The organism is Phreatobacter oligotrophus (assembly GCF_003046185.1).
Classification (GTDB): domain Bacteria; phylum Pseudomonadota; class Alphaproteobacteria; order Rhizobiales; family Phreatobacteraceae; genus Phreatobacter; species Phreatobacter oligotrophus.
Map to the genome: position 1 here is coordinate 111575 of NZ_PZZL01000006.1, position 54774 is coordinate 166348.

The 54774-nt window shown below is 68.2% G+C and carries 57 protein-coding genes (2 of these 57 only partly in view); 20 read left to right on the top strand and 37 right to left on the bottom strand.

Annotated elements, in window-relative coordinates:
* The 10 genes from C8P69_RS14980 to C8P69_RS15025 all read right to left on the bottom strand — a co-directional run.
* Nucleotides 1–220: the 5' portion of a hypothetical protein gene (locus C8P69_RS14980; protein WP_108178238.1), read on the bottom strand. The gene continues 194 nt to the left of window position 1, outside the view; 220 of the gene's 414 nt are visible here — the first part of the coding sequence; the start codon lies at nt 218–220; its stop codon lies beyond the left edge, outside the window.
* Nucleotides 221–251: 31 nt separating this feature from the next.
* Nucleotides 252–2234 carry an RNA polymerase sigma factor RpoD gene (gene rpoD / locus C8P69_RS14985; RefSeq protein WP_108178239.1) on the bottom strand — a complete coding sequence of 661 codons (1983 nt, stop codon included), beginning with the start codon at nt 2232–2234 and terminating at the stop codon, nt 252–254.
* A gap of 221 nt (nt 2235–2455) precedes the next feature.
* Complete coding sequence (gene dnaG / locus C8P69_RS14990; protein ID WP_108178240.1) at nt 2456–4387, bottom strand: DNA primase; 1932 nt, start codon at nt 4385–4387, stop codon at nt 2456–2458.
* A gap of 91 nt (nt 4388–4478) precedes the next feature.
* Nucleotides 4479–6065 carry an ABC transporter substrate-binding protein gene (locus C8P69_RS14995; protein WP_108178241.1) on the bottom strand — a complete coding sequence of 529 codons (1587 nt, stop codon included), beginning with the start codon at nt 6063–6065 and terminating at the stop codon, nt 4479–4481.
* Between the two features lie 150 nt (nt 6066–6215).
* Complete coding sequence (locus tag C8P69_RS15000; protein WP_108178242.1) at nt 6216–7997, bottom strand: putative bifunctional diguanylate cyclase/phosphodiesterase; 1782 nt, start codon at nt 7995–7997, stop codon at nt 6216–6218.
* 138 nt (nt 7998–8135) lie between these two features.
* Nucleotides 8136–8612: a molybdenum cofactor biosynthesis protein MoaE gene (locus tag C8P69_RS15005; RefSeq protein ID WP_108178243.1), complete on the bottom strand. Its 477-nt coding sequence runs from the start codon at nt 8610–8612 to the stop codon at nt 8136–8138.
* 12 nt (nt 8613–8624) lie between these two features.
* Nucleotides 8625–9254, bottom strand: a complete 630-nt coding sequence (locus C8P69_RS15010) for a glutathione S-transferase family protein (RefSeq protein ID WP_108178244.1) — start codon at nt 9252–9254, stop codon at nt 8625–8627.
* 30 nt (nt 9255–9284) lie between these two features.
* Nucleotides 9285–10274 carry a glycosyltransferase family 2 protein gene (locus C8P69_RS15015; protein WP_108178375.1) on the bottom strand — a complete coding sequence of 330 codons (990 nt, stop codon included), beginning with the start codon at nt 10272–10274 and terminating at the stop codon, nt 9285–9287.
* A gap of 64 nt (nt 10275–10338) precedes the next feature.
* Entirely contained in the window at nt 10339–11562 is a 1224-nt protein-coding gene (locus tag C8P69_RS15020; RefSeq protein WP_108178245.1) for a glycosyltransferase family 87 protein, read from the bottom strand.
* 68 nt (nt 11563–11630) lie between these two features.
* Entirely contained in the window at nt 11631–12644 is a 1014-nt protein-coding gene (locus C8P69_RS15025; protein WP_108178246.1) for a Bug family tripartite tricarboxylate transporter substrate binding protein, read from the bottom strand.
* A gap of 157 nt (nt 12645–12801) precedes the next feature.
* Here C8P69_RS15025 and C8P69_RS15030 point away from each other — a divergent pair, with 157 nt between their 5' ends.
* The 3 genes from C8P69_RS15030 to C8P69_RS15040 all read left to right on the top strand — a co-directional run bounded on the left by C8P69_RS15030 (nt 12802) and on the right by C8P69_RS15040 (nt 15106).
* Nucleotides 12802–14004: a pyridoxal phosphate-dependent aminotransferase gene (locus tag C8P69_RS15030; RefSeq protein WP_108178247.1), complete on the top strand. Its 1203-nt coding sequence runs from the start codon at nt 12802–12804 to the stop codon at nt 14002–14004.
* Nucleotides 14005–14459: 455 nt separating this feature from the next.
* On the top strand, nt 14460–14729 hold the full coding sequence (locus C8P69_RS15035; protein WP_108178248.1) for a hypothetical protein: 270 nt from the start codon (nt 14460–14462) through the stop codon (nt 14727–14729).
* A gap of 101 nt (nt 14730–14830) precedes the next feature.
* On the top strand, nt 14831–15106 hold the full coding sequence (locus C8P69_RS15040) for a hypothetical protein (RefSeq protein ID WP_146167351.1): 276 nt from the start codon (nt 14831–14833) through the stop codon (nt 15104–15106).
* A gap of 24 nt (nt 15107–15130) precedes the next feature.
* On the opposite strand, the gene C8P69_RS15045 is transcribed toward C8P69_RS15040, so the two are convergent.
* The gene (locus C8P69_RS15045; RefSeq protein ID WP_245902062.1) at nt 15131–15547 is read right to left on the bottom strand and encodes a nuclear transport factor 2 family protein; all 417 of its coding nucleotides are present in this window, start codon (nt 15545–15547) and stop codon (nt 15131–15133) included.
* Nucleotides 15548–15712: 165 nt separating this feature from the next.
* On the opposite strand from C8P69_RS15045, the gene C8P69_RS15050 reads away from it, so the two are divergent.
* Nucleotides 15713–16258, top strand: coding sequence for a hypothetical protein (locus C8P69_RS15050; RefSeq protein WP_108178250.1), 546 nt, complete (start codon nt 15713–15715; stop codon nt 16256–16258).
* A 6-nt stretch (nt 16259–16264) separates the two neighbouring features.
* On the opposite strand, the gene C8P69_RS15055 is transcribed toward C8P69_RS15050, so the two are convergent.
* Nucleotides 16265–17677, bottom strand: a complete 1413-nt coding sequence (locus tag C8P69_RS15055; protein WP_108178251.1) for an ATP-binding protein — start codon at nt 17675–17677, stop codon at nt 16265–16267.
* 214 nt (nt 17678–17891) lie between these two features.
* Between C8P69_RS15055 and C8P69_RS15060 the strand changes: the two genes are divergently transcribed.
* Nucleotides 17892–20321 (top strand): YfhO family protein, encoded by a 2430-nt coding sequence (locus tag C8P69_RS15060; protein WP_146167352.1) that lies wholly within the window; start codon nt 17892–17894, stop codon nt 20319–20321.
* 1 nt (nt 20322) lies between these two features.
* Here the strand turns inward: C8P69_RS15060 and C8P69_RS15065 are convergent, their stop codons facing one another.
* Entirely contained in the window at nt 20323–20823 is a 501-nt protein-coding gene (locus C8P69_RS15065) for a hypothetical protein (RefSeq protein ID WP_146167353.1), read from the bottom strand.
* Nucleotides 20824–21001: 178 nt separating this feature from the next.
* On the opposite strand from C8P69_RS15065, the gene C8P69_RS15070 reads away from it, so the two are divergent.
* The 5 genes from C8P69_RS15070 to C8P69_RS15090 all read left to right on the top strand — a co-directional run bounded on the left by C8P69_RS15070 (nt 21002) and on the right by C8P69_RS15090 (nt 24875).
* Complete coding sequence (locus tag C8P69_RS15070; RefSeq protein ID WP_108178377.1) at nt 21002–21625, top strand: 50S ribosomal protein L25/general stress protein Ctc; 624 nt, start codon at nt 21002–21004, stop codon at nt 21623–21625.
* Between the two features lie 101 nt (nt 21626–21726).
* Nucleotides 21727–22347, top strand: coding sequence for an aminoacyl-tRNA hydrolase (pth, locus tag C8P69_RS15075; protein ID WP_108178254.1), 621 nt, complete (start codon nt 21727–21729; stop codon nt 22345–22347).
* An 88-nt stretch (nt 22348–22435) separates the two neighbouring features.
* Nucleotides 22436–23533 carry a redox-regulated ATPase YchF gene (ychF, locus tag C8P69_RS15080; RefSeq protein WP_108178255.1) on the top strand — a complete coding sequence of 366 codons (1098 nt, stop codon included), beginning with the start codon at nt 22436–22438 and terminating at the stop codon, nt 23531–23533.
* Between the two features lie 407 nt (nt 23534–23940).
* Nucleotides 23941–24411, top strand: a complete 471-nt coding sequence (locus C8P69_RS15085) for a MaoC family dehydratase (protein WP_108178256.1) — start codon at nt 23941–23943, stop codon at nt 24409–24411.
* A gap of 2 nt (nt 24412–24413) precedes the next feature.
* Nucleotides 24414–24875, top strand: a complete 462-nt coding sequence (locus tag C8P69_RS15090) for a MaoC family dehydratase (RefSeq protein ID WP_337957403.1) — start codon at nt 24414–24416, stop codon at nt 24873–24875.
* 3 nt (nt 24876–24878) lie between these two features.
* On the opposite strand, the gene copM is transcribed toward C8P69_RS15090, so the two are convergent.
* Entirely contained in the window at nt 24879–25283 is a 405-nt protein-coding gene (gene copM / locus C8P69_RS15095) for a CopM family metallochaperone (RefSeq protein WP_108178258.1), read from the bottom strand.
* A gap of 154 nt (nt 25284–25437) precedes the next feature.
* On the opposite strand from copM, the gene C8P69_RS15100 reads away from it, so the two are divergent.
* Complete coding sequence (locus C8P69_RS15100) at nt 25438–25857, top strand: hypothetical protein (protein WP_108178259.1); 420 nt, start codon at nt 25438–25440, stop codon at nt 25855–25857.
* Between the two features lie 12 nt (nt 25858–25869).
* On the opposite strand, the gene C8P69_RS15105 is transcribed toward C8P69_RS15100, so the two are convergent.
* Nucleotides 25870–26409 carry an adenine phosphoribosyltransferase gene (locus C8P69_RS15105; protein ID WP_108178260.1) on the bottom strand — a complete coding sequence of 180 codons (540 nt, stop codon included), beginning with the start codon at nt 26407–26409 and terminating at the stop codon, nt 25870–25872.
* Between the two features lie 149 nt (nt 26410–26558).
* On the opposite strand from C8P69_RS15105, the gene C8P69_RS15110 reads away from it, so the two are divergent.
* Nucleotides 26559–26792: a hypothetical protein gene (locus C8P69_RS15110; RefSeq protein WP_108178261.1), complete on the top strand. Its 234-nt coding sequence runs from the start codon at nt 26559–26561 to the stop codon at nt 26790–26792.
* Nucleotides 26793–26796: 4 nt separating this feature from the next.
* Here the strand turns inward: C8P69_RS15110 and C8P69_RS15115 are convergent, their stop codons facing one another.
* From C8P69_RS15115 to petA, 4 genes are all read right to left on the bottom strand, one after another.
* Nucleotides 26797–27672, bottom strand: a complete 876-nt coding sequence (locus tag C8P69_RS15115) for an S-methyl-5'-thioadenosine phosphorylase (RefSeq protein WP_108178262.1) — start codon at nt 27670–27672, stop codon at nt 26797–26799.
* A gap of 73 nt (nt 27673–27745) precedes the next feature.
* Nucleotides 27746–28585, bottom strand: a complete 840-nt coding sequence (locus tag C8P69_RS15120) for a cytochrome c1 (RefSeq protein ID WP_108178263.1) — start codon at nt 28583–28585, stop codon at nt 27746–27748.
* A gap of 22 nt (nt 28586–28607) precedes the next feature.
* Nucleotides 28608–29921 carry a cytochrome b gene (locus tag C8P69_RS15125; protein WP_108178264.1) on the bottom strand — a complete coding sequence of 438 codons (1314 nt, stop codon included), beginning with the start codon at nt 29919–29921 and terminating at the stop codon, nt 28608–28610.
* 27 nt (nt 29922–29948) lie between these two features.
* Nucleotides 29949–30497: a ubiquinol-cytochrome c reductase iron-sulfur subunit gene (gene petA, locus C8P69_RS15130; protein ID WP_245902063.1), complete on the bottom strand. Its 549-nt coding sequence runs from the start codon at nt 30495–30497 to the stop codon at nt 29949–29951.
* 308 nt (nt 30498–30805) lie between these two features.
* Here petA and C8P69_RS15135 point away from each other — a divergent pair, with 308 nt between their 5' ends.
* The gene (locus tag C8P69_RS15135) at nt 30806–31285 is read left to right on the top strand and encodes a tRNA (cytidine(34)-2'-O)-methyltransferase (protein WP_108178266.1); all 480 of its coding nucleotides are present in this window, start codon (nt 30806–30808) and stop codon (nt 31283–31285) included.
* 60 nt (nt 31286–31345) lie between these two features.
* Here the strand turns inward: C8P69_RS15135 and C8P69_RS15140 are convergent, their stop codons facing one another.
* The 10 genes from C8P69_RS15140 to C8P69_RS15185 all read right to left on the bottom strand — a co-directional run bounded on the left by C8P69_RS15140 (nt 31346) and on the right by C8P69_RS15185 (nt 41219).
* Nucleotides 31346–32089 carry an outer membrane protein gene (locus C8P69_RS15140; RefSeq protein ID WP_108178267.1) on the bottom strand — a complete coding sequence of 248 codons (744 nt, stop codon included), beginning with the start codon at nt 32087–32089 and terminating at the stop codon, nt 31346–31348.
* 315 nt (nt 32090–32404) lie between these two features.
* Nucleotides 32405–33121 carry an outer membrane protein gene (locus C8P69_RS15145; RefSeq protein ID WP_108178268.1) on the bottom strand — a complete coding sequence of 239 codons (717 nt, stop codon included), beginning with the start codon at nt 33119–33121 and terminating at the stop codon, nt 32405–32407.
* Nucleotides 33122–33429: 308 nt separating this feature from the next.
* Nucleotides 33430–34101, bottom strand: coding sequence for an outer membrane protein (locus C8P69_RS15150; RefSeq protein WP_108178378.1), 672 nt, complete (start codon nt 34099–34101; stop codon nt 33430–33432).
* A gap of 308 nt (nt 34102–34409) precedes the next feature.
* The gene (locus C8P69_RS15155) at nt 34410–35138 is read right to left on the bottom strand and encodes an outer membrane protein (protein ID WP_170118256.1); all 729 of its coding nucleotides are present in this window, start codon (nt 35136–35138) and stop codon (nt 34410–34412) included.
* A 267-nt stretch (nt 35139–35405) separates the two neighbouring features.
* On the bottom strand, nt 35406–36089 hold the full coding sequence (locus C8P69_RS15160; RefSeq protein WP_170118257.1) for an outer membrane protein: 684 nt from the start codon (nt 36087–36089) through the stop codon (nt 35406–35408).
* Nucleotides 36090–36404: 315 nt separating this feature from the next.
* Nucleotides 36405–37076 carry an outer membrane protein gene (locus tag C8P69_RS15165; RefSeq protein WP_108178271.1) on the bottom strand — a complete coding sequence of 224 codons (672 nt, stop codon included), beginning with the start codon at nt 37074–37076 and terminating at the stop codon, nt 36405–36407.
* Nucleotides 37077–37332: 256 nt separating this feature from the next.
* Nucleotides 37333–38022, bottom strand: a complete 690-nt coding sequence (locus tag C8P69_RS15170) for an outer membrane protein (RefSeq protein WP_108178272.1) — start codon at nt 38020–38022, stop codon at nt 37333–37335.
* A gap of 338 nt (nt 38023–38360) precedes the next feature.
* Complete coding sequence (locus C8P69_RS15175; RefSeq protein ID WP_170118258.1) at nt 38361–39101, bottom strand: outer membrane protein; 741 nt, start codon at nt 39099–39101, stop codon at nt 38361–38363.
* A 297-nt stretch (nt 39102–39398) separates the two neighbouring features.
* The gene (locus C8P69_RS15180) at nt 39399–40109 is read right to left on the bottom strand and encodes an outer membrane protein (RefSeq protein WP_170118259.1); all 711 of its coding nucleotides are present in this window, start codon (nt 40107–40109) and stop codon (nt 39399–39401) included.
* A gap of 375 nt (nt 40110–40484) precedes the next feature.
* Nucleotides 40485–41219, bottom strand: coding sequence for an outer membrane protein (locus tag C8P69_RS15185; RefSeq protein ID WP_108178379.1), 735 nt, complete (start codon nt 41217–41219; stop codon nt 40485–40487).
* Between the two features lie 366 nt (nt 41220–41585).
* Here C8P69_RS15185 and C8P69_RS15190 point away from each other — a divergent pair, with 366 nt between their 5' ends.
* From C8P69_RS15190 to C8P69_RS15205, 4 genes are all read left to right on the top strand, one after another.
* A complete protein-coding gene (locus C8P69_RS15190) occupies nt 41586–42257 on the top strand; it encodes a hypothetical protein (protein WP_108178275.1) in 672 nt (223 codons plus the stop codon).
* Nucleotides 42258–42395: 138 nt separating this feature from the next.
* Nucleotides 42396–43880 (top strand): aldehyde dehydrogenase family protein, encoded by a 1485-nt coding sequence (locus tag C8P69_RS15195; protein WP_108178380.1) that lies wholly within the window; start codon nt 42396–42398, stop codon nt 43878–43880.
* Between the two features lie 46 nt (nt 43881–43926).
* Complete coding sequence (locus tag C8P69_RS15200; protein WP_108178276.1) at nt 43927–44673, top strand: SDR family oxidoreductase; 747 nt, start codon at nt 43927–43929, stop codon at nt 44671–44673.
* Nucleotides 44673–45842: a fumarylacetoacetate hydrolase family protein gene (locus C8P69_RS15205; RefSeq protein WP_108178277.1), complete on the top strand. Its 1170-nt coding sequence runs from the start codon at nt 44673–44675 to the stop codon at nt 45840–45842. Before C8P69_RS15200 ends, C8P69_RS15205 begins: the two co-directional genes overlap by 1 nt.
* A 6-nt stretch (nt 45843–45848) precedes the next feature.
* Here C8P69_RS15205 and C8P69_RS15210 read toward each other — a convergent pair whose 3' ends face one another.
* Nucleotides 45849–46112, bottom strand: coding sequence for a hypothetical protein (locus C8P69_RS15210; RefSeq protein ID WP_108178278.1), 264 nt, complete (start codon nt 46110–46112; stop codon nt 45849–45851).
* Nucleotides 46113–46304: 192 nt separating this feature from the next.
* On the opposite strand from C8P69_RS15210, the gene C8P69_RS15215 reads away from it, so the two are divergent.
* Nucleotides 46305–46538, top strand: coding sequence for a YodC family protein (locus C8P69_RS15215; protein ID WP_108178279.1), 234 nt, complete (start codon nt 46305–46307; stop codon nt 46536–46538).
* Between the two features lie 12 nt (nt 46539–46550).
* Here the strand turns inward: C8P69_RS15215 and C8P69_RS15220 are convergent, their stop codons facing one another.
* From C8P69_RS15220 to C8P69_RS15250, 7 genes are all read right to left on the bottom strand, one after another.
* Nucleotides 46551–46793, bottom strand: coding sequence for a hypothetical protein (locus tag C8P69_RS15220; protein ID WP_108178280.1), 243 nt, complete (start codon nt 46791–46793; stop codon nt 46551–46553).
* A 16-nt stretch (nt 46794–46809) separates the two neighbouring features.
* Nucleotides 46810–47487, bottom strand: a complete 678-nt coding sequence (locus C8P69_RS15225) for an N-acyl amino acid synthase FeeM domain-containing protein (protein ID WP_146167355.1) — start codon at nt 47485–47487, stop codon at nt 46810–46812.
* A gap of 477 nt (nt 47488–47964) precedes the next feature.
* Nucleotides 47965–50274, bottom strand: coding sequence for a putative bifunctional diguanylate cyclase/phosphodiesterase (locus tag C8P69_RS15230; protein ID WP_170118260.1), 2310 nt, complete (start codon nt 50272–50274; stop codon nt 47965–47967).
* Between the two features lie 142 nt (nt 50275–50416).
* A complete protein-coding gene (locus tag C8P69_RS15235; RefSeq protein ID WP_108178283.1) occupies nt 50417–51667 on the bottom strand; it encodes a CCA tRNA nucleotidyltransferase in 1251 nt (416 codons plus the stop codon).
* Nucleotides 51664–51945 carry a DUF6111 family protein gene (locus tag C8P69_RS15240; protein WP_108178284.1) on the bottom strand — a complete coding sequence of 94 codons (282 nt, stop codon included), beginning with the start codon at nt 51943–51945 and terminating at the stop codon, nt 51664–51666. Before C8P69_RS15240 ends, C8P69_RS15235 begins: the two co-directional genes overlap by 4 nt.
* Nucleotides 51942–52532, bottom strand: a complete 591-nt coding sequence (locus tag C8P69_RS15245) for a CoA pyrophosphatase (protein WP_108178381.1) — start codon at nt 52530–52532, stop codon at nt 51942–51944. Before C8P69_RS15245 ends, C8P69_RS15240 begins: the two co-directional genes overlap by 4 nt.
* Nucleotides 52533–52597: 65 nt before the next feature.
* The gene (locus C8P69_RS15250; protein ID WP_108178285.1) at nt 52598–53185 is read right to left on the bottom strand and encodes a DUF1285 domain-containing protein; all 588 of its coding nucleotides are present in this window, start codon (nt 53183–53185) and stop codon (nt 52598–52600) included.
* A gap of 151 nt (nt 53186–53336) precedes the next feature.
* Here C8P69_RS15250 and C8P69_RS15255 point away from each other — a divergent pair, with 151 nt between their 5' ends.
* Entirely contained in the window at nt 53337–54338 is a 1002-nt protein-coding gene (locus C8P69_RS15255; protein ID WP_108178286.1) for an AAA family ATPase, read from the top strand.
* Between the two features lie 5 nt (nt 54339–54343).
* A protein-coding gene (locus C8P69_RS15260; RefSeq protein WP_108178287.1) for a DUF58 domain-containing protein crosses the window boundary here: on the top strand, nt 54344–54774 show its start. The gene runs 502 nt beyond the window's last position; the window shows 431 of its 933 coding nt (coding positions 1–431); the start codon lies at nt 54344–54346; its stop codon lies off the right edge, out of view.

Genomic DNA, 54774 nt, shown 5'->3' on the forward strand with positions numbered 1-54774 from the left:
CATTGAGGTAGGAATCGCGCCAGCCCATGCCCTCGAAGCCGGAATAGCCGGCCATGCCCACGGCGAGGCCGAAGGACATGAGGACGAACCAGATGGCGATGGAGCGGCCGAGGCGTCCCCAGAGCGGCGAGTTCCGCGGCACCCTGAAGAGCGAACGCGAACGGCGGCCCGATGAGCCGCCGTTGTCTGTTTTGCCGTGACCCGCCGCGTGTTCCGCCATGTCGACGATCCTCGCAGGCGGAGCCTCAAGCTCAGTTGTCGAGGAAGCTGCGCAGCTTCCGCGAGCGGCTCGGATGCTTCAGCTTGCGCAGCGCCTTCGCCTCGATCTGGCGGATGCGCTCGCGCGTCACCGAGAACTGCTGACCGACCTCTTCGAGCGTGTGGTCGGTGTTCATGCCGATGCCGAAGCGCATGCGCAGCACGCGCTCCTCGCGCGGGGTGAGCGAGGCGAGCACGCGCGTGGTGGTCTCGCGCAGGTTCGACTGGATCGCCGCGTCGATGGGCAGGATCGCGTTCTTGTCCTCGATGAAGTCGCCAAGATGGCTGTCCTCCTCGTCACCGATCGGCGTCTCGAGGGAGATCGGCTCCTTGGCGATCTTGAGGACCTTGCGGACCTTCTCCAGCGGCATGCCGAGCTTCTCGGCCAGCTCCTCCGGGGTCGGCTCGCGGCCGATCTCGTGCAGCATCTGGCGCGAGGTGCGGACGATCTTGTTGATCGTCTCGATCATGTGCACGGGGATGCGGATGGTGCGGGCCTGGTCGGCGATCGAGCGGGTGATCGCCTGCCGGATCCACCAGGTGGCATAGGTCGAGAACTTGTAGCCGCGGCGGTACTCGAACTTGTCGACCGCCTTCATCAGGCCGATGTTCCCCTCCTGGATGAGGTCGAGGAACTGCAGGCCGCGGTTCGTGTACTTCTTGGCGATGGAGATGACGAGGCGCAGGTTCGCCTCCACCATTTCCTTCTTCGCCTGGCGGGCCTCGCGCTCGCCCTTCTGCACCATCTGGACGATCTTGCGGAACTCGCCGATCTCAAGGCCCGTCTCGGTGGCCAGCGCCTGGATCTCGGCGCGGATCTCCTTGACCGTGTCCTTCTCCTCGGCGACGAAGCCCTTCCAGCCACGGGCGCCCAGCGAGGCGACGCGGCGGATCCAGTTCGGGTCGAGCTCCGAGCCCTGGTACTCCTTCAGGAAGGACATGCGGTCGACGCCATAGCTCTCGGCAAGGCGCAGGAGGCGCCCCTCGTAGCCGACGAGGCGCTTGTTGATGTCGTAGAGCTGCTCGACCAGCGCCTCGATGCGGGCGGTGTTCAGCGACAGCGACTTGACGTGGGTGACGAGATCCTCGCGCAGCTTCTTGGCGCGGCGCTCCTGGCTCGGCGACAGCTTGGTGTCGTTCAGCCGGTTCTCGACGTTCTGGTCCTGCAGGCGACGGAGCTTCTTGTACTCGTCGGCGATGGTGTCGAAGATCTCGAGCACCTTCGGCTTCAGCTCCGCCTCCATGGCGGCGAGCGACACGGCGTTCTCCATGTCGTCCTCGTCGAGGTCACCCTCGGCGCCCGGCGGCAGGGCCTCCTCGCCATCGGGGGCGATCGGCGCCTCGCCCTCACCCACCACCGGCGCGTTCTTGGCGTCGGGGCCGGCATAGGTGGCTTCGAGGTCGATGATGTCGCGGAGGTAGATCTTCCCCTCGTTGAGCTCATCGCGCCAGATGATGATGGCCTGGAAGGTCAGCGGGCTTTCGCAAAGGCCCGCGATCATCGCCTCGCGGCCGGCCTCGATGCGCTTGGCGATGGCGATTTCGCCCTCGCGGGAGAGCAGCTCCACCGAGCCCATCTCGCGCAGGTACATGCGCACGGGGTCGTCGGTGCGGTCGAGCGGCTCGGAGGCGCGCTCGGACTTCACCACGGCGCGCGGAGAGGCCTCCTGCAGCTCGCCATCGGGCTCGTCGGCCTCCGGCTGCTCGTCGCCCTCGCCATCCTCGGCCGCATCGTCATTGTCGACGACGTTGATGCCCATCTCGGAGAGCATCGCGTTCATGTCCTCGATCTGGTCCGAGGTGAACGAGGCCGCGGGCATGACCGCATTGATTTCGTCGATGGTGACATAGCCGCGCTTTTTGGCGCGCTTGATCATCGCCCGAACGCCGGCATCGGAGAGGTCCAGGAGCGGGCCATCCGGGCCTTCCGTCTCCTGATCCGCGCCTTCCGGTTTCTCGGTTGCCTTGGTCGCCATCTACACCCGTCCTCGCTCACGCGCCGCAAGCGGCCCGTCCGGCACCGATGGAGGGCAACCGCCCGCCTCAACGCCAAAAGAGGGGCTGCGCTCGCTCACCGGCGCGCCCCTCGTCAAACCCGCCTGACCCGCCCTAAGGCCTTCGTCCTTAAGACCTGGTGAACCATGACCGGACGCCTCGTTGCCGTTGCGTGGGCCAGCCCCCCGTGACACCGAGCGCATCAGACGCTCCGACCCCCCCGACCGGATTGGGCACCGAACCCCTCGACGAGGGCTTCCGTTCCCGCCAGCTCTGACTCCCGCCGCTTCGCGTCGAGGAGCCATTGCTCGTTGGCTTCCGTCGGATCGTCGCCGAAGGCACGTTCGGCATCCCGGATTTCCTTAATTAGCGCTTGCTTCTTGCGATGCAAGGCCATCAGCTGGCCGAATGTCACCTCTGCGTCGCTTTTTGCGGCGCCCGGCATGGCGCCCCAGACCGCGCCGAGCGAAACGGTGGCGCGCAACTGGTCGACCAGCGGCCCATGCCCGGCGGCAATGAGCGCCTGGCCGAAGGTCTCGGGCTCGCCTTCCATCCCCTGCGCATGGATCTCCAGCAGCGCCACTTTCAGCGCCTCCGCCTGCGGATGGCGCAGGTCGAGACCGGCAATCTCCTCCTCCTGGCCATCGATGAGCCAGGGATGGTTGAGAAGCGCGGTCAGGATCAGCGCCTCGCGCATGGGGAGCGCGGCGCGCGGGCCGCGCACCAGGGCGCTCGCCGCCAGCGATGGCGAGGGCCGGTGGTCCGGCACGCCATAGGGGGAGAAGCCCCGGCCGCCAAAGCCGCCGCCGCCCTGCCCCTGGCGCCCCGGCTGTCCCGGCGGACCCTGCCGCCTCGCCCTCTGCATTGGCCGGAAAAGGTCCGACAATCGCCCGAAGACGTCGTCGCGATAGTGCCGGCGGACATTCTCGTCGCCGATCGTCGCTACCACCTGCCCGAGCCGGGCCTCCAGCGCCGCGCGCTTTTCCGGCGTACCGAAGACGCCCGCCTCGGTCTCGCGCTGCCACAGCATGGCGGCGAGCGGCTGGGCCTGGGCCAGCACCGCATCCATGGCCTCGCGCCCGGAAGAGCGGATGAGGTCGTCGGGATCCTGCCCCTCGGGCAGCGCGGCGAAGAGCAGGCTCCGGCCGGGTTTCAGCAGCGGCAGGGCGATGTCGATGGCCCGGTAGGCGGCGCGCCGGCCGGCCTTGTCACCGTCGAAGAGCAGGACCGGCTCCGGGGCCATCTTCCACAGGAGGTCGAGCTGGCCCTCGGTCAGGGCCGTGCCGAGCGGCGCCACCGTCTCGCCGAAGCCCGCCATGACCATGGCGATGACGTCGACATAGCCCTCCACCGCGATGATGCGGTTCGTGCGGTGGGCGACCTCGCGGGCGCCATGGGCATTGTAGAGGAGCGAGCCCTTGTGGAAGAGGTCCGTCTCCGGCGAATTCAGGTACTTGGCCGGCACGTCCTTTTCGAGGGCGCGGCCGCCGAAGGCCACCACCCGCCCGCGCAGGTCGGTGATCGGGAACATGACGCGGTCGCGGAACCGGTCATAGGGCACGGGAATGTCGTCGCCATGCACCAGCAGGCCGGCGGCGATCATGTCGGGGACCGAGACGCCCTTGGAGCCGAGGAACTCCTTCAGCCCGAAGCGCTCGCCCGGCGCGTAGCCGAGGCGGAACTTGAGCTGTGTCGGTGCGCCGAGGTCACGCCCCGCGAGATAGCCGCGGGCCTTGGCGCCGACCCGGTCCTGGAGCTTCGCCTCGAAATACTTCGCCGCGAGCTCCATGACGTCGTAGAGGGTGCGCGCCTTCTCGGCCCGCTGCACCTCCTCGGCGGAGACCTTCGGCACGGCAAGGCCCGCATCGGCCGCCAGCCGCTCCACCGCCTCGGGGAACGACACGCCTTCCGTCTCCATCAGGAAGCGGAACTGGTCGCCGTGCTTGCCGGAGGAGAAGCAGTGATAGAAGCCCTTCTGGTCATTGACGTAGAAGGACGGCGTCTTCTCGGCGTTGAAGGGCGACAGGCCCCGCCATTCCCGCCCTTGCTTCTTCAGCTTGACGCGCCGGCCCACCACCTCCGACACGGGGAGGCGCTGGCGGATCTCGTCGAGGAACGAGGGGGGAAAGCGCATGGCGGAGACATAGCACCAGTTCGCAATCCTTCGCAGGATTGCGTGAGGCTCGGGCTCCTACCACAGCGGCCTGTGGACAACCGGACCGGTCTCAGGCCCGCCTGACGTTCCAGAACACCGGATTGCCGTTGAGCACGCCGGTGAGGTTGCTGCGATAGGCGGTCGGGAAGAACCGCTGCCCCAGCGGGATATAGGGCACCTCCTGGAAGGCGAGCTCCTGCATCTGCCGGGCGAGCGCCACCTGCGCCGCGGCCGAGGGCGCACGGAACCAGTCCTCGCGCATCTGCTCCAGCGCAGGGATCGTCGGCCAGCCCGGGGCGGCGTTGCGGCCATGGGCGCGCAGGAAGGCGTGGCCGGCGGGCGTGAACTGGTCGGTGCCGCTCCAGAACGTGTGGAAGACGTTCCAGCCGCCCTGCTCCACCGGCTCGGTCTTGGCGCGGCGCTGGACCAGCGTGCCCCAGTCCGAGATCTGGTAGTCGACATTGAAGCCGAGCTTCTTGAGGAGGTCCGCGCCGACATCCGACAGGGCCTTGGAACTGGCGATGTCGGCGGCGCCGAGCACCACCACCCTCTCGCCCTTGTAGCCGGCAGCGATGATGGCGGCCTTGGCCTTCTCGAGGTCGCGCGGCGCGGTGATCGCCGCCATGCCCGCATCGCTCGCCATGGGCGCGCCGGGGCAGAAGATGCCGACCCCGTCCTTCCACAGCTCGCGGTCGTTGGTCTGCGCCTCCATGAAGTCGGACTGGGCGACGGCCGAGAGCACCGCCCGGCGGATCGCCGGATTGTCGAAGGGCGGCACGAGATGATTGAGCCGCATGGTCGAGATCCAGCCCGTCGGGTCAATGACGCGCGTGGACACGCCGCGCATGGATTTCAGCGCCGGCAGGAGGTCGGCCTCCGGCACGTACCACCAGTCGATCTCGCCGGCGCGCAGCGCGCCCATGGCCGTGGTGGGGTCCGGCATGATCCGCCATTCCACCCGCTCGAAATGGGCGACCTTGGGGCCCGCGGTCCAGTCCGGCGTGCCGCTGGAGCGCGGCACATAGCCATCGAAGCGCTGGTAGGCGATGAGCGCGCCCGGCACCCGCTCGCCGGCGAGGAACCGGTAGGGGCCGGAGCCCACCATCTCGGTCACGCGCTCCATCGGCGAGGTGTTGGCGAGCCGCTCCGGCATGATCGCGCACATGTTGGGCGAGGCCTTGCCGAGGGCGTCCGGCAGCAGCGGGAAGGCGTGTTTCAGGCGGAAGCGGATGGTCTTGTCGTCGGGCGCCGAGAGCTCGTCGGTCGCCGCTAGCAGCACCTGGCCGAAGGCGTCGCGCGCGCCCCAGCGCTTGATGGAGGCGACGCAGTCGCGCGCCAGCACCGGCGTGCCGTCATGGAACTTCAGGCCGTCGCGCAGGGTCAGCGTCCAGACCTTGCCGTCGGCCTCCGTCACCGCCCCGGCCAGCATCTGGGGCTGCATCCGGTACTGGCCGTCCATGCCGAACAGCGTGTCGAAGACGAGGTAGCCGTGGTCGCGCGTCGGATAGGTCGTGGTCCAGACCGGATCGAGCACGGCGACGTCGGTCTGCGGCACGAATTTCAGCACATTGGCGCCCTGGGCCAGCGACAGGCGGGGCGCGGAGACGGCCGCGGCCGTCGTGGCGAGGAAATGGCGGCGGGACAGCGTGCGGCCCATGACGACCTCCGGGGTTGGAAGCCGCCACGATGGGCGGGGCACCCTCGCCTGTAAAGATGCACCGCTGCACGGGAGGCCCCGGCGCGGCGCAGGAAACACATGCGAAAACAGGGATTTGTGGCTAGCTGGACGAGCCCCGTCCCGGGTCGCTCAGGACAGGGCCTGCCTCAACCCGTCCGTCAGATCCGCCACCGGGTTGGTGCGGCGCGCCGCAAGCCAGGCGAGGAGGTCGGCCGGGGGCATGGGCCGCGCATAGAGGAAGCCCTGGAGCACGTCGCAGCGGGCGCTCGCGAGGAAGGCGGCCTGCTGCGGCGTCTCGATGCCCTCGGCGACGCTGGTCAGGCCGAGGGCCCGCGCCATGTCGATGGCGGCGCGAATGATGGCCTCTGCCTTCTCGTCCTCGGTCACGCGCTCGATGAGCGAACGATCGATCTTCAGCGCCGTCGCCGACAGGCGCGAGAGGTGCGAGAGATTGGAATAGCCGACGCCGAAATCGTCGATGGCGACGGCAAGCCCCGCCTGCCGCAGCAGTCGCACCTTGGCCGCCGTCTCGGCATAGTCGCTGATCAGCGCGGTCTCCGTCACCTCGACCTCGATCAGCTCCGGGCGCACGCCGCTGCGTGTCACCAGATCCAGCAGCTCGGGCACGAAGGAAGGGTCCTCGAGCTGGCGCGGCGAGACATTGATGGCGACCGGCAGGTCGAGCCCCTCCGCCGACCAGATCACCTGCTGGCGAACGGCGGCGGTGACGACGAAGCGGCCGAGGTCCTCCATCAGCCCGACCTTCTCGGCCAGCGGCACGAAATGCGAGGGCGCGACGGCGCCACGCTTGGGATCGGTCCAGCGCAGCAGCGCCTCGACGCCGACGAGGTCGCCGGTCGTGGTCGACACCTTCGGCTGGTAGTGCAGCTCCATCGCCTGGGTCTCGACGGCGAGCCGCAGGTCGGCCTCCAGCTCCGCCTGCTCGCGCACGAGGTCCCGCAGGTCCTGGTCGAAGAAGACGGCGGTGTTCTTGCCGCGCGCCTTGGCGACATACATGGCGAAGTCGGCGAGGCTGATGAGCTCGCCCAGCGCCGGCGCATCGTCCGGCGCGCGGGCAATGCCGATGCTGGCGCCGATGACGATGTCATGGCCGGCGATGCGGAACGGCCGCCGCAGGGCCGCGAGGATGGCGTCGGCGCGGGCGCGCAGCACCGCCATGTCCGCTGCGCCGGGCAGCAACGCGACGAACTCGTCGCCGGCGAAGCGCGCCACGACGAGATCGTCAGGGCAGGCATCGATCAGTTCGCCGAGCGCATTGGTGCAGCTGGCGAGATCCTCGGGCTGGCGGCCGAAGCCATCGACGACGATGCGACGGCTGACCTGGCGCAGCAGCTCATCGCCGGCGCGATGGCCATAGGTGTCGTTGACCGCCTTGAACCCGTCGAGATCGATGAAGAACAACGCGCCCTCGCAGCCGTCCTGGGCGCGCCCGGCGGCGAGGTTGAGGACGTGGGTGACCACCGCACGGTTCGGCAGGCCGGTGACGAGGTCGGTATGGGCGAGGACGTTCATGCGGACGATGCTGGCATTCACCCGCTGCACCATGCGCCGGAAGCTCTCGGCGAGCCCGCCGATCTCGCAGGCGCAATCGACATCCAAAACCTCGTCGAAGCGGCCGGCCGCCACCGCATCGGTGGAGCGCTGGATGGCCGCGATGGTGCTGGTGAGCTTGCGGGCGGCGAGCAGGATCATGCCCGCCGAGATGGCGGCCATGCCGAGCGCGATGACGGCGGCCGCCGCGACCGGCTGATCATCCGCCATGCGGGTCAGCACGACGAAGCTCAGCGGCCCGCCGGCGGCCAGCGCCACCACAAAGCTGAGCAGCGCGAAGCGCAGGGGGATGCTGTTCAGCCCCCGGCCATAGGTCTCCCTTGGCGTGTCCCGTCCCATGTCCTGCTGATGCCCTGCACGCCGGCCCCGCGCCGGCCGCACGCTGTTAGCCGGGCAACCCTTGCCAATGGACCAGCCGGGTCGGCGCGACAGGGTTAAGCGCCGTTCACCATACGTCGCGGCGAAACGCCGCCCCGGTCAGGAGCGCGCGGGACCGTCCTCGGCAGCCTGCCAGCGGGTGGCGGCGGCATCATCAGCCTCCTTCGCCGCGACCCAGGCCCCCTCCCCGCCCGCCTCCTCGAATTTCCAGAACGGCGCGCGGGTCTTGAGGAAATCCATGAGGAATTCGGCCGCGGCAAAGGCCGCCTCGCGATGTTCGGAGAGCGTGACCACCAGGACGATGTTGTCCCCCGGCTCCATCCGGCCGTAGCGATGGACGATCAGCACGTCCTGCAGCGGCCAGCGCCCCCGCGCCTCGGCCTCGATGCGGCCAAGTTCGGCCAGCGCCATGGCCTCGTAGGTCTCGAGCGTCATGGCGCCGATGGTGGTGCTGCCGGTCACGCCACGGCAGAGGCCCGTGAAGGTCGCGACCGCCCCGACATCGACGCGGCCGGCCGTGAGGCGGCGGACCTCCGCCCCCATGTCGAAATCCTCACGCTGGACGCGCACCGCCATGATCCGCCTCCCTCAGGCCGCGACCGGCATCGGACGCCAGTCCATGCCGACATGGCCGGGCTCGGCCGCAACCCGGTCGATCCAGCCGCGCACCGCCGGGAACGGCGTCAGGTCGAACTCCGCCTCGTGGGCGAGATGGGTGTTGGCATAGAGCGCGATGTCGGCGAGCGTCATCCGGTCCCCGGCGACGAATGGCGAGCGGGCGAGCTGGCTTTCCATCCGCGACAGGGCTTCCTCGCCCTTCTCCATCCAGTCGTCGACGAGGTCGCGCTTGAGGTCGCGCCCGCCGGGGATGAGCGCCATCCAGAACCGCGCCTCGCCGAGGGAGGGATGGTGCGAGTTCTGCTCGAAGAACAGCCATTGCATCATCATCGCCCGGCACAGCTTGTCCTCGGGCAGGAAGCGGGTTCCCTCGCCGAGATACATGAGGATGGCGTTGGACTCGATCAGAACGGTGCCGCCCTCGACCTGCAGCACGGGCACCCGGCCGCGGGGGTTCATGGCGAGGAACTCGGGCGTGCGGGTGTCGCCGCGCAGGATGTCGACGTCGCGCAGGTCGAAGGGCATGCCGAGATGCGCCAGGAGCAGGCGCACCTTGTAGCAATTGGCCGAACGCTGGGCGGCATGGAGGACGAGGCTCATGCGTTCGTTATAGCGAACGCAGCGGGATTGTCAGCCGCCGGGACGATGGGCCGCGGGCGGCTCGCAGGCGAGCGCCGGCAGGTCGAGATAGCGCATGCGCTTCATCTCGCGTCGTCCGCCAGAGACCGCATCGACCACGAGGCCGCAGACCAGCATGAGGAAGGCGAGCTGCATCACCGCCGCCGACAGGATGGCGGTGGGGAAGCGCGGCACGAGGCCGGTCTCGAGATAGGTCTGGATGATCGGTGCGGCGAGGCCGAGGCTCCCCATGGCCAGCACGCCGGCAATCAGGCCGTAGAAGCGCAGCGGCTGCACCGCGCGATACATATTGACCAGCGTCCAGAGGATGCGCGCGCCGTCGCGATAGGTCTTGAGCTTCGAGTGCGAATTCTCAGGGCGCTTGCCATAGGGCAGCGGCACCTCGCCGGTGCGCAGCTTCAGGTCGATGGCATGCACGGTCAGCTCCGCCTCGATCTCGAAACCCGAGGACGAGGCGGGGAAGGACTTGGCGAAACGGCGCGAGAAGACGCGGTAGCCCGAGAAGATGTCCTTGAAGGGCGAGCCGAACAGGGTCGTGGTGATGCGGTTGAACATCGCATTGCCGAAGCGATGGCCGCGCCGGTAGGCGGCCTCCTCGCTGTCGACCCGGGCGCCGACCACCATGTCCAGCTGGTCACGCAGCAGCAGGTCGACCAGGCCCGGGGCCGCCGTCGGGTCATAGGTCATGTCGCCATCGGCCATGACATAGATGTCGGCATCGACGTCGGCGAACATGCGGCGGACGACGTTGCCCTTGCCCTGGAAGGGCTCGTGGCGGACCACCGCGCCGGCGGCGCGCGCCGCCTCCGCCGTGCCATCGGTGGAATTGTTGTCATAGACGTAGACGGTGGCCTCCGGCAGCGCGGCGCGGAAGGCGGCAACGGTCGCGGCAATGGTCGCCGCCTCGTTGTAGCAGGGCAGCAGGACGGCGACGGAGGGGCGTGAGGCTTCGGCCGCAAGGCGGCGGGCGAGGTCGTCGATGAGGGCGCGCGCCGGGCTGCCGGCCGCGGGCGCGGCGGCGGGGCGGGCGGTGCGCTTCTGCGGTTCAGCCACGGGCGGGGCTCCAGCGGGCGGAGAGGCGGAGGAGGTCGGGCCCGAACGCACGATGGGCGAGGACGCCGAAGAACAGGGCCATGACGAGGACGCCGATGGGCACGCCGGTCACCATCATGCCGGGCCGGGCGACGAGCGGTAGCAGCCAGACGGCGGCGAGCAGCGTCTTCTCGTAGGGGCCAAAGCCCTTCTCGACGCCGTGGGCGGCGGTGAAGGCGACGGCGACCGCCAGGATCGTCATGTCGTAGTCGAGGCAGTAGGGCGTCGCGAGCAGCGCGCCGGTGGCGGTCAGGGCGGCGACGAGGCGGTGGTCGGCCCGCCGCCAGGCGGCAAGGGCGAGGGTCGCGACGACGAGCCCGGTGACGGCGAACTGCGCGCCATAGGCCAGCGGCAACGGCGCCCCGAAGGAGCGGAAGGCGGAGAAGGTGGACTGGATCTTGGCCCAGCCGGTGATGCCCTGTTCGAGGATCACCTCGCGGGTGAAGACCGCGCCCTTGAGGAAGGCCGTCCAGACCTCTGGACCGAGCCAGAGCGTCACGCCCGCCGCCATGGCGAGAACGGTGACGCCGGCCGCGAGCACGGCACGGACATGCCAGCCGAGCAGCATGACCACCGGCAGGACGAGCCCGAACTGCGGCTTGTAGGCGAGGAGCCCGATGCAGATCCCGGCGATGACCGGCCGCGTCGGCAGGAGCAGGAGGCCGAAGCCGAGGAGGCCAGCGGTGAGGAAGGCGTTGTGGCCGTGGCCGAGCGTCACGAAAACGGCGGGAAAGCCGATGGCGACCGCAAGCAGCGCCCGGTGCGGCGGGGCGATGGCCCTCACCGCCGCGAGATAGAGCGCGAAGGTCGAGGCCTGCCAGGCGATCAGCGCCGGCACATAGGGCAACAGCCCCATCAGCGCCGCGACCGCCAGGAAGAAGGGCGGATAGTGCCAGCCATAGACGTCGACAGCCGGGTTGGCGAAGACCTGCCGCTGGAAGGCGAAATGGGTCTCGGGATCGAAGAGGCCGACGGCATCGCCGCCGACCAGCATCCGCCCGGCCGTCCACATGCCCGAGAAGTCCGTGGCGATCGGCCGGCCGAACCGGTCCGTCATCGGCCCGCCGGTCGTCCAGATGAAGACGAGCGAGGCGGCACCGAACAGCGCGATCATCAGCGCATAGATGCGCGCGCGATCTTCGGTCAGCCAGTCGCCGCTGCGGAGGGAGGCCAGCATGGATGCCCCGGTTGCTCAACCGGGGCACCATCGCAGCAAGGCGCTAAGACAAGGTTAGCCGCGCGGTCTCAGCCAGAGGGCTGGATGTTGGCGGCGCGGATGATCTCCGCCCAGGTCTGCATCTCCTGGGCGTGATAGGGCCGGAAGGCGCCCGGATCGCGCACGGTGATGGTGAAGCCGAGCTTGGTGATGGCCTCGACCACGGAGGGCTTCGCCAGCGACGCGAGGATCTCGCGCGACAGCCGGTCGAGGGCCGCCTGCGGGGTCGCGGCCGGGGCGAAGAAGCCGGTCCAGCTCTCGGCGTCGGCGTCGGTCACGCCCTGCTCGCGCAGCGTGGCGACGTTCGGCAGCTGCGGATTGCGCTTCGGAGAGCCGATGGCGATGCCCCGCAGCAGGCCGCCCTGGATCTGGGTGAAGACGCTCGCCATGGTCGAGTTGGCAACGTCGATGCGGTTGCCGACGATGTCCTGCACCAGCGGCGCCGCGCCGCGATAGGGCACATGCGTCATCTTGATGCCGGTGCGCACCATGAAGAGCTCGGTCGACAGGTGCGAGCCCGAGCCGACGCCGGTCGAGCCGTAGTTGAGCGCGTCCGGCTTCGACTTGGCGAGCGCGATGAGCTCGGGAATGGTGCGGACCGGCAGGTCGTTCTTCACGACGAAGATGTGCTCGAAGGCACCGGCGCCGGCCAGCGGATAGAAGTCCTTCACCGCGTCGTAGCCCGGCTCCTTCAGCAGGAACATGTTGTTCCCGTGCGTCTGGTTGTTGCCGAAAGTGATGGTGTGGCCATCGGCATCGGCGCGGGCGACCTGCCGCGTGCCGATGGCGCCTGAGGCGCCGCCGACATTCTCCACCACCACCTGCTGGCCGAGGGGACCGGAAATGTCCTGCGCCACGATGCGGGCGATACCGTCGGTCGGGCCGCCCGCCGGATAGGCTACGACCAGCTTGACCGGCCGCGACGGCGACCAGGCCTGGGCCGAGGCGCCGCGGATGAAGAGGGGCGCGGCGAGGAGGCCGCCAAACCCGAGGACGACGCCGCGGCGCGTGGCCCGGCCGATGCTGCGCGCAGAGCTGCTCATGGGGTCCCTTCCTGATGATGGCTTCTATGAATGTTTTTCGCTTGTTCGCGCCGTGACGCGCGACTAAACGTCCCCGCCGGAACGCCGAGGCGCCGCGGAGAATTTGCACGCGGTCATAACGTGCCTTCGGGGATTTTCAAACTCGACGGAGTCGACCATGGCCTTTCTCGCCGACGCCCTGAAGCGCGTGAAGCCCTCTGCCACCATCGCCATGGCGCAGAAGGCCCGCGACCTGAACGCGCAGGGCAAGAAGGTCATCTCGCTCTCGGCCGGCGAGCCCGACTTCGACACGCCGGACAACATCAAGATGGCGGCCATCAAGGCCATCGCCGACGGCAAGACGAAGTACACGGCCGTCTCGGGCATCACCGAGCTGCGCCAGGCCATCGTCGCCAAGTTCAAGCGCGAGAACGGCCTCGACTACAAGTGGCAGCAGGCCATCGTCTGCACCGGCGGCAAGCAGGTCCTGTTCAACGCCTTCATGGCGACGCTGAACGCCGGCGACGAGGTCCTCATCCCCGCCCCCTACTGGGTGTCCTATCCGGAGATGGTGGCGCTCTGCGGCGGCACGCCGACCTTCGTCTCGGCCGGCCCGGAGACCAACTACAAGCTGACCGCCGAGGCCCTCGACAAGGCGATCACGCCGAAGACCAAGTGGTTCATCTTCAACTCCCCGTCGAACCCGACGGGCGCGGCCTATACCCGCGCGGAGCTGAAGGCGCTGACCGACGTGCTGATGAAGCACCCGCAGGTCTGGATCCTCACCGACGACATGTACGAGCATCTCGTCTACGGCGACTTCACCTTCACCACCCCGGCCCAGGTCGAGCCCGGCCTATACGAGCGCACCCTGACCATGAACGGCCTGTCCAAGGCCTATTCCATGACCGGCTGGCGCATCGGCTACGCTGCCGGCCCCGAGGCCCTCATCAAGGCGATGGACCTCGTCCAGGGCCAGCAGACCTCGGGCCCGAACTCCATCGCCCAGTGGGCCGGCGTCGAGGCGCTGAACGGCACGCAGGACTACATCCCCGTGCGCCGCAAGGCCTTCGAGCAGCGCCGCGACCTCGTGGTCTCCATGCTGAACCAGGCCAAGGGCCTGTCCTGCCCGACGCCGGAAGGCGCCTTCTACGTCTATCCCTCGATCCAGGACGTGATCGGCAAGAAGGCCCCCTCGGGCAAGACCATTGCAACGGACGAGGACTTCGCCATGGAGCTCGTCGAGAGCGAGGGCGTCGCGGTCGTCCACGGCTCGGCCTTCGGCCTCGGCCCGGCCTTCCGCCTCTCCTATGCGGAATCGACCGAGACGCTGACCGCGGCCTGCGAGAAGATCCAGAAGTTCTGCGCCGAGCTGCGCTGAACTCCTGTCCCCCTCCGGACACAAGAAAAGCGCGCCCTCGCCGGCGCGCTTTTTCGTTCCGGAGGTGATCAGGTCTCCTGCTTTCCCCAATGCCCCACCCTCACCCTCCCCTCTGGCGAGGGGAGGGAGGCTTTGGCGTCGTGGCCCCTTCGAAACGGCTGAGCCTGGCCCAACCGCTCCGGACGGATCGGGACATCGTGGTCTCCCTCCCCTCGCCAGAGGGGAGGGAGAGGGTGGGGCATTCCCGTCGCAACGATGATCGGCGTCGGCTGAACCTTTCCGCCAATCCCCGCGACCCACTCCCAAGTGAGCGGCTTCAGGGCCTCTCTTCGTGACGATCCCAGGCGACACGGCGCCTCTCGCCGGGATGTCCAACACGCGACGGCCAGGCCGTTAATGGAACCTTTACCCTGAGGGGCTGTTCTCGGGGCATTCGTCCGCGGGAGGATCGCCCGATGCCCCTCATGCCGCTCTCCTCCCTTGCTGCCGCCGTCACCGCCGTGGTGGGCCTTGCCGGTCTCTCCGGCGATGCGCCGCGTGCCGTGACGCCCCAGCCCGTCCTCTATTGCACCGGCTGCCTCTGCGACGAGGAGCGGCCCGACATGCCCGTTCCCGGCGAATGGCGTCCGAGCGGTCGCATGGGCGACCGCATCACCCTGCGCTTCCAGCCGCATGAGGCCGGCCGGACCGCCTCCTCGTGCCGGCGGCCGCAATCGCCGGGCTGACGAAAAATCTTAGGCGGTTTGAACCTTTCCGCCGCCCACCGCCACCCATGGTCAAGTTCATCGTCCTGCGGCCCGACAGCGCCGCCGACCGGAGACAGACCATGTCGACCCGCATCGCCCGTACCGCCTTTGCCGCCCTCGTCCTCGCTGCCGGCTTTGCCGCCGGCGCCAACGCGGCGCCCGCCCAGTCCCCGGCGCAGTCGCCGGGCACCCGCCCTGTCACCTATTGCGGCCCGTGCCTGTGCACCGCCACGCCGCCGGCCATGACCGTCTCGGGCGACTGGGTGCCGAACGGCCAGGTCCTCGGTGGCTCGCAGGTGCTGAAGTTCCGCCCCGCCGGCGAGGCCGTCTCGACCCCGACCATCTGCCAGCGCTGAGCCCTGCTCAGCGCCGAACTGCGCTCAGCCCTTGGCGGCCATCGCCATCAGCGTCTCGCGCATCTTCTCGTGGACGATATTGATGGCCTTGAGCGGCCGGATCATCACCTTGAAATGGGTGATGCGGTCGGCCTCGTCCCAGCTGATCATGTCGATGCCGTTGACGGCGATGCCGTCGATGACGGTGGCGAATTCCAGCACCGCCGAACGCTCGCCGAACCACTGGTTCGGATAGTGGAAGGCCTCGTTGTTGAGCACCTGGAAGGCCGCTGCCAGATATTTCGTGGTGATCGCCCGCCCCTCCTGCGGCGTGTGGACCACCGGGCTTTCGAACACCGCCGTCTCCGCCAGCAGGTCGGCGAGGCCGGCCACATCCCGCGCTTCGGCGACGGCGTGCCAGCGGCGGATGGCGGCGGGCATCGCGGCGTGAAGATCGGTCATCGGTCGTCCTCCCTGGTATGGCCGGGAGCCTCGCCCCGCAGCCGCCGGCCCGCAATCCGGCCGAACCGGGGATGGGACGCGCCGTTAACCCTCTCTTAACCTTTCGATTGTGAGGGCCCCGCCCCGCTCCTAGGGTCGCCTCCGGGATATGGGAGGCTCGGGTCCATGCGGCGGCTCGTCATCACGTTTTGCGGGATCTATCTCGCTGCCGCGGCGCTCGCCGCCGCGACCACGGGCTGGGGCCTGATCGAACCCGTGCCGGGCTATCGCCTCTCGCTGTTCTGGATGTCGCCGGACACGCTGGAGGCGCGGATCGACGCCCTCGTCGCCACCCATCGCATCTTCGAGGCGCAGGTCTATGCCGGCCTCCACGCCGTCTCCTGGGCGACCGTGCTCAGCCTCACCCTCGTCGGCGCGCTGCGGGCCCTCGTGGGCCCGAGCGAGCCGCTCGCCAATATCCGCTCCACCGCCATCGTCATGGGCGGCCTGGCCGGGCTCATCCTCATGTCCTGGCTGGCCCAGCCGATCCTCGACCAGGCGAGCCGCATTCCCTCGCCGACGACGGCGCTCTCCTCGATGCCGGGCTACTGGATCTTCGGCATGGCGCTGTCGGCCGCCATCACCGCCGGCCACCTGTCGCTCTTCGTCCACGACATGGTTCTGGCGGCGAAGAAGCGCTGGATCGGCGCGGACGCGGAAGCGGCGGCCTGACGCCGGTCAGACCGGCACGCGCACCGTCGCCCTGAGGCCCCCGAGCGGGCTGTCCGACAGGCTGATCTCGCCGCCATGGGACCGGGCGATGTCGCGGGCGATGGCAAGGCCGAGGCCCGAGCCGCCATCATCGACGTTGCGGGCGTCGTCGAGCCTCAGGAAGGGCTTGAACACGTCCTCGCGGTTCTCCGCCGGAATGCCCGGCCCGTCATCGTCCACCGTCACGGTCAGCCAGCGATGGTCGCGATGGCCGGTAATGGCGATGGCGTCGCCATAGCGCGCCGCATTGACCACCAGATTGGCGATGCAGCGGCGGAAGGCGTCGGGGCGGACCTTCACAGTGGGCTGGCCGTGATAGGCAACGGTGGTCGGCGCACCGGTGCGCTCGGCATCGGCGCCGATCTCCTTCAGCATGATCTCGATGTCGGTGACGGCCGGCGCCTCGCCGGCATCGCCGCGGGCAAAGGCGAGATAGCCCTCGACCATCCGCCCCATCTCATCGACGTCGCGGCGCAGCGCCTCCGTCTCCGGTCCCTCGGGAAGGAGCGCGAGTTCCAGCTTGAAGCGGGTGAGGATGGTGCGCAGGTCATGGCTGACGCCCGCCAGCATGGTGGTGCGCTGGTCGATCTGCCGCTCGATGCGCCGACGCATCTCGATGAAGGCCAGCGCCGCCTGGCGCACCTCGCTCGCCCCGCGCGGGCGGAAGCCGGCGACCTCGCGCCCCTTGCCGAAATCCTCCGCAGCGGCCGCCAGCGCCTGGATGGGGCGGATTTGGTTGCGCAGGAAGAGGATGGCGATGGCGATCAGCACCAGCGAGGCGATGACCATCCAGACGAGGAAGATGTGGCTGTTCGAGGCATAGGCCATGCCGCGCCGGGCAAAGACCTTCATGATCTTGCCGTCCTCGAGCTGGATGCGGATCTCCACCAGCGCCGAATTGCCGACCGTGTCGATCCAGAAGGGCCGGCCGACCTGCAGCGCGATCTCCCGCGACAGGGCGGCGTCGAGCACGTCGAAGAACGGCCGCGGCCCGGCCACCGGCAGGGGCTCGGGCGGCAGGATGTCGACCATCAGGTTCAGGCGCTCGCGCGCGATGCGCTTCAGCGTCGCGTCGTCACGGTCGGCCGGATAGGTGCGGTGGATGTCGATGAGGGCGGCGATGTCCTGTGTCACCGCCGCCGAGAGGCGATAGGTGACGAGCTGCCAGTGCCGCTCCATGAACACATAGGCGACGACGGACGGCAGGATGACGATCGGCGCGATGACGATGATGAGCGAGCGGGCATAGAGGCCCTTCGGCATCAGGTCGTTGAACCGCCGGCCCGACAGGTCTGAAAAGGTGGAGAAGCGGCTCGCGAGATTGGCGAGGACGCCGCGAAGGCCACCATAGGTCGAGCGCTGACGGTCGAGCGTGGACATGCCCGCTTATCGCCCCCCCGTCGCCGCGCTGCAACCCAATCCCGTTCACGTCCGGTAAATGTCGTTTGTGGTCTCTGGTCCGGGAGAACCGACAAATCACTTGAAATTTGAGTCGATCACGTTTCAGTGAAAATGTCGGATCCTAAGTGGTCCAGGGGGACTGCCAGTGTCGTTGCAAAGCCCGGCCCGCGCCGCCTCACGTGGCGCGTCCGTCTTGTTCGCGTCCCAAACCCGCCTTGCGGGCCTGTGGCGCAGCGTCGCAGCATCCCCTCGCGCGGGCCTCGCCATCGCACTCCTCGCCGTCACGCTGGTCTGGACGGCGGCCTGGATGCAGTGGTGGCTGAACGACCTCGTCGTGCCCTGGGACTCCAAGAACCAGTTCTACGCCTTCTTCCGGTTCCTCGCCTCGGCCATCCATTCCGGCGCGACGCCCTTCTGGAACCCCTACCATTATTCCGGCCATCCCAGCATCGCCGACCCGCAGTCGCTGATCTTCCAGCCGCCCTTCCTGATCTGGGCCTGGTTCGATCCGGAGCCGTCGCTCTTCGCCTTCGACTTCCTTGTCTTTTGCCACCTGCTCGTCGGCGGCCTGGCCATCGCCATCCACGGCCACCGCATCGGCTGGCCGGCCGCGGCCTCCGTGCTGGCGGCCACGGTCTTCATGCTCGGCGGCGTCGTTGCCGGCCGCATGAACCATGTCGGCATCATCACCGCCTACGGCCTCTTCCCGCTCGCGCTGCTGCTGCTCGACATCGCCCTCGACCGCCGGTCGATCCTGTCCGCCATCGGCTTCACCCTGACCGCCGTGCTGCTGGCCATCGGCCGCACCCAGGAGCCGATGCTGCTCAGCGCCATCCTCGTCGCCTATGCGTTGACCAAGGTGGCGGTGCAGGAGCGCCCCCTCGCCTATCTCGGCCGCCGCCTCCACCTCTTCGTGCTGATGGCGCTGCTCGGCGCCGCGCTCATGGTGGTGCCGATCCTGCTGACCGCTCAGCTCGCCAGCTTCTCCAACCGCCCCGCGGTGGACCTTGAGACGGCGCTGACCTCGTCCTGGTTCCCCGTGAACCTCGCCACCTTCTTCGCCCCCGACGCCCTCGGCTCGCTGCAGCCCAGCGCCACCGGCGACTGGGGTCCGAGCCATGGCACGCGGCCCGGCATCGACAGCACCGACCGCTCCTTCAACTATCTCTTCGCCGGCACGCTGACCGCGCTGCTCCTGCTCTGGCACGGCCTTGCCGGCGGCCGCATCTTCGCCTCCGGCCGGCGGGTCTTCGCCATCGTGGCGCTGGCGGGCCTTGCCTATGCGCTCGGCCGCTACACGCCGGTCTTCCCCTTCCTCTTCGAGCATGTGCCGGGCGTCTCGCGCTTCCGCCGGCCGGTCGGTGGCCTCTTCATCGTCGTCATCGGCCTCGCCTATCTCGCCGGCTTCCTCCTCGCCGACTATGTCCGCCGCGGCCTGCCCCGCCTCAACCGGGTCGTGGCGATCGGCCTTGGGCTCGGCACGGCGGGTGTGCTCGCCTGGGCGATCCAGTTCTCGGCCCATTCCGGCAAGGGCTGGGAGTCAGCCCTCGCCATCGCCAAGGTCGCGCCGATCTATGTCGCGCTGATCGTCCTCCTGGCCTGGCCGAAGACGGCGCGCCTGCGCCTCGCGGCTGCGAGCCTTGCGGTCGTCGTCACCGGCGGCGAACTCGTGCTGCGCAATGCCGGCTCCTCCCTCAATGCCGAGCCGCGCGCCTGGTACGCCTTCCTCGAGAAGCCGGCCGGCCGCGACGCCGGCATCATCGCCACCCTCACCCGCGAGCTGAAGAAGCACGGCTCGCGTGCCACCCGCCCGCGCGTCGAGATCGTCGGCCTCGGCGGGCCCTGGCAGAACGCCGCCATGGTCTATGGCTTCGAGGCCACCAACGGCTACAACCCGCTGCGCATCGGCCCCTATGACCGTCTCGTCTCGCCCGGCGAGAGCCCCTACACGGTCCTGCACCGGCAGTTCCCGACCTCGTTCCCCAGCTACAGCTGCGACCTCTCCAAGCTGCTCGGCCTCGAATACATCGTGCTCGACCGGCCCATCGAGCAGATGCCGCACCTCGCCCAGCGCTCGGTGGTCGAGACGGTCATGGCCGGCCCGCGCGCCTGGATCTACCGCCTGCCCGACCCCTCGCCGCGCGTCGCCCTCGCCAGCGCCGTCCGCGTCGCCGATGCCGACGCCTTCATCGAGGCCGGCAGCTTCCCGCGCGTGAACGGCACGCACCAGGAGGTCATGGTCGACGACGATGACGAGCTGAGCCAGCAGGCCACCGCCAACCAGCAGGCTACCCCCCGCCAGGGCACCGCCAGTGCCCTCACCCCCGCCATGCAGGCGCTGATGCGCTCGCCCGGCAAGGCCGAGATCACCGCCTGGCGCCCCGACCGGATCGAGGTTGCCGTCGATGCGCGCGTCTCGACCGTGCTCACCCTCCACGAGCCCTGGTATCCGGGCTGGGAGGTTGAGGTCGACGGCGTGCGCAAGCCGCTGCTGCGCTCCGACGTGCTGTTCCGCGGCGTCGAAGTGCCGGCCGGCGCCAGCAAGGTCGTCTTCGCCTACCGACCGCTGTCGCTCGAAAACCTCAAAGCGGCGCTCGACGGCCTGCTCGGCCGCGACGAGTGATCTAGCCCGTGGGGCAGGCCGCGGCAGGCGCCGGGCGCAGCAGGAAGACGCGGTCGTCGCTGCGCGCAAGGTCCGGGCTCGACCCGCTCTCGCCCTCCACCTCCAGCCGCGCAATGGTGAGGCGCAAGCCGTCCGCCGAAGGAGCGATCCGGAACGAGCCGGTGTCGCCCTCGCCCGCACAGGCCGCGCCATCGCCGGCAGGCGAGCAGATGGCCAGCGTCGAGAAGGTCTCCGTCCCGCTGCGCAGCCGGAAGCCGACGCGCACCGTGAACCGCCGCGGGCTGTTCTCAGCCGCGACCTCCACCCGCTCGCGCACGAGATGGATCGCCACCACGCGCTGGCGCGGGTTGCGCGCGAGATGTTCCCGGTCATAGGCCCGCGCGAAACAGGGATCGCCCGCCCCTCCCGCGCCCGTCAGCCGGTCGAACAGGCTTTGCGCCGCCACAGGGCTGGAGGCCATGCCTGCAAGGCAGGCGAGCGTGACGGCGGATGGGATGCGCATGCGGGTCACCTCTGGCGATCTCCTGCCAGACTAGGCCGCGCCGGCCTTGCCGCCAAATGCCCCGGGAGGACGGCGAGCCTTGCTCCCTCGGGCGCTTTCCGCTATGGAGCCGCGTCCCGTGGCATCTCCGCACCCCTGGAGGCTCCCGCCGCGGGTCTTTCTTTTGGAGAACAAGACCATGGCTGCCAACGCAACGTTGTCGGCGACGGTCCGCGCGAAGGGCGGCAAGGGGGCCGCACGCGCAGAACGTCGTCAGGGCCGCGTGCCCGGTGTGATCTACGGGGACAAGAAGCCCCCGGTGCTGATCGCGATCGACTACAAGACCCTTCACCAGCGCATCTATGCCGGTCACTTCCTCTCGACGGTGTTCGAGCTCGAGGTCGACGGCCAGAAGCATCGCGTCATTCCGCGCGACTACCAGCTCGATCCCGTCAAGGACACCCCGGTCCATGTCGACTTCCTGCGCCTCGGCGCCGGTGCGGAGATCAGCGTCGAGATCCCGATCCACGTGAAGGGCGCCGAAGCCTCGCCGGGCATCAAGGCCGGCGGCACGGTCAACCTCGTCCTGCACGCGCTCACCCTGCTCTGCAACGCCGACAACTTGCCCGATGGCGTCGATGTCGACATCTCGGCCCTCGGCGTCGGTGACAGCGTCCACGTCCAGGACGTCAAGCTGCCGGCCGGCACGCGTTTCGCCTCCAAGGAGAACGTGACGCTGCTGTCGATCGTCGCCCCGACGGTGTCCGCCGCCGAGCCGGCCGCCGAGGCCCCTGCGGCCGCCGCGCCCGCCGCCAAGAAGTGATCCGGCGGGGCCCTGGCCCCACCGTGACCGGCATCGGGGCGCCCTCTCGCAGGGCGCCCCTTGTCATTTGAGACGCGAACACGCGCGAGAGACCCTGGCCCATGATCCTGATGGCGGGCCTCGGCAATCCCGGGGCGAAATACCAGTACAACCGGCACAATATCGGCTTCATGGCGATGGAGGCGATCCATCGGCGTCATCGCTTCTCGCCCTGGCGCCAGCGCTTCCAGGGGCTCACCGCGGAAGGCACGATCGGCCCACAGAAGGTGCTGCTGCTGATGCCCGGGACCTTCATGAACGAGAGCGGCCGGGCCGTCGGCGAGGCCATGCGCTTCTTCAAGATCGCGCTCGGCGACGTCATCGTCTTCCACGACGAGCTCGACCTGCCCCCCGCCAAGCTCCGGGTGAAGACCGGCGGCGGCAATGCCGGCCATAACGGCCTGCGCTCGATCACCGCCCAGTGCGGCAACGACTATCGCCGCGTGCGCATGGGCATCGGCCATCCCGGCGACAAGGCGCTGGTCCATGCCTATGTCCTCAACGACTTCGCCAAGGCCGAGACGCCCTGGGTGGAGGACCTCTGCGCGGCCTGCGCCGACCATGCCGAGCTGCTGGCCAGCGGCGACGATCCCGGCTTCCAGAACCGCATCCACCTCGCCATGGAGGGCCGCGGCTGGGGCGAGGTGAAGCGCGTCGGCGAGAAGGACGCGCCCAAAGCCTGACGCTCACGCCCTGACGCCGCCACCCGCGGCCCTTGACACCCCCGCGCCTGCATTCGACAAGGCGCCGAACCACGAGATCGGACCTCCCATGGGCTTCAAATGCGGCATCGTCGGCCTGCCGAACGTCGGCAAGTCGACCCTCTTCAACGCCCTGACGCAGACGGCGGCGGCGCAGGCCGCCAACTATCCGTTCTGCACCATCGAGCCGAATGTCGGCGACGTGGCCGTGCCGGACCCGCGGCTCGACCAACTCGCCGCCATCGGCAAGTCGCAGCAGATCATCCCGACCCGCATCACCTTCGTCGACATTGCCGGCATCGTCCGCGGCGCCTCCAAGGGTGAGGGCCTCGGCAACCAGTTCCTCGCCAACATCCGCGAGGTCGACGCCATCGTCCACGTCGTGCGCTGCTTCGAGGACGGCGACATCACCCATGTCGAGGGCAAGGTCGATCCGATCGCAGACATCGAGACCATCGAGACCGAGCTGATGCTCGCCGACCTCGAGAGCCTCGAGAAGCGCGTCGTCAACCTCGAGAAGAAGGCCCGCTCCGGCGACAAGGAGTCGAAGGAGCTGGTGGACCTCATCAACCGCGCCCTCGTCCACCTGCGCGACGGCCGCCCGGCCCGCATGACCGAGGTGAAGCCGGAGGAGCAGAAGGCCTTCGAGATGCTGAACCTGCTCACCTCCAAGAAGGTGCTCTACGTCTGCAACGTCGAGGAGGCCTCCGCCGACAAGGGCAATGCCTTCTCCGAGAAGGTCTTCGCCCGCGCCAAGGAGGAGGGCGGCAAGGCCGTCGTCGTCTCGGCGAAGATCGAGAGCGAGATCGCGGTCATGCCGGCCGAGGACCAGAAGGACTTCCTGGAGGCCGTCGGCCTCACCGAGCCGGGCCTCAACCGCGTCATCCGCGCCGGCTACGAGCTCCTGTCGCTGGTGACCTATTTCACCGTCGGCCCGAAGGAGGCCCGCGCCTGGACCATCACGCAGGGCACCAAGGCGCCCGGCGCCGCCGGCGTCATCCACACCGACTTCGAGAAGGGCTTCATCCGCGCCGAGACCATTGCCTATGCCGACTACACCGCGCTCGGCGGCGAGGCCGGTGCGCGCGATGCCGGCAAGCTGCGGCTCGAGGGCAAGGAATACGTCGTGGCCGACGGCGACGTGCTGCACTTCCGCTTCGCCAACTGAGGCGGGGACGTTTCGCCAACGGTTCCGCCCGTCTGGTCTGAGGCGTCGCCCTGCCAGCCTCGCCCTGCCAGCCGCACCAACCACCTCTCCCCGGCGGGGAGAGGTCGACGAGCGCAGCGAGGCGGGAGAGGGAAGCCCTCTCCGAACAGCCTCAAGCCCCCTCTCCCGGCCTTCGGCCGACCTCTCCCCGCCGGGGAGAGGTGAAGACAGCGCCAGCTGCGGCGGCGGTCTTCCAATCGCCCCCTGCTCCGCATCATGCCCGGCACAAGGCCGGTCATGGCGGCTGGAGGGACCACCGCCTCCCTGCCCCCCTCACCACCCTGCCAAACGTCCAGCGGGACGAAGCCCTCCCTTTCCGGCATAAGGCGGAACAGCCACGTCGCCGGATACAAGGTTCGGAGGACAGATTGACCACCACACGCCCCTACCCCGCCTTCGAGGACTTCGTGCCCGGCGAGATCACCACCTTCGGCGCCTATGAGGTGACCAGGGAGGAGGTGATCGACTTCGCCAGCCAGTTCGATCCGCAGCCCTTCCATCTCGACGAGGAGGCCGGCCGCGCCTCCATGCTCGGCGGGCTCGCGGCCTCCGGCTGGCATTCCTGCGCCATCCTCATGCGCATGATGTTCGACGGCTTCATGAATGGCTCGACCTCCATCGGCTCGCCCGGCATTGACGAGGTGCGCTGGCTGAAACCGGTCTTCCCGGGCGACGTGCTGTCGGTCCGCCGCGAGATTCTCGATGCGCGGCCCTCGGCCTCCAAGCCGGACCGCGGCGTCGTCCGCTTCCGCTTCCAGCTGATGAACCAGAAGGGCGAGGTGGTCATGGAGCAGACCAACCCGATCTTCTTCGCCCGCCGCCAGTCCGCCGGGGCCTGACCATGTACGACGACATCGTCATCGGCGAGCGCGAGCGGCTCGGCGCCTATACCTTCACCGCCGAGGCCATCATCGCCTTCGCCCGCAACTACGACCCGCAGCCCTTCCACCTCTCCGAGGAAGGCGGCAAGGCCACCCATTTCGGCGGGCTCGTCGCCTCCGGCTGGCACACCGGCAGCCTCTGGATGCGGATGCGGGTGGAGCATTCGCAGCGCATCGCCGCCGAGCGCGCCGCCAAGGGCCTGCCGCCGCAGTGGAACGGTCCCTCCGGCGGCTTCACCAACCTCAAATGGCCGCGGCCGGTCAGGGCCGGCGACACCGTGACCTACTACACGGAATATGTGTCGAAGAGGCCGCTCGCCTCCCGCCCCGGCTGGGGCATCGTCTTCTCGCTGAACACCGGCGAGAACCAGCACGGCGAGCTGGTCTTCGCCTTCGACGGCTCCGTCTTCGTGCCGCTCTGAGCGTCAGCGGCCCTGCCGCGCCAGCCAGGCGCGCATCTCGCCGATCTCGCGCTCCTGCTCGCGGATGACATCCTCCGCCCATTTGCGCACCTGCGCGTCCTTGCCATGGGCGAGGACCACCTTCGCCATGTCGATGGCGCCCTGGTGGTGCGGGATCATGCCCTTCACGAAATCGACGTCGGCATCGCCGGTGAAGGCGATGTCCATGTCGCGATGCATGCGGGCATTGGCGGCGCGGTAGCCCTCGGTCGCGGCGCTAGCGGCGCGCGGCGCGGCCGCATGGCCGCCATGGGCACCATGGCCGTGGGTCTGCGCGAGAAGAGGCAGGCCGCCGCCGGTCAGCGCGGCGGAGACCGCGAGGCCGGCAGCGAAGGCGAGAGCGAGGGCGGGGATCGAGGTGCGGCGCATGGGAGGCTCCCGGACGTTGTCTGGCCAGGGGATGCACCTTCCCACCGTGGGAAGGTCAAGACGTCATCGGGAAGGATCGAGGGCACCGAGCCGACAATCCGCGGAAAAACAGGACTGGCACAAGGGCCTGTCTGAGGGACCTGGGGAGGATCCGATGAGCGCCATGCTCGCACTGATGATGGCCGGCCAGATCATCGCTTCGGTGCCCGCCGAAGCGGCTCCGCGCCCGGAGCCGGTTCAATATGTCGAGGACCGTCGCGGCAACCTGCGGGGCGAAGGCCGCCACTTCGGCCGCGGCTTCGACGTTGAACGCTCCCGCCGCTCCGGCACCACGACCTACCGGGGCACCGGCGGCAATTTCGGCGGCGGATACGAGCAGCGCGGCAACCGCGTCACCGGCACCGGCAACCGGTTCGGCTCGGGCTACGAGGTCCAGCGCAACCGCATCACCGGCACCGGATCGAATTTCGGCGCGGGCTGGGAGCGCCGCCCCAATGGCAGCTGGTACGGCACGGGGCGGAATTTTGGCAGGAACTGCCCGGCTGGCAGCCGCCCGCCGGTCGGCTGCAGCTGAGCCTCGCCAGGGCTAGTGCCCGTCGAAGGCCATGAGCGCCCGCACCGGCAGCCCCATGGCGCGCAGCCGGGCCGCACCGCCGAGCTCCGGCAGGTCGATGATGAAGCAGGCCGCCACCACATCGGCGCCGATCTGGCGCAAGAGCTTCACCGCGCCCTCGGCCGTGCCGCCCGTGGCGATGAGGTCGTCGACGAGGATGACCTTCTCGCCGGGCCGGATGGCGTCGACATGGATCTCCATCTCGTCGGTGCCATATTCCAGCGCATAGGCCATGCGCACGGTCTGGTGGGGCAGCTTGCCCTTCTTGCGGATCGGCACGAAGCCGGCGGAGAGCTGGTGCGCCACCGCCCCGCCGAGGATGAAACCGCGCGCCTCGATGCCCGCGACCTTGTCGATCTTCGCCCCCGCATAGGGATGGACGAGCTGGTCCACGGCGCGGCGGAACGCCCGCGCATCGCCGAGCAGCGTGGTGATGTCGCGAAACATGATGCCGGGCTTGGGATAGTCCGGAATGGTCCTGATCGCCTGGCGCAGATCCCCGTCGTCCGTCATCCGCTCACATCCCCGTGCCGGCGCACCGGCAAAACCTTACCGCGAATTCACTGGCGCATCCTCTGCGCCCTGTCCAACTCTAGCCGGGGAGCGACACCCAGAAAACGGGATGTGTCCGGCAGGACGCGCCCCTCGACCCGGAGAGACCCATGACCATGCCCGCCCAGCCGGCCCCAACCACCTGGCAGCCGACGCCGGTCACCCTGACCGCCCTCGACGTGCCCTTCCTTCGGCTCGTCGCCTTCTTCTTCAAGGCGGCCCTCGCGGCCATTCCCGCCATCATCGCGGTGGCGATCGTGGTGCGCCTCGTCGCCGGCCTGCTCTTCTGGGGCTTCGCCACGTGGCGCTATGGCTATATGGGCATGGGCCCCTTCGGCCTGTGACGCCTCAGCGGCCGAGCACGCGGCCGGCTACCGCATCGAGCTTCGCCACGAGCGCGGGGTCGCGATGCTCCTTCGCCGTGATGATGGCGTGCTCCAGGGCCCGGTCCGAATGGATCGGGCAGGGCTCGTGCTCTGCGGGGAAATCACGCGCAAGGCGGGCGACCAGGCGGCGCGCCTTGTCGGCATTGGCGTGGAGGTGGTGGACGACGAGCGAGACATCCACCGGTCCGACCTCCTCGTGCCAGGCGTCGTAGTCCGTCACCATCCCGACGAAGGCGAAGGAGATCTCGGCCTCGCGCGCGAGCTTGGCCTCGGGCATGGAGGTCATGCCGATCAGGTCCCAGCCCTGCCCCTTGTGGAACAGGCTCTCGGCCAGCGTCGAGAAGGCCGGACCCTCCATGCAGACGGCCGTGCCGCCGACCTGATGGGCGATGCCCTCCGCCTCGGCGGCCGCCGCCACGCGCTTCTGCAGCAGCGGCGCCACGGGGTGCGAGAAGGCGACATGGGCGACGCAGCCCTGGCCGAAGAAGCTGGATGTGCGCAGATAGGTCCGGTCGACGAACTGGTCGGCCAGGACGAAATGGCCCGGCGGCAGCTCGCCCTTGAACGAGCCGACGGCGGAGAGCGAGACGAGGTCGGTGACCCCTGCCCGCTTCAGCACGTCGATATTGGCGCGGTAATTGATGTCGGAGGGGCTGAGGCGATGGCCCCGGCCATGCCGCGGCAGGAATACGATCTCGGTGCCGCCGATGCGCCCGCGGCGCAGCACGTCCGAGGGCTCGCCCCAGGGCGAGGCGATGGCGACCTCCTCCAGCCCCTCGAGGCCCGGCAGGTCGTAGATGCCCGACCCGCCCATGATGCCCAGAACCGCCTTGGCCATGCGCCCGTCCCCTCAAAGCCCCACGAAAAAGGGCCGCTCGCGCGGCCCTTCGTCAAGTCCCTGCGGTCACGCCTCAGGCGTGGCCTTCGACGTCCTTCCAGACCTTCTTCTTGGTGAAGTAGGTCAGGCCGCCGAGCACCAGCAGGAACAGCAGCACCTGGAAGCCGATGCGCTTGCGCTGCTCGAGATGCGGCTCGGCCGTCCACATCAGGAAGGCGGTGACGTCGGCGGCATACTGCACAGCGGTCTGCGGCGAACCGTCGGAATAGGTCACCTGGCCGTCCTGCAGCACGTTCGGCATGGCGACAGCGTTGCCCGGATAGTACTTGTTGTAGTGGGTGCCGGGCGGCGTGTCGTGCCCGTCTTCGTAACCGCGAAGGAAGGCCTTCACGTAGTCGGCACCCTGCTCCTGGTAGAGCGTGACGATGTCGAACAGGAAGCGCGGGAAGCCGCGCTCATAGGTGCGCGCCTTCGGCATCAGCGACAGGTCCGGCGGAGCCTTGCCGCCATTGGCGGTCTCGGCGGCCTTCTTGTTCGGGAACGGGCCGGGGATGCGGTCGGCAAGGCGCGGGGTGCGCTCAGCCGGCTGGCCGTCGTCGCCGATCTCGCGGACCTTGTGGACCCAGTCGGCGGCAATCTGCGCCGCCTGGGCGGCGCTGAAGCCCGGGCCGCCGGGCTGGGCGAGGTTGCGGAACGAGATCTGCTCGATGCCGTGGCAGGCCGAGCAGACCTCCTTGTAGACCTGGAAGCCGCGCTGCAGCTGCGCCCGGTCGAAGGTGCCGAAAATGCCGGCAAACGACCAGTTGAAGCGCGGCGGCTCCACCTGCTCGGCGGCCGAGGCCGGCGAGAGGGTGGCGGCGAGGGCGAGGCCGGCAAGACCGGCCGCCGCCATGCGGAGAGAGAAACGCGTCATCTCATGAAGTCCTTCGGTTCTCTCAACCTTTGGTCTGCGGCGCGGCAGCGGCGCCGGCCGTGACGGGAGCCGCACCGCGGTTCTTGCCCAGCACCGCATCGGCGATGGAGGCCGGAAGCTGGCGCGGGGTCTCGAACAGGCCGAGCAGCGGCAGCACCACCAGGAAGTACGCGAAGTACAGGCCGGTGAAGATCAGCGACAGCACGGTGTAGGGGTACTCGGCCGGCTTGGAGCCGAGCCAGCCCAGCATCACGCAGACCACGACGAAGGCCCAGAAGAACTGCTTGTGCAGCGGGCGATAGGCCGAGGACTTGACCTTCGAGGTGTCGAGCCAGGGCAGGAAGGCCAGCACCGCGATGGCCGCGAACATGGCCAGAACGCCGCCAAGCTTCGAGGGGATCGTGAAGATGATCAGGTTGATGTCGAAGGTGATGGCGCGGAGGATCGCGTAGAAGGGCAGGAAGTACCACTCCGGCACGATATGCGGCGGCGTCACCAGCGGGTCAGCCGGCACGTAGTTCACGGCATGGCCGAGATAGTTCGGCTGGAAGAAGGCGAACCAGACGAAGAAGGCCAGGAAGAACACGAGGCCGACCGCGTCCTTGATCGTGGCGTAGGGGGTGAAGGGAACGGTGTCCTTCTTCACGTCCTTCACCTCGACGCCGGCCGGATTGTTCTGGCCGGTCACGTGCAGCGCCCAGACGTGCAGGACGACGACGCCCGCGATCATGAAGGGCAGCAGGTAGTGCAGCGAGAAGAAGCGGTTCAGCGTCGGCTGGTCGACCGAATAGCCGCCCCACAGGAACTCGACGATGGTCGGGCCGACCAGCGGGATGGCCGAGAACAGGTTGGTGATGACGACCGCGCCCCACAGGGACATCTGGCCCCAGGGCAGCACATAGCCGAGGAAGGCGGTGGCCATCATCAGCAGGTAGATGATGACGCCGAGGATCCAGAGCACCTCGCGGGGGGCCTTGTAGGACCCGTAATAGAGGCCGCGGAAGATGTGGATGTAGACGGCGATGAAGAACATCGACGCGCCGTTCGAGTGCAGATAGCGGATCATCCAACCGTAGTTGACGTCGCGCATGATCTTCTCGACCGAGTTGAAGGCGAGGTCGACATGAGCGGTGTAGTGCATCGCCAGCACCACGCCGGTGACGATCTGCGCCACCAGCATGAACGAGAGGATGGCGCCGAAGGTGTAGAAGTAGTTCAGGTTCTTCGGGACCGGATAGGCGATGAAGCTGTCATAGACGAGGCGCGGCAGCGGCAGACGGGAATCCATCCACTTTCCGATGCCCGACGTCGGGGTGTAGTGCGAATGACCCTGCATGGTCGTGAATACCTCTGGATCGGGACGTCAGGCGGCGGAACCAGGCGCACCGGTGATGCGGATGCGCGTGTCGCTGACGAAGGTGTACTGCGGGATGGGCAGGTTGGCCGGCGCGGGGCCCTTGCGGATGCGGCCCGACGTATCGAAGTGCGAACCGTGGCAGGGGCAGAACCAGCCGCCATAGTCACCCTGGTTGCCCAGCGGCACGCAGCCGAGATGGGTGCAGTTGGCGGCGGTGATGAGCCACTTGGCCTTGCCTTCCTTGACGCGGGCCGAGTCGGGCTGCGGGTCGCGCAGCGTCTTCACGTCGACGTCCTGGGCAGCCTTGATCTCGGCCTCGGTCCGGTTGCGGACGAAATAGGGCTTGCCGCGCCAGAGGATCTTGATCTGGCCGCCGTCCGGGATCGAGGCGAGGTCGAGCTCGACCGGGGCGCCGGCTGCGATGGTGCCGGCGTCGGGCGCCAGCTGGCTGATGAAGGGCCAGATCGCCGCAGCGCCGCCAACGGCAGCAGCAGCCCCCGTCGCCAGGAACAGGAAATCACGGCGATCGCCCTCGGCATGTTGAACGCTTGCCACTTCTTGTCGTCCTTTCGCTCGTCGGTCCGACAACCGGGACCCAATCGCTCCGACCAGGCGAGGGGCACCTCCGCGGAAGACCGGACCGGCATGGGGCTGCCTGAGAGTGGCGCCACCACGCCGAATGGCCCTAACGAGCCACGGAATCCACGCGGGACCTTGATCGGCGACGCTTATTCGCACCGTTATAAGGTGATGTCCAGCCCGGCCTTGAGAACACCGTATTGCACTGTACGGGACCTTCGTCGGAGGCATGAACCGACAGGCCGTCCGTTTCGTATTTTCTGAATGTGCTGAATGAACCGGTGATGATCCGCCTCGCCCTCTACCAGCCCGACATCGCCCAGAACACCGGCACGATCCTGCGCATGGCCGCCTGTCTCGGCATCGCCGTGGACATCATCGAGCCCGCCGGATTTCCCGTATCCGACAGGGCTTTCCGCCGCGCCGGCATGGATTACCTGGACCACGTTTCGTGGTGCCGGCACGACGATTGGGCGGCTTTCGAGGCCTCCCGACGGGCGGAAGGCCGCCGTCTCGTGCTCACCACCACGCGTGGCAGCGTTCCGCATGTGGATTTCGCCTTCCAGCCCGGCGATGTCGTCATGGCAGGACGGGAATCGGCGGGTGTGCCGGAGGAGGTCCATGCCGCCGCCGACGCACGAATCCTCATCCCGCTGCGGCCGGGGCTGCGATCGCTCAATGTCGCCATCGCCAGCGCCATCATCGCGGGGGAAGCCCTGCGCCAGCTCGGCGGCTTTCCGCCGCAGGCGGGAGCCCCTTCCTGACGCGAAAAGGGCCGCCCCCTCAAGGGAGCGGCCCTGGTCATCCGATGCGCGCTGGCGCGATCAGTAGCGGGCCATCGGGCCCGGACCGGTCGAGAACAGGTAGTTCAGGCCGATCTTGACGGTGTGCACGTTGTTGCGGATCCGCACTTCGTTCGCCGGATCGAGCGAGCCAGGGCCGGCCAGCTGCGTCGAGGAGCCGAAGTCGTAGTACATGTACTCGAGCTTCGTGGTCACGTTCGGGGTCCAGGCATATTCGAGGCCGGCGCCAAGGGCGTAGCCGACGCGCGAATTGCTGTAGGAGCCGACCTGCGTCACCGTCGCCGCGTCATAGGTGCGGTTGCGGAAGTTGCCGAAGGCCACGCCGCCGGTGCCGTAGATCAGGGTGCGGTCCCAGGCCCAGCCGATGCGGCCGCGGATCGTGCCGAGGAAGTTCGCCCGCGAGGCGCAGGTGAAGGCCGGGTTCGGGCAGGACGACCAGCCCGACAGATCGGCGGCCGAGGCATCGCCCTCGATGCCAAGCACCAGCTGGTTGATCTGGTAGTTATAGCCGAGCTGGACACCGCCGAAGATGCCGTCCGAGGAGGGCGAGGTGAAGGTGCCGGCGGGGATGAAGCCCCAGTTGGAGCGGCCCCAGCCATAGCCGAGATGGACGCCGCCATAGATGCCGGTCCAGGAGAAGCCGGCGGGAACGGCCACGACCGTGTCGGCCACCGGCTGGCGGGGCCGCATGAGGTCGGCGGCCTGGGCCGGCTGGAACGCGAGGACGGCCATCGAGGCCGCGCCGGCGAGGAGAAGGTTCTTCATGTGTGTCGTCCCTTGCAAAGCCCGGCCTTGCGGCCCGGCTACCAACGATGAGAACCCCGCCCCCTCCCCGAGGTTCCCGGTGTACGAACGGAACCGGCGTGACAGCTTCCGCCGGCGACTGCAACCGGCCGCGCGGAAAGCCCGGTAACGAGGTGTAGACGGGCGGTATCGACGTCTTGGGCGGGCGGTTCGCGGGGCTTTCGCTGTCACCGCAAAGCCACTCACGCTGCGTTAGGCCGGGGCACGAGGCCCCCCCCCTGCGCAAGATGGGCCGCGCGGGGGCCGCCCGTGATGAGCTGAAGCGGGAGAACCCGGTCAGTAGCGGGCGCTGACGGCCGACGGGCCGGTCGAGAACAGATAGCTCAGGCCGACCTTCATCGTGTGATACTGGAAGCGGGCGCGGACGGGATCGCCATCGAAGCCGGCGTAGCTGGCGCGACCCAGGTCGAAGTACAGATACTCGGCCTTGGCGGTCCAGTTCTGGGCGAAGGCATATTCGACACCGGCGCCCACGGCATAGCCGACGCGAAACCGCGAACTGCTGATGGGGCCGCCGGCCGTCACGGTGGTGACGCGCGTGTCGCCGTAGCCGAGACCACCGGTCACGTAGAACAGGGCGCGATCAGCGGCGAGACCGCCGCGAAGGCGGGTCGAGCCGAGCCAGTTCGTCCGCGACGTGCAGGTCCAGGTCGCGTTGGCGCCGCAGATGTCGCGGTCGCTGAAGGCCGCCGCGCTCAGATCCTGCTCGACGCCGATGACGAAATTGTTGACCTGCCAGTTATAGCCACCATGCAGGCCGCCGAAGATGCCCTTGGGGTTGCTGGCCACGGTTTCCGCCACGTAGGTCCAGCCCGTGCGACCCCAGCCATAGCCGAGATGGCCACCCAGATAGAAGCCGGTCCAGTTGAACGGCGCAGCCTGCGCCACAACGGTCGCCGCGACAGACTGGCGCGGCCGCACCAGATCGGCGGCCTCAGCGCCGGCAGTCAGGGCGATCAGTGCAGCGGCAGCGGCAAGAAGAGATGTCTTCATGATGCAGTCCTTCAGCGTCGGGCGGACCCGGTCAGAATGATGAGGCCATGGACACCAGAATAATGTCGGCCTGATCAATCGAAAATCGCGCGCCTGCAGTGAGTGACCTGCAAGGTCATGCAGCAACGGCGCGCCATGTGTGGCACTGCAGCAACTGTGACGGGGCAGGGAATGACTGACTTTCCATGTTATTTACGGCAGGTCACCGAATCATCGTCCATGAAGTCCGGCTGCACCGCCCGCCACAAACGCAAACGGGCCACCCGAAGGCGGCCCGCTCGTTCCTCCGACGCTGGACGCGTCAGAAATCAGTAGCGCGCGACGACGGCCGAGGGGCCGGTCGAGAAGAGGTAGTTCACGCCGAGTTTCACGGTGTGGACCTCGTTGCGGATCGGCATGAAGTAAACTGGGCCGGCCGGACGGGTGCCGAAGTTGTAGTAGTTGTACTCGAGCTTGGCGGTCCAGTTCTGGGTGATGGCGTACTCGACGCCGCCCCCGAGGGTCCAGCCGGTGCGGGTGAAGCGCTCGATCGGGGCGGCGTTCTGCGACCAAGCGGCGTTCTGGATGCCGAGACCGCCGGTCACGTAGAGGAGTGCGCGGTCGACAGCGAAGCCGGCGCGGGCGCGGACCGAGCCGAGCATGTTGGTGCGCAGCGAGAAGGTCGGGGCAGCAGTAGCGCGACCCGTGATCGCGGCGAAGGCGAGGTCAGCCTCTGCGCCGAGGACGAACTGATTGATCTGGTAGTTGTAGCCGATCGTGGCGCCCAGGAGCGGGCCGTTGCCGGTACCGGCGCCGGGACCAAACGCGTTGAAGTTGTTCCAGCCATAGCCGGCAAAGGCGCCGACATAGAAGCCGGTCCAGGAGAAGGCCGGGGCGACGACGGCGGCGGCGACCGGGGCGCGGCGCGAGCCAAGATCGGCAGCCTGGGCGCCGGCGGCGAAGGCGACGAGCGCTGTAGTGGCGAGGAGAAGCGTCTTCATTAGGCAGCCCTTTAGCGCCGGGCAGACCCGGGCGAAACGATCGATCAAGGAAAACCAGAAGAATGCCAGCTTGATCAATGACAAATCGCGCCCCCGAGGTGAATACCCTCCAAGGTCATGCGATGACGTTGCGTCATATGTGGCACTGCAGCAACTGTGACGGGGCAGGGAATGACTGACTTTCCATGTCATTTACGACGGGGTACCCGAATCATCGTCCATGAAGTCTGGCTGAACCGCCCGCCACAAACGCAAACGGGCCGCCCGAAGGCGGCCCGCTCTTTCCTCCGACGCTGAACGCGTAGATCTCAGTAGCGGGCGCTGACGGCAACAGGGCCGGTCGAGAACAGATAGCTCAGGCCGAGGCGAACGGTCTGGATGGTCTGGCGATGGCTGTGCGCATTGATCACGCCGTTCCCGCCCACGGGCGTGGCCGGGTAGGCGCGGGATCCGAAATCGGCGAAGCGATACTCGAGCCGTGCGGTCCAGCCCGAGCCGAAGGCATATTCGGCCCCGCCGCCGACGGTCCATCCCAGCCAGTTCTGCCGAAAGACGACAGGCCCGATCTGACCAAGGGTGAAGCTATGGCGGGCATCGGTGCCGGCGGCACCGCCGGCGGCATAGATCAGGAAGCGGTCGGTCGCGATTCCCACCCGCGCCTCGAGAGCACCCAGCAGGTTGGCCCGGCTTGCGAAGACGACCGGCGGATCCGTTATCGATCCTGCAATGGCGCCGGCATTGATGTCGGCCTGGAGACCCAGGACCAGCCGCCCGAACTGGCGGTTGGCGCCGACATGGAGGCCGACGAGGCCGCCCTGCCCGGCCCACCCTGTCCGGAACGGACCGGGAAAGGTCACGGTCCAGGCCTGATGGGTGCCGGCATATCCACCCTGGATGCCCGCATAGAGGCCTGACCAATCGAAGACGGGGGCAATGACCGCGGCGTCGACGGGCTGGCGCGGAACGCCAAGGTCGGCGGCATGGACGCCAGTCGTGGCCAGTGCGAGGGCTGCGGCAAGGCTCAAACGGCTCATCATGACGAACTCCATCGATCAGCGGTGATGATCGGGTAAGTCTTCGTCGATGATGAGATGAACGTGGTTACCGTACCGTAAAAACTGGGTCAAAAGCCTTCATGAGGCCTGTGAAAACAATAGACATTCTCGCCAAATACGAATTCTCAATTCACATATACTATTTGCAAATGACGACGAATTGGAGAAGGCGACACCAAAGCGCGACCGGACATGGCGATGGCCGGACCGCCTGCAGGCAGCCCGGCCTCGCCCAAGGGGGGAGCGCGCTCAGTAGCGGGCGCTGACGGCCGACGGGCCTGTCGAGAACAGGTAGTTCACGCCGAGCTTCACGGTGTGAATGTTCGAGCTGATGGTGAGCCCGTAGAGCGGCAGCAGGTCGCGCGAGCCGAAGCTGTGATAGGCATACTCGGCCTTCACCGTCCAATGGGGCGCGAGGGCATATTCGACACCGGCGCCGATGGTCCAGCCGACGCGCGAATAGCCCTGCGGCCCCGGGCCATAGCCGAAGGTCGCGGACTGCACGGCAAGGCCGCCCGTGCCATAGATCAGCGCCCGGTCCACGGCGAAACCGGCACGCGCGCGAAGGGTGCCAAGGACATGGGTCCGCACCCGGATGGCAGGGGGCAGGACGGGGTTGCTGCCGCTGATGCTGGTCAGGGCGAGATCCGCCTCGGCGCCGAGGACGACCTGGTTGATCTGATAGTTGAAGCCGACCTGGCCGCCGATCAGCGCGCCGCCGACATTGGTCGGAAACGGCACGCCGCCGAAGTTCACCGGCAAGGCACGCCCAAACCCGTAGCCCGCGTGAGCGCCAAGGTAGAAGCCGCTCCAGTCGAAGGCCTGCGCCGCGACAGCCGCCGACGAGGGCGCGCGCACCGCCCCAAGATCGGCTGCGCCGGCCCCCAGGGGCAGCGCGATCAAGGCAGCAGCAGCGATAACAGTTGTCTTCACGATGTGATCCTCATGGGCCAGCTCAAAACCAGCAACAGCCTGAGTCACATCACGACATGATCCGCATCTCAACCGTCGTCCGGCCTCGATGCCCAGTGATGATCACGTCTGCGCATGCATTCGCACCCGTCGTGACAATCCTACAACGGTGACGCGATACGGAATGCATGACGGTTTCTGTGATTTTCGCCCAATGCGATCATCAAGACATGCGATTGTGGAGATCGGCCCGCCGAAACAATGAAGATACCGCAAACGCAAACGGGCCGCCCGAAGGCGGCCCGCTCGTTCCTCCGACGCTGGAAGCGTCAGAAATCAGTAGCGCGCGACGACGGCCGACGGGCCGGTCGAGAACAGGTAGTTCACGCCGAGCTTCACAGTGTGGACCTCGTTGCGGACCGGCAGGCCGTACACAGCGCCGGCCGGGCGGGTGCCGAAGTTGTAGTAGCTGTACTCGAGCTTCGCGGTCCAGTTCTGGGTCAGGGCGTACTCGACGCCGCCGCCGAGGGTCCAGCCGGTGCGGGTGAAGCGCTCGATCGGGCCGCCGTTGGCGCTGAAGGCAGCGTTCTGGATGCCGAGACCGCCGGTCACGAAGAGGAGAGCGCGGTCGACGGCGAAGCCGGCGCGGGCGCGGACCGAGCCGAGCATGTTGGTGCGCAGCGAGAAGTTCGGGGCAGCAGCCGGGCGACCGGTGATCGCGGCGAAGGCCAGGTCAGCCTCGGCGCCGAGGACGAACTGGTTGATCTGGTAGTTGTAGCCAACCGTGCCGCCGAGGAGCGGGCCGTTGCCCGTGCCGGTGCCGAGGCCGACGATGTTGTAGTTGTTCCAGCCGTAGCCGGCGAAGGCGCCGACATAGAAGCCGGTCCAGGAGAAGGCCGGGGCCACGACAGCGGCGGCGACGGGGGCGCGGCGCGAGCCGAGGTCGGCGGCCTGGGCGCCGGCGGCGAAGGCGACGAGCGCGGTGGTGGCGAGGAGCAGCTTCTTCATTGCGAATTTCCACTTCAATGCTTGGGCACGGCTGGGAGAGCCCGCGCCGTCCCGCTGCGGAAAGCACGACTCGCTGTACCCCCGCAACCCGCGACCGCCCGTCGCAGGACACTTTTGCCCGATAGTCCCTGTATTGGACCACCGCCTGTGACATGAATGTCACGGTAGCGCAGTGGGGATGGGCCCATCGTCCCCGAACGCAAACGGGCCGCCCGAAGGCGGCCCGCTCGTCCCTCCGACGCGGATGCGTCAGGTATCAGTAGCGCGCGACGACGGCCGACGGGCCGGTCGAGAAGAGGTAGTTCACGCCGAGCTTCACGGTGTGGACATCGGAGCGCACCGTGCCGGTGTAGATCGGGCCGAGCGCCCGGGTGCCGAAATTGTAGTAGGCGTACTCGCCCTTCACGGTCCAGTTCTGGGCGACGGCATATTCCACGCCCGCACCGAGGGTCCAGCCGGTCCGGGTATACCTCTCCGGACCAACGGTGTTGGTGAAGGAGGCGTTCTGGAAGCCGAGACCGCCCGTGACGTAGAGAAGCACGCGGTCGACGGCGATACCACCGCGGGCCCGCAGCGAACCGAGCATGTTGGTGCGGTAAAGCACCGGGGCGGGCAAACCGACACCCGGGTTCCGGCCGGTGATCGCGGCGAGAGCGATGTCTGCCTCGGCGCCGAGCACGATTTGATTGATCTGGTAGTTGAAGCCAACCTGGCCGCCGATCAGCGGGCCGGTGGTGTTGGCTGGATAGGCCACCAGGCCAGGCGTGATACCCGTCGTGCGGCCGAAGCCGTAGCCGGCGTGGAGGCCCAGATAGAAACCGGTCCAGTTGAACGCCGGAGCGACGACCGCCGCGGCGACGGGCGAGCGCGGCGCGCCGAGATCAGCGGCCTGGGCGCCGGCGACGAAGGCGACGAGCGCCGTGGTGGCAAGAAGAAGCTTCTTCATCGGGTGCGTCCTGCAAGGGAGTGGCGCGGAATCTATCTGCCGCGCAATGATGCGGCGACCATGGCTGCGCTCTCATCGGCGCGCAAGATGAGCGCACTCGAAGAACGTGCGTTTCCGAAGGGGAAGCGTCTTTCCACCGCGTCGTGTGGCCGGCGGACCACACCAACCATGCGGCGCAACCCGTCATCGTATCGCCCTGCTCGCCTCCAGCCATGGACAAGGGAGGCTCAACCAGCAATGCCGGCAGCCCCGTTGGCGCCCCCTTCACGGCTCCTCCAAACGCAAACGGGCCGCCTGAAGGCGGCCCGTTCGTCCCTCCGACGCTGAGGCGCCAGCGATCAGTAGCGCGCGACCACGGCCGAGGGGCCGGTCGAGAAGAGGTAGTTCACGCCGATCTTCACCGTGTGGATGTCGGAACGCACGGTTCCAGCATAAATCGGGCCGAGGGTGCGCGTGCCGAAGTTGTAGTAGCTGTATTCCAGCTTGGCGGTCCAATTCTGGGTCAGGGCGTACTCGACGCCCGCGCCGAGGGTCCAGCCCGTCCGGGTGTACTTCTCAGCCGGGCCCGGGGTCTGAGCCGTGGCGGCGCCCTGGAAACCGAGACCGCCGGTCACGTAGAGAAGGGCGCGATCGACAGCGAAACCACCGCGGGCGCGCAGGGACCCCAGCATATTCGTGCGGTGCGAAATCGTCGGAAAGTTCCCGGGACGGCCGGTGATAGCAGTGAAAGCGAGGTCAGCTTCAACGCCAAGGACGATCTGGTTGATCTGGTAATTGAAGCCAACCTGGCCGCCGATCAGAGGACCGTTGACCGACGTCGGGAACACGCCGCCTCCGACGAACCGGGAATTACCAAAGCCATACCCGGCATGGGCGCCGATATAGAAACCGGTCCAGGAGAAGGCCGGAGCGACGACCGCAGCGGCAACCGGCGAGCGCGGCACGCCGAGATCGGCAGCCTGGGCGCCGGTGGCGAAGGCGACGAGAGCCGTGGTCGCGAGGAGAAGCTTCTTCATGGGGTGCGTCCTGCACAGGAGTAGCGCCGGTTCGACCAGCTGCGGAATGCCGAGCACGACCATGGCTGCGCTCCCCGCGTCGCGCAACATCAATTCACGGCAGGTACGCGTATTTCCCAAGCGGAATGAACTTTTCAACGGGGACTGTTGCTGGCGGACCACACTCCGCCCGACGAGTGCGTCACCCATGCAACGCAACACATCATCGTCTCAGCAGCGTTCACTTCAAAACGCGGACAAGCACGACCCAACCGCGAAGGCGGGCAACTCCCCGCCGGCGGCCACTTTTCACGGCTCCCCGAACGCAAACGGGCCGCCCGAAGGCGGCCCGCTCGTCCCTTCAACGCTGTGCGTCAGAAATCAGTAGCGCGCGACGACGGCTGAGGGGCCGGTCGAGAAGAGGTAGTTCACGCCGACCCGGAATGTGTGGGTCTGCGGCCGGATATCCACGGGACCATTGAATACAGCGGTCTTGGTGCCATAGAAACCATAGAGGTATTCACCACGGACCGACCAATTGTTGGTCACCGCATATTCGACGCCCGCACCGACGGTTCCACCAACGTAGTTGTACTTCCGCGGACCATTGAAGGGGAGATCAAAGTTTGCAGTCAGGCCGTGAAACGCAACGCCGCCGGTGACATAGAACAGGGCCCGATCAGCAGCGAAGCCAAGGCGGCCGCGGATCGACCCGTTATAGTCTGGGCGAACCCGAAAGAGCTCAGCACCACCGTTGCCAGAAAGACCAGTTCTTGAGCCAGCCAGGTAACTGAGGTCCGCCTCCAGACCAAAGACGACGTTGTTCACCTGATAGTTGTACCCGAGCTGGCCGCCGACCATGAGGCTCGTCGGAGAACGAGTGTACAGACCGAGAGCGCCATAACCCGGAATGTTGACGCGGTCCTGGTTGACCACGGCACCGAGGTGGGCGCCGAGATAGAAACCAGTCCAGTTGAAGGCCGGAGCGACAACCGCCGCGGCGACGGGCGAGCGCGGCACACCGAGATCGGCAGCCTGGGCGCCAGCGGCGAAGGCGACGAGCGCCGTGGTGGCGAGGAGAAGCTTCTTCATGGTGTGCGTCCTGCAAAGAGATGACGCCGGTTCGACCGGCCATGGAATGCTGGTCTCGACCATGCCGGGGGCACTGCCGCGACGCAAGGGCATTGCGCGCCCCAGACCCGTGATTCCCATGAGGAATGCGGGATTGAATACATGCTGTTGCGTGGCGACAACACAAAAGCGCCCGGGAAGAGGTCCATCGTACAGTTGACGTGGCACGTCACCTTGGTGCGACGACTCGTGATGGCAGATGTCGCACGGCAGTCCGATCGCGAATGCTGGGACCACGCCTCCGAATCGTAGATGGGGCTCGTGTTGGATACCCCTAAAACGCAAACGGGCCGCCCGAAGGCGGCCCGTCCGTCCCTCCGACGCGAATGCGTCAGGTCAGTAACGCGCGACGACGGCCGAGGGGCCGGTCGAGAAGAGGTAGCTCACCCCGAGTCGGACGGCATGGATCTGCGGTCGAATACGCTCCGAGTAGCCCGAAACCGGGAAAATCACTGTCTTGGCGCTGTAGTCCGTGTAACGATACTCAACGCGGGCGGTCAGGTTTGGCGTGAAGGCATATTCGACGCCTGCGCCCGCGGTCCATCCCGTCGTGTTGAAGCCGATGAACTCATTCGGCGCGCGCGAGGTCTGGGTACCCTGCGCGTTCATATAGGCGAAGCCACCGGTGGCGTAGATCAGCGCCTGGTCAACGGCGAAACCGACGCGGCCTCGCAGCGAGGCATTCCAGCGATGGCGCACTCCATTAACGTCGCCGCCCGATCCCCCGTCATTGCCGTTGATGCCGGAAGCTTCCACATCGGCCACAACGCCAAGAACAAGGCTGTTGATCTGCCAATTGTAGCCGACGTGAACGCCGCCCAGCAGACCGGACTGACGAGCATTGGCCTGGAAATTCGGGAAGGCGACCGGATTGACGACGACGGCAGTCCACGGCTGGGTTGCTGCGCCCCAACCGTACCCGAACTGTGCACCAACATAGAAGCCGGTCCAGTTGAAGGCCGGGGCCACGACAGCCGCGGCGACGGGCGAGCGCGGCGCGCCGAGATCAGCGGCCTGGGCGCCACCGGCGAAGGCCACGAGCGCCGTGGTGGCGAGGAGCAGGTTCTTCATGGGCATGTCCATTCCAGCCGCCGGGAATCCGGCCAGGCACTTTGCGCGGCGACCGTCCGCCCCGGCCAGGCGCCGGTCAATGCCGCAGAGCCTCAAGGACAGGATGAGCCGTCGATGAGGCGCTCATTTTCGCGACAGAGTGCCCCAACGACAACAGTGACGCGGCGCGGAATCACAGGTGAATCAAGTGGTTAAAGCCATAAGAGGCCGCACGATCGACGATCGCACCGGGGTGGCTGGCGCCGACATCATCGCCGCCCGGCCGGCCGGATGGCCCCAGCGACGGACCTGCGCACGCACCGCTCCCGCCGCCGCCGCGCCACGATTATATGATCGTTAACTATCGCCCCTCGCCCGGACAGCCCCATGGACGCCAAGCCCACTGCCGACCGCAGCCTCAAGGAGACGATCCGCGCCCTGCGCATCGACGAGGCCGAACGCACCGGCGTCGTCGTCGCCCTGCGCGAGGCCGACCTCGCCCGCCTCGGCATGCTGCAAGACCGGCTGAAGCCGGTCTTCGACGAGGTGCCGCGCCATGTCGAACTCTTCGACACGGGCATCACGCCGGGCGAAACGCCCCGGCTGTGGATCGACATGGTCAGCTTCGTCGAGATCGGCCGCGACAAGCGCAGCTACCGCTTCCTCCAGGATACGCGCGACGGCCGCCGCGTGCTGATCGAGAGCGCCGACATCGGCGCGGTTGCCGGGCGCATCACCGCCTATGTGGCCCGCCGGCTGATCGAGCGCGAGCGTCTGTTGGCGCAGACGCCCGCCCTTGCGCCCGAGCCGGCCGCGGGCGAACCGGCCCTGCCGCCCGCCGACCTGCCCGCCCCGTTCGTGGCATCGCAGCCGGCCGGTGACGCCCCGCCGGTCATGGAAGCGCCGGCCGCGGCCACGCTCCCCGTGCAGGAGCCGCCTGCTGCCGAGGCGCAGCGCGTCCGGTTCTCCGGCTTCGGCGCCTTCGTCATCTTCCTCATCGGCATCGCCGCGGGGATCGGCGGCGTGCTCGCCGTGGCCCAGTTCGCCGTCCGGATCTGACCGCCCTCCCCGCCCCTGGCGGAAAGGCTCCCATGCGAGCCCCCTCTTCCGGCGCCCGTGCGGCGCGGCTAGCGTGCGCGCCCGATCATCCGGCGCCGCCCCATGCGGCCGGCGCCCGCCCTCGCCGAGGAAATCCGCATGACCGCCAGCCCTGAGGCCATCACCCCGCCCCGCGGCCTCGCCCGCGCCTATCTCAATGTCGTCGACGGCAAGTCGGTCGCGGCGGCGAGCGGCGCGACCCTCGACGTGGTCGGCCCGTCCGATGGCGCCGTGATCTCCTCCATGCCGCGCTCGTCTGCCGAGGACGTGGACCGGGCGGTCGCCGCCGCCCGCCGCGCCTTCGAGGAGGGTCCCTGGGGCCGCATGACCGCGACCGAGCGCGGCCGCCTGCTCTGCAAGCTCGCCGATGCGATCCTTGCCAACCACGAAGAACTCTCGCTCCTGGAGAGCATCGACACCGGCAAGCCCGCCCGCCAGGGCAAGGCCGACATCACCGCCGCCGCCCGCTATTTCGAGTTCTACGGCACGGCCGCCGACAAGGTGCATGGCGAGACCATCCCCTTCCTCAACGGCTACACGGTCGCCGTGGTGCGCGATCCCCACGGCGTCACCGCCCACATCGTGCCGTGGAACTATCCCGCGCAGATCTTCGGCCGCTCGGTGGCGGCCTCGCTCGCCTGCGGCAACACCTGCGTGGTGAAGCCGGCCGAGGATGCCTGCCTCTCGCTCATCCGCATCTGCGAGCTGGCGCTCGAGGTCGGCTTCCCGCCGGGCGTCATCAACCTGCTCACCGGCCTCGGCGAGGAGGCGGGCGCCGCCCTCTCCGCCCATCGCGGCATCGACTTCATCTCCTTCACCGGCTCGCCGGAGGTCGGCACGCTGATCCAGTCGGCGGCGGCGCGGAACCACATCGGCTGCACCCTGGAACTCGGCGGCAAGTCGCCCCAGGTCGTGTTCAAGGATGCCGATTTCGACGCGGCTGTGCCGACCCTGGTCAACGCCATCATCCAGAACGGCGGCCAGACCTGCTCGGCGGGCTCGCGCATGCTGGTGGAGCGCGCCGCCTATGACGAGCTCGTCGGCCGCGTCGCCGAGCGCTTCAAGACCGTGCGCGTCGGCGCCTGGGACATGGACCTCGACTGCGGACCGATGATCACCCGCGGCCAGAAGAAGCGCGTCGAGGACTTCGTCGCCCGCGCCCGCGCCGACGGCATTCCGGTCCTCGCCGAGGGCGCCCTCGCGCCGAACCTGCCGCCGAACGGCTTCTACGTCGCCCCGACCCTCTTCGGCCCGGTGCCGCGCACCAACTCGCTCGCCTGCGACGAGGTCTTCGGCCCGGTCCTCTCCGCCATTCCCTTCGATGACGAGGAGGACGCCATCCGCCTCGCCAACGGCACCGATTACGGCCTCGTCGCCGGCGTCTGGAGCCGCGACGCCAAGCGCTCCATGCGGGTGGCCCGCGCCATGCGCTGCGGCCAGGTCTTCGTCAACGGCTACGGCGCCGGCGGCGGCATCGAGCTGCCCTTCGGCGGCGTGAAGAAGTCCGGCCACGGCCGCGAGAAGGGGTTCGAGGCGCTCTACGAGTTCTCCGCCTCCAAGACCGTCGTCATCAACCACGGCTGATCCGCCAGGACCGCCGCACCAAGCATCCACGCATCAGGGGGAAACCATGCGTCTGAAGGACAAGGTCGCCATCGTCACCGGCGGCGCGCAGGGCTTCGGCCTCGGCATCGTCGAGGCCTTTGCCAAGGAGGGCGCGCGCATCGCCGTCCTCGACCTCAACGAGGAGGGCGCCAAGGCCGCGGCCAAGCCCTTCGGCCGCAAGGCTTTCGGCATGAAGTGCGACGTCTCCAAGGCCAAGGACCTCCAGCGCGCCGTCGCCAAGACCATCGAGCGCTTCGGCAAGGTCGACATCCTCGTCAACAATGCCGGCACCTCCCACCGCAACCGGCCGATGCTGGAGGTGGACGAGGCGACCTTCGACCGCGTCTTCGACGTCAACGTGAAGTCGATCTTCCACTTCGCCCATGCGGTCATCCCGCCGATGCGGCAGAACGGCGGCGGCGTCATCGTCAATGTCGGCTCCACCGCCGGCATCCGCCCCCGCCCGGGCCTTGCTTGGTACAATGCCTCCAAGGGCGCGGTGAACCTGCTCACAAAGTCCATGGCGGTCGAGCTCGCGCCCGATGGCATCCGCGTCTGCGCGCTGGCGCCGGTGGCCGGCGACACGCCGCTCCTCGGCACCTTCATGGGCGAGGACACGCCGGAGATGCGCAAGAAGTTCGTCGCCTCCATTCCCATGGGCCGCCTCTCCACCCCGAAGGACATTGCCGACGCGGCGCTGTTCCTCGCCGCCGATCCCGGTCATTTCCTGACCGGCGTCGTGCTCGAGGTCGACGGCGGACGGTGCATCTGATGACCGTCACGCTCGCCGCCGTCAGCACCCTTCCCGCCGACGGCACGGCGGGCACCCTCGTAGGCCGGGTCTTCAGGCCCGGCCTCGGCCCCTCGGTCGTCGCGGTCCGCGACGGCGGCGTCTTCGACGTCACCGCCGCCTTCGCTACGACATCGGACCTCTTCGACCGGCCCGACCCGGCGGCAGCCCTGGCAGCTGTGCCGGGCGAGCGGATCGGTGACCTCTCCACGGTCCTCGCTCACACCCCGCCCGAGGCGCGCGACGCCGGAAAGCCCTTCCTGCTCTCGCCGATCGACCTCCAGGCTGTGAAGGCGGCGGGCGTGACCTTCGCCATCTCCATGGTGGAGCGCGTCATCGAGGAACAGGCCAAGGGCGTGCCCGAGCGGGCCGCGGCCATCCGCGCCGAGATCGGCGAGATCATCGGCGGCGAACTCAAGGGACTGAAGCCCGGCTCGCCAGAGGCCGCCGCGCTCAAGAAGCACCTGCAGGAGCGCGGGCTCTGGTCACAGTACCTCGAGGTCGGCATCGGGCCGGACGCCGAGATCTTCACCAAGGCCCCGGTCCTCTCGTCGGTCGGCACCGGCGCCGATGTCGGCCTCCACCCCATCTCCACCTGGAATAACCCGGAGCCGGAGGTGGTGCTGGTCATCTCGTCGAGCGGCCGGATCGTCGGCGCCACGCTCGGCAATGACGTCAATCTGCGCGATGTCGAGGGCCGGTCGGCGCTGCTCCTCGGCAAGGCCAAGGACAACAATGCCTCGGCTGCGCTCGGCCCCTTCGTCCGCCTGTTCGACGCCAACTTCGGCATCGACGCGGTGCGGGCCATGAAGGTGTCGTTGACCGTCACCGGCGAGGATGGCTTCGTTCTCGACGGCCGCAGCGACATGGCGGCGATCTCGCGCGACGTCGAGGACCTGGCCCGCCAGGCCATCGGCCCGCACCACCAGTATCCCGACGGGCTCGTGCTCTATTGCGGCACGCTCTTCGCGCCGATCCAGGATCGCGGCGACAAGGGCAAGGGCTTCACCCACAAGCTCGGCGACATCGTCACCATCGCCAGCCCGGAACTCGGCAGCCTGACCAACCGCGTCAGGCTGTCGACGCAATGCGCGCCCTGGACGGACGGCATCCGCTCGCTGATGGCGAGCCTCGCCGCGCGGCGAGGCTGACGGGGATCAGATGAAGGAGAGGAAGGGCACGTCGAACTGCCCTTCCCGGTTCGCCACCGCGACGACGGCGACGAAGACGGCCGCCACGGCCGCACGGAACTGACGGCGGGCCGAGCGGGACTCGCGACGGGCCAGCACCGTCATCACGCCCCCGAGGTCAAGCGCATATTCGCGGGCCAGGAAAGCCGCGACCTCGCTGCGCGTCTTGCCATTGGCAAGGCACTCCTCCGCGAGATCGACAAGGGCGTCGGCGCTGGTCTGGCTGTGCATGGCGACGGTGGTCTCCCGCTGGTCCCAACCACAAAAACGATGCCCCGGCACAACAGCGGAGCCGGCATCATTTGTCATGCGTCCCACTACGTAGCGGTTGCGGTTTAGCCTGCGACGGAGCGTCGCGCTGTCGTGATCGCCCCGTCACGGACCCGTGCGAAGAGGAGCCCGCACCCCAACAAGGAGGCTCCCATGACCTTTCGTGCCGGCGACATCGTCACCCTGAAATCGGGCGGCCAGGCCCTCACCGTCGCGGCGATCCACGACGAGGACGCCACCTGCATCTGGCTCGGCGAGGAAGGCGACCTGTTCCGCGAGCAGATCCCGCTCGTCGCCCTCGAGGCGATCCTCGACCCCGAAGACGAGGAAGAAGGGGACGAGGAAGACGGCCAGTCGGAGGACGAGGAATCCGACGACGAGGAGTAAGTCTCTTCTCGTTCAGTCCGAACTCGGAAGGCGGCGCATCGTGAACTCGATGCGGCCGTCTTCCAATTCGCGCCAGAACTCGACCTCGGTCAGGTAGGCGGCCTTCGGGAAGCGATCCAGGATCTCGCGGGCCTTGATCCGCGCCGCCTCGCGCGGCAGCACGAATGTCTCGCGCTTCCACCCATCGGACGCCTGCTCGCGGGCGCCGGGCGCACGGCGGACGGCATCAAAGGGCCTGTTCCTGTCCGACCTCATCGCCCGCCTCCCCGGCTCAGGCCGCCGCGGCAGCCTCCAGCGCTTCGCCCGTCATCGGCACTGCCATGCTCCGCTCGGGGCGGGGACCGAAGAGCCGGTCCTGCTCCTCGCGGGTGGAGGTCATGAACGGATAGCGATCATAGACACGCTGCCGCATCAGAGGGAAGGACACGCCCATCAGGTTGATGGGGTTCTTCAGGTTCGGGTAGAGCCGCGGCTCGCCGACCGGTTCCATGAACAGCAGGCGCTTGTAGAAGGCGCGATGCTCGGTGCGGACCGTCGCCAGCGCATAGTCGGCCTCGGCATATTCGGCCGCCAGCATGCCCATGCGCACGGTGGCATAGGCGAGGCCCGGATGGATCCGCGACAGCTCCTGGTCGACGACGAAGCGCGTCGGATCGACGATCACCTCGCCCCGCGCAATGCGCGGCCCGAGCACATCCCCGAACACCGAGAGAGCCGGCGCGATGGGGTGAGCGGGGCTTGCGACATGAACGCGGATGGAACTCGCCAGAACACCGTCGAGATGCAGCCCGAAGATGAAGACATTCGGCGCATCGTCGAAGTCGTCTGCGAAGAGGCCCGTCTCATTGGGAAGGATCGCGCCCTCCCGGAGGTAGCAGTCGTAGCGCAGGCGGAACACCGCCTCACGCTCGGCGGCGGTCACCACCCGCCGGTAATCCACACGCCGCACCAGATCTGCGACATTGCGGGAGAACGAACTTTCGGCGTTAACCGTAATCATCTGAACAACCCCGCGAGTCTGTCGAATGGCAGCCCGTTTGAGCAGAGACATTGTTCATGGTTTTTTAACCAATGGAAAGCGGTTGGTTAAATCATCGTTAACGCGCCCAGGTAAAAACGGTCAGATACAATGACCGTTATCATCATACCTCCGTTATTGCTTCGCTGCGCTGCACAGCGGGGCCGGCCCCCTCGCGGAGCGGCGTCAGGCCATCGACATGAGGGCAGGAAGCTGGCTGTCGCCGCCGTTTTGGGGCGCCATCTGCGGCCAGGGGAGCATCTGGCCGGATCGAGGAGGGAGAAGCGGGCGGCTCATGTCCCGGCACCGCACCGATCTCCGGGAGCGGCCACGCCGCGTCATTGTGCAGCACGGGATGAATACGGATGCCGCTGGGGCATGCCGCTACGGAAGTAATAAGGGCGCGTTTTACGCAGCCTTGGTGAGTAGATCCTTGGCGGTCCGGCCCATCATCGCCCTGACCTGCGCATCGGGCACGGCGGGGCTCAGGATGAAGCCCTGGATCTCCGTCACGACACCCGCAGCATCGATCATCTTGAGCTGCTCGTGGGTCTCCACGCCCTCCACCACGACGGCGAGGCCAAGTTCCGCGCCGAGGCGGGTGACGCCGCGCAGCAGCTTGGCGGCCTTGCGGTCGGTGGTGATCGGCCGGACGAAGGACCGGTCGATCTTGACCTTGTCGATCGGGAACTTGTGGAGATAGCTGAGGCTCGAATAGCCCGTGCCGAAATCATCCAGCGATACGCGCACGCCCATCGCCTTCAGCCGCTCGAGCGTCTCGAGCACGGGGGCCGAGTCCTTCAGCAGCAGCGTCTCGGTGATCTCAAGCTCCAGGCGTGAGGGGTCGAGCCCGCTGATGCTCAGCGCCTCGGCCACCACCGCGACCACGTCGTCGCGCTCGAACTGCACCGAGGAGAGGTTCACCGCGACGCGGACCCCGTCCGGCCACCCGGCACAGGCGAGGCAGGCCTTGCGCATGACCTGGCGGCCCATCTCGAGGACGAGGCCGGTCTCTTCGGCCACGGGTATGAATTCGGCCGGCGAGATCATGCCGCGGACCGGGTGGGGCCAGCGCACCAGCGCCTCGCAGGTGGTGACGCTGAGCGTCTTGAGGTTCAAAAGCGGCTGGAAATAGACGGCCAGTTCGTCGTTCTGCAGCGCCCGGCGCAGGTCCATCTCGATGGCGCGACGGGCCTGGGCGCGACGGTCCATCTCTTCTTCGTAGAAATGCAGCATGCCGCGGCCGCCGGCCTTGGCGCGGGCGAGCGCCATGTCGGCGCTCTTGAGGAGCTGGTCGGCATCGGTGCCGTCGCGCGGCGCGAGGGCAATGCCGACGGAGGCGCCGCAGGCAATGGCCTTGCCCTCGACCTGCACGATATCGCCGACGGTCTCGATGACCCGGCCGGCGAGCGAGATGACATCGTGCTCGCTGCGGGCTCCGGTCTGCAGGATGACGAATTCGTCGGCGCTGAAGCGGGCGACCACGTCGTTCTCGCCGACGGTGAAGCGCAGCCGGTCCGCGACCTCGATCAGCACCGCATCGCCCATGCTGTGGCCGAGCGTGTCGTTGATCTGCTGGAAATTGTCGAGGTCGACGAAGAGGACGGCCAGCATGTCGTCGCCGTTCATCATCGCCAGCGCCGCCTCCAGCCGCTCCTGGTAGAGCGAGCGGTTCGGCAGGCCGGTCAGCGCGTCATGGCGGGCCATGTGGGCGATGCGGGCCTCGGTGCGGCGCTTCTCCGTGATGTCCTCGATGGCAACGACCAGCCCGCCCGACTCCATCGGCTGGAAGGTCATGTCGACATTGCGGTCGCCGGCGGTGACCTCGAGCTGGCTGCTGGCGAGATCGCCGCGCCGCGTGCCGACCGCCTCGATGATGCGGCCACCATCGCGCTCCGACAGGAGGCCGAGTTCGACATAGGCCGCGATGATCGCCTCGCAGCGCGAGCGGGTGGTGATGGTCTCGGGATCGATGGGGAGGATCTCGCTCCAGCGACGGTTGACGACCAGCACCCGGCCATCGGCATCGAACATGGCGAGGCCATGCGGCATGTTATTGAGCGCCGTGTCGAAGCGGTCGGCCAGCAGCGAAACGTCGCGCTTGGCGATGATGGCATTGAGCAGGATGTCGCGCAGGCGCCGGGCGATGCTGCGCACGCTGGCGAAGAACGGCACCGCGAAGCAGGCGAGGATCAGGTAGTCCCAGTTGCCGGTCATCACCATGCCGAGCACCAGCGGCGCGCACAGCAGGGCGATCTGGTTGTCGACGAAGGGACCGTTGGCGAAGTTCCGCCCGCCGACGCCGACCATGTAGGACAGTGCCACGGCCACGCAGAAGAGATGCGCGCTCGGCAGCGTCGTCAGCACGAAGCAGGCGAGGCACCACAGGCCGATGGTGAAAACCAGGAGATTGGCGCCAATCGTGTACTCGCGCTCCCAGCGCCGCGCCTGTTCGGCGCTGCGGACATCACGGCGTTCCCGCCGGTAGGCGCGCATGCGCAAGACGCGCCCCGCAGCGATGAGGACGATGGCGAAGGGAAAGCCGACGAGGATGGGATTGCCGGTGAGGACGGCGACGTAAACGGTGCCGGCGAGGGCGGCGAGCACGCCGAGGAGCAGCGAGCGCACGTCCTCGTACAGCGCATCGACCATCGAGACATACACCTCGACCGGCAACTCGCGCGCTGTGTTCTCAGGACCGTTGCGGGTGACGCTCACCATCTCGTCAGATTAAGCCATGGGGCCTCTCCGGACGGAGCGGCGGACGTATTGATCCAACCAAAAAAAACTTGCCCATCAATTAATTGGCGCAAGATGGTTGCGCATATCGGCCACGCAATTATCGGCCGTTCGGTGGGGGTCAGCCGCAGTCCGCCGCGAGAGCCGCCGCCGTGATCGCCTCGACACTCGCCCGATCGGTGGGGAAGTCAGCGGCGATCCAGCGCTCGCGCACGGCCGACAGGACACGGCCGACGGCAGGGCCCGCCGCGACCCCGCGGCGCATCAGGTCGTCGCCGGAAACGGGAAGGCTCGGGGCCTTCCAGCGGTCCGGAAGGGTCAGCAGTTGCAACCAGGCTGCGTCATCGGCAGGGGCGCCGGACCGGGCGAAGCCCACCATGGCGCGGTCGCCATAGCCGCGTGGCCCGGTGGCCGCCAAGAGGGCCTTGGCGGCGATGGCGCCGGCGGCCGGATCGGGCTGGCGCCAGCCGTGGCCGATGCCCTCAAGGCGGCGGAACTCGGCATTGGAGAGGGCAAGGCGCTCGCGCAGGCGGATGGCGTCCTCGCGCGTCAGCACTGCCAGCGCGGCCATGCGGCGCACCGGGTCGGCGGCAAGGCCGAGGCTTGCCTCGATGGCGGCGAGGCGCTGGACGGTGGCCGCCATCGGCACGCCTCCGAGGATGCGGTCGAGCAGGCCGCAATCGGCCATGGCCTGCGCGCCCTCCGCCGCCCGCGGGGCAACGAGGAGCTTCATGAGTTCCGCGCGCACGCGCTCGCGCGACAGGTCCGCGACGCCCGCGCGCTCGGCGATCGCGGCGGCGCGCGCCTCCCCGTCCAGCGCGCCCGCGCCATAGGTCGCGTGGAACCGGAACAGCCGGAGGATGCGCAGGCGGTCCTCGCGCACCCGCGCGACCGCTTCCCCGATGAACCGCACGATCCCACGCGCGAGATCCGCCCTCCCCCCGAACGGGTCGAAAAGCGCCCCCTCGGCCGTCAGGCTCATGGCGTTGAAGGTGAAATCCCGCCGCGCCGCGTCGGATCGCCAGTCGCGCCCGAAGCGCACGACCGCATGCCGCCCGTCGGTCGCGACATCCTCGCGCAGCGTCGTCACCTCGAAGCCGGTGCCCTCCACCACCACCGTCACCGTGCCATGGGCGATGCCGGTCGGCACCACCTTGAAGCCCGCCTCGCGGCAGCGCGCCGCCACCACGCCCGGTTCCGCCGTCGTCGCGATGTCGACATCGCCGGGATCGAGCCCGAGGAGCCAGTTGCGCACGGCCCCGCCCACCGGCCGCGCCTCGTCGCCCGCGACACCGATCACGTCGAGCAGGCGCCTGACCGGTCCTTCCCCGAACCATGCGGGCAGCGGCGGCAGCGCCCCGGCCTCGCTCATCGCGGCGGCTCCGGCCGGCGCGGCTGCATCTCCGCGGGGAAGAACACGCCGTTCTCGACCCGCGCCGGGCGATAGACTACGTTGGGGTCCCGGACCTGGTAGGACAGGTGGTAGAGGAAGTAGCCGCCACCCAGAACGAGCCCGAACAGGCCGAGCCAGACCACGGGCTGGCGGTCCCAGTGCTCCTTGAGGAACGGATTGCGCTCCTTCAGGTGCAGCCAGACGAAATAGAGCACGAAGGGCAGGACGAAGAGGGCGAGGTTGAGGGCGATCCTCATGCCGAAGCGTCGGCGGGCGCCGCCTCGTCGAGCCGTTCCCAGAGATTGCGGATGATCCCGGCCGTGATGCCCCAGATGTACCGCTCGCCGAAGGGCATGGCGTAGAAGTGCCGCCGCTGGCCGTTGAATTCGCGGTGCTGCTTCTGGTGGTTCGAAGGGTCCATCAGGAAGGTCAGCGGCACCTCGAAGGCATCCGTCACCTCGCGCGGATTGAGCTCCAGCTCGAAGGGCGGATGCACCAGCGCCACCACCGGCGTGATGAAATAGCCGGTGCGCGACAGGAAGGGCAGCAGATAGCCGAGCGGCTGCACATGGGCGCGGGCAAGGCCGATCTCCTCCTCCGCCTCGCGCAAGGCTGCATCCAACGGCGTCGCATCATCCGTCTCGATCTTGCCGCCGGGAAAGGCGATCTGGCCGGAATGGTCGGGCATGTCGGAGGAGCGCTGCGTCAGCAGCATGGTCGGCTCCTCGCGCGCCACCACCGGCACCAGCACCGCCGCGGGACGGGCCGGGCGGCCCTCGTTGACGGTGTGGTCGCCCTCGTCGAGCGGGCTGGTCGCGCCCATGCCGAACAGGTCCTGCTGCATCTGCGGCAGGTCGAGGCTCAGCCGCCGGGTGACGGCGAGGCGGAAGGCATCAGGCGAATCGGCGATCACGTCAGTCCCTCGATCTCGACGGCATCCACCATCGGGTAGAACGCGCCCGCCACATAGAGCCCGAACCAGTCGCGGTCACCCTGCCGCTCGATCTCCCCGAGGCTCGCGAGATCGTGAAAGAGGGCGCGAGAGACCCGCGCCCAAAGGTCGCGGCGCACCAGGACATAGGGTTTCACCCCATCCGTGCCCTCTTCCTTCTCGAAGCGGAGCGGATGGTCCTTACCGACCTCGATCCAGTCCTCGACCTGGGTGCGGAAGGCGATGCGGCGGTCCCGCCCCTCCCCGTCCACCCGCATCTCCACCGCCGCGAAGGGCGCGTCATCGACGGTGATGCCGATCTTTTCCACGGGGGTGACGAGGAAATAGCGCCCCTCCTCGCGCTTGATGACGGAGGAGAACAGCTTGACCAGCGGCATCCGGCCGATGGGCGTCTTCATGTAGAACCACGTGCCATCGGCGGCGATACGAATGTCGAGATCGCCGCAATAGGGCGGATTCCACAGATGAACCGGCGCACCGCCGCCGGCCTTCTTCAAGGCTGCCGCGATCCCGTCGAGACCTTGCTGTGGTCCCCTCTGCGTCATCACTTCGCCACCTCACGATTGGGTGATGGCCCCTGTCTTCCGGAGCTGTTCCGGTGGACGATGCCTGTGACGAACCTAAGACTCGACTATCCCCGTCGCAACGCATGGGCCATGATGCAATGCACAGCGACGCAGCCTCGAGGGAGCGACCATGACCGCCGAGACCGCCGAACGGATGGAAGACGCCATCGTCCGTGCCGCCGAGGCAACGGCCGCCCAGATCCGGACCGCGCGCGCCAATATCTCCACCGTGATCTTCGGCCAGCAGTCCGTCGTCGACCGGGCGCTCATCACCGTCCTGTCGGGCGGCCATGCGCTGCTTGTCGGCCTTCCCGGCCTCGCCAAGACCAAGCTCGTGGAGACCATGGGCACGGTGCTGGGCCTCGATGCCCGCCGCATCCAGTTCACGCCCGACCTCATGCCCTCCGACATCCTCGGCTCCGAGGTGCTGGAGGAGGAGGCCGGCGGCCGCCGCGCCTTCCGTTTCATCAAGGGCCCGGTCTTCGCCCAGCTGCTCATGGCGGACGAGATCAACCGCGCCTCGCCCCGCACCCAGTCGGCGCTGCTGCAGTCCATGCAGGAGCACCAGGTGACGGTGGCCGGCGAGAGCTATGAGCTTCCGCGCCCGTTCCATGTGCTCGCCACCCAGAACCCGCTGGAGCAGGAGGGCACCTATCCCCTGCCCGAGGCGCAGCTCGACCGCTTCCTCATGCAGATCGACGTCGACTATCCCGACCTCGATGCCGAGCGGAAGATTCTCTTCGACACGACCGGTTCGGAAGGCGCCCGCGCCAAGCCGGCGCTGACCGCCGAGGACCTGATGGCGGCGCAGCGCCTCGTCCGCCGCCTGCCGGTGGGTGAATCCGTCGTGGAGGCGATTCTCCAGCTGGTCCGCTCCGCCCGTCCCGGCGCCGCCAAGGGCGAGCTCGCCTCGGCCATCGCCTGGGGGCCCGGCCCGCGCGCCTCGCAGGCCCTCATGCTGGCCGTGCGCGCCCGCGCCCTGCTCGACGGCCGCCTCGCGCCCTCCGTCGACGACGTTGTCGCTCTTGCCGAGCCCGTGCTGAAGCACCGCATGGCCCTGTCCTTCTCCGCCCGGGCCGACGGCCTGACGGTGGAGAAAGCCATCGCCGCCCTGGTCAAGCCGATCGGTTGACGCCGATGTTCGACCTCGCCAACGCCGAGAGCCGCGAGGACCATGCCAGCCGCCTGATGCGCGACGGCGAGATGCTCGCCGCCGCCCTCCCCCGGCTGGTGCTGGAGGCGCGGCGCGTGGCGGCGACGGTGGTCCATGGCCTGCACGGCCGCCGGCGCGCCGGCACCGGCGAGAATTTCTGGCAGTTCCGCCGCTTCATGAGTGGCGAGCCCGCGGCCCGCATCGACTGGCGGCGCTCGGGCCGTGACCGCACGCTCTATGTCCGCGAGCGCGAGTGGGAGGCGGCCCATACCGTCTGGATCTGGCCGGATTGCTCGGCCTCCATGCAGTTCGTCTCGCCGCTCGCCTGGGAGACCAAGCGCGACCGCTGCCTCGTCATCGCCTTTGCGCTGGCGGAGATCATGGTGCGCGGTGGCGAGCGCGTCGGCATTCCCGG

What these genes read in the sequence shown, in the direction of transcription:
- C8P69_RS15180 (WP_170118259.1), bottom strand. Translation starts at nt 40,109, where the DNA reads ATGAAGAAGCTTCTCCTCGCCACCACGGCGCTCGTCGCCTTCGCCGCT.
- C8P69_RS15035 (WP_108178248.1), top strand. Translation starts at nt 14,460, where the DNA reads ATGCCCCTCATGCCGCTCTCCTCCCTTGCTGCCGCCGTCACCGCCGTG.
- C8P69_RS15170 (WP_108178272.1), bottom strand. Translation starts at nt 38,022, where the DNA reads ATGAAGAAGCTTCTTCTTGCCACCACGGCGCTCGTCGCCTTCGTCGCC.
- C8P69_RS15065 (WP_146167353.1), bottom strand. Translation starts at nt 20,823, where the DNA reads ATGCGCATCCCATCCGCCGTCACGCTCGCCTGCCTTGCAGGCATGGCC.
- C8P69_RS15165 (WP_108178271.1), bottom strand. Translation starts at nt 37,076, where the DNA reads ATGAAGAAGCTGCTCCTCGCCACCACCGCGCTCGTCGCCTTCGCCGCC.
- C8P69_RS15205 (WP_108178277.1), top strand. Translation starts at nt 44,673, where the DNA reads ATGACCGTCACGCTCGCCGCCGTCAGCACCCTTCCCGCCGACGGCACG.
- C8P69_RS15030 (WP_108178247.1), top strand. Translation starts at nt 12,802, where the DNA reads ATGGCCTTTCTCGCCGACGCCCTGAAGCGCGTGAAGCCCTCTGCCACC.
- pth (WP_108178254.1), top strand. Translation starts at nt 21,727, where the DNA reads ATGATCCTGATGGCGGGCCTCGGCAATCCCGGGGCGAAATACCAGTAC.
- C8P69_RS15190 (WP_108178275.1), top strand. Translation starts at nt 41,586, where the DNA reads ATGGACGCCAAGCCCACTGCCGACCGCAGCCTCAAGGAGACGATCCGC.
- C8P69_RS15240 (WP_108178284.1), bottom strand. Translation starts at nt 51,945, where the DNA reads ATGAGGATCGCCCTCAACCTCGCCCTCTTCGTCCTGCCCTTCGTGCTC.
- C8P69_RS15055 (WP_108178251.1), bottom strand. Translation starts at nt 17,677, where the DNA reads ATGTCCACGCTCGACCGTCAGCGCTCGACCTATGGTGGCCTTCGCGGC.
- dnaG (WP_108178240.1), bottom strand. Translation starts at nt 4,387, where the DNA reads ATGCGCTTTCCCCCCTCGTTCCTCGACGAGATCCGCCAGCGCCTCCCC.
- C8P69_RS15020 (WP_108178245.1), bottom strand. Translation starts at nt 11,562, where the DNA reads ATGCTGGCCTCCCTCCGCAGCGGCGACTGGCTGACCGAAGATCGCGCG.
- C8P69_RS15115 (WP_108178262.1), bottom strand. Translation starts at nt 27,672, where the DNA reads ATGGCCAAGGCGGTTCTGGGCATCATGGGCGGGTCGGGCATCTACGAC.
- C8P69_RS15110 (WP_108178261.1), top strand. Translation starts at nt 26,559, where the DNA reads ATGACCATGCCCGCCCAGCCGGCCCCAACCACCTGGCAGCCGACGCCG.
- C8P69_RS15200 (WP_108178276.1), top strand. Translation starts at nt 43,927, where the DNA reads ATGCGTCTGAAGGACAAGGTCGCCATCGTCACCGGCGGCGCGCAGGGC.
- C8P69_RS14995 (WP_108178241.1), bottom strand. Translation starts at nt 6,065, where the DNA reads ATGGGCCGCACGCTGTCCCGCCGCCATTTCCTCGCCACGACGGCCGCG.
- C8P69_RS15105 (WP_108178260.1), bottom strand. Translation starts at nt 26,409, where the DNA reads ATGACGGACGACGGGGATCTGCGCCAGGCGATCAGGACCATTCCGGAC.
- C8P69_RS15235 (WP_108178283.1), bottom strand. Translation starts at nt 51,667, where the DNA reads ATGAGCGAGGCCGGGGCGCTGCCGCCGCTGCCCGCATGGTTCGGGGAA.
- C8P69_RS15250 (WP_108178285.1), bottom strand. Translation starts at nt 53,185, where the DNA reads ATGACGCAGAGGGGACCACAGCAAGGTCTCGACGGGATCGCGGCAGCC.
- C8P69_RS15050 (WP_108178250.1), top strand. Translation starts at nt 15,713, where the DNA reads ATGCGGCGGCTCGTCATCACGTTTTGCGGGATCTATCTCGCTGCCGCG.
- C8P69_RS15255 (WP_108178286.1), top strand. Translation starts at nt 53,337, where the DNA reads ATGACCGCCGAGACCGCCGAACGGATGGAAGACGCCATCGTCCGTGCC.
- C8P69_RS15215 (WP_108178279.1), top strand. Translation starts at nt 46,305, where the DNA reads ATGACCTTTCGTGCCGGCGACATCGTCACCCTGAAATCGGGCGGCCAG.
- C8P69_RS15185 (WP_108178379.1), bottom strand. Translation starts at nt 41,219, where the DNA reads ATGAAGAACCTGCTCCTCGCCACCACGGCGCTCGTGGCCTTCGCCGGT.
- C8P69_RS15135 (WP_108178266.1), top strand. Translation starts at nt 30,806, where the DNA reads ATGATCCGCCTCGCCCTCTACCAGCCCGACATCGCCCAGAACACCGGC.
- C8P69_RS15100 (WP_108178259.1), top strand. Translation starts at nt 25,438, where the DNA reads ATGAGCGCCATGCTCGCACTGATGATGGCCGGCCAGATCATCGCTTCG.
- C8P69_RS15210 (WP_108178278.1), bottom strand. Translation starts at nt 46,112, where the DNA reads ATGCACAGCCAGACCAGCGCCGACGCCCTTGTCGATCTCGCGGAGGAG.
- C8P69_RS15010 (WP_108178244.1), bottom strand. Translation starts at nt 9,254, where the DNA reads ATGAGCCTCGTCCTCCATGCCGCCCAGCGTTCGGCCAATTGCTACAAG.
- rpoD (WP_108178239.1), bottom strand. Translation starts at nt 2,234, where the DNA reads ATGGCGACCAAGGCAACCGAGAAACCGGAAGGCGCGGATCAGGAGACG.
- C8P69_RS15145 (WP_108178268.1), bottom strand. Translation starts at nt 33,121, where the DNA reads ATGAAGACATCTCTTCTTGCCGCTGCCGCTGCACTGATCGCCCTGACT.
- C8P69_RS15245 (WP_108178381.1), bottom strand. Translation starts at nt 52,532, where the DNA reads ATGCAGCAGGACCTGTTCGGCATGGGCGCGACCAGCCCGCTCGACGAG.
- copM (WP_108178258.1), bottom strand. Translation starts at nt 25,283, where the DNA reads ATGCGCCGCACCTCGATCCCCGCCCTCGCTCTCGCCTTCGCTGCCGGC.
- C8P69_RS15070 (WP_108178377.1), top strand. Translation starts at nt 21,002, where the DNA reads ATGGCTGCCAACGCAACGTTGTCGGCGACGGTCCGCGCGAAGGGCGGC.
- C8P69_RS15090 (WP_337957403.1), top strand. Translation starts at nt 24,414, where the DNA reads ATGTACGACGACATCGTCATCGGCGAGCGCGAGCGGCTCGGCGCCTAT.
- C8P69_RS15045 (WP_245902062.1), bottom strand. Translation starts at nt 15,547, where the DNA reads ATGACCGATCTTCACGCCGCGATGCCCGCCGCCATCCGCCGCTGGCAC.
- C8P69_RS15150 (WP_108178378.1), bottom strand. Translation starts at nt 34,101, where the DNA reads ATGAAGACGCTTCTCCTCGCCACTACAGCGCTCGTCGCCTTCGCCGCC.
- C8P69_RS15120 (WP_108178263.1), bottom strand. Translation starts at nt 28,585, where the DNA reads ATGACGCGTTTCTCTCTCCGCATGGCGGCGGCCGGTCTTGCCGGCCTC.
- C8P69_RS15220 (WP_108178280.1), bottom strand. Translation starts at nt 46,793, where the DNA reads ATGAGGTCGGACAGGAACAGGCCCTTTGATGCCGTCCGCCGTGCGCCC.
- C8P69_RS15025 (WP_108178246.1), bottom strand. Translation starts at nt 12,644, where the DNA reads ATGAGCAGCTCTGCGCGCAGCATCGGCCGGGCCACGCGCCGCGGCGTC.
- C8P69_RS15040 (WP_146167351.1), top strand. Translation starts at nt 14,831, where the DNA reads ATGTCGACCCGCATCGCCCGTACCGCCTTTGCCGCCCTCGTCCTCGCT.
- C8P69_RS15140 (WP_108178267.1), bottom strand. Translation starts at nt 32,089, where the DNA reads ATGAAGAACCTTCTCCTCGCCGGCGCGGCCTCGATGGCCGTCCTCGCG.
- C8P69_RS15000 (WP_108178242.1), bottom strand. Translation starts at nt 7,997, where the DNA reads ATGGGACGGGACACGCCAAGGGAGACCTATGGCCGGGGGCTGAACAGC.
- C8P69_RS15155 (WP_170118256.1), bottom strand. Translation starts at nt 35,138, where the DNA reads ATGATGAGCCGTTTGAGCCTTGCCGCAGCCCTCGCACTGGCCACGACT.
- C8P69_RS15195 (WP_108178380.1), top strand. Translation starts at nt 42,396, where the DNA reads ATGACCGCCAGCCCTGAGGCCATCACCCCGCCCCGCGGCCTCGCCCGC.
- C8P69_RS15125 (WP_108178264.1), bottom strand. Translation starts at nt 29,921, where the DNA reads ATGCAGGGTCATTCGCACTACACCCCGACGTCGGGCATCGGAAAGTGG.
- C8P69_RS15005 (WP_108178243.1), bottom strand. Translation starts at nt 8,612, where the DNA reads ATGGCGGTGCGCGTCCAGCGTGAGGATTTCGACATGGGGGCGGAGGTC.
- C8P69_RS15175 (WP_170118258.1), bottom strand. Translation starts at nt 39,101, where the DNA reads ATGGTCGTGCTCGGCATTCCGCAGCTGGTCGAACCGGCGCTACTCCTG.
- ychF (WP_108178255.1), top strand. Translation starts at nt 22,436, where the DNA reads ATGGGCTTCAAATGCGGCATCGTCGGCCTGCCGAACGTCGGCAAGTCG.